The sequence below is a fragment of the Streptomyces sp. NPDC088706 genome (assembly GCF_044752765.1).
Classification (GTDB): domain Bacteria; phylum Actinomycetota; class Actinomycetes; order Streptomycetales; family Streptomycetaceae; genus Streptomyces.
The window spans coordinates 396,273-453,943 of sequence record NZ_JBIVLW010000003.1 but is presented as its reverse complement, the minus strand read 5'-3'; the positions used below and the strand labels follow the sequence as shown (position 1 = coordinate 453,943).

51 protein-coding genes, 3 tRNA genes and 1 pseudogene (1 of these 55 only partly in view) are annotated in these 57,671 nt (G+C 69.0%); 33 read left to right on the top strand and 22 right to left on the bottom strand.

The window, feature by feature from the left end; all coding sequences use genetic code 11:
• The 5 genes from ACIQAK_RS11535 to trxA form a co-directional block, all read left to right on the top strand.
• On the top strand, window positions 1–785 hold the final stretch of the coding sequence (locus tag ACIQAK_RS11535; protein ID WP_366388626.1) for a protein kinase family protein. It extends 961 nt beyond the left edge of the window; 785 of the gene's 1,746 nt are visible here — the last part of the coding sequence; its start codon lies off the left edge, out of view; it ends in the stop codon at window positions 783–785.
• 101 nt (window positions 786–886) lie between these two features.
• Window positions 887–1,603 (top strand): RNA polymerase sigma factor SigM, encoded by a 717-nt coding sequence (gene sigM / locus ACIQAK_RS11530; protein ID WP_366388627.1) that lies wholly within the window; start codon window positions 887–889, stop codon window positions 1,601–1,603.
• Window positions 1,600–2,601, top strand: a complete 1,002-nt coding sequence (locus ACIQAK_RS11525; protein ID WP_366388628.1) for a hypothetical protein — start codon at window positions 1,600–1,602, stop codon at window positions 2,599–2,601. The genes sigM and ACIQAK_RS11525 overlap by 4 nt, the downstream gene beginning before the upstream one ends.
• Window positions 2,602–2,716: 115 nt before the next feature.
• On the top strand, window positions 2,717–3,688 hold the full coding sequence (gene trxB / locus ACIQAK_RS11520; protein ID WP_366388629.1) for a thioredoxin-disulfide reductase: 972 nt from the start codon (window positions 2,717–2,719) through the stop codon (window positions 3,686–3,688).
• Window positions 3,689–3,727: 39 nt separating this feature from the next.
• Complete coding sequence (gene trxA / locus ACIQAK_RS11515; protein ID WP_073875187.1) at window positions 3,728–4,060, top strand: thioredoxin; 333 nt, start codon at window positions 3,728–3,730, stop codon at window positions 4,058–4,060.
• Window positions 4,061–4,143: 83 nt separating this feature from the next.
• Here the strand turns inward: trxA and ACIQAK_RS11510 are convergent, their stop codons facing one another.
• From ACIQAK_RS11510 to rpmH, 9 genes are all read right to left on the bottom strand, one after another.
• The gene (locus tag ACIQAK_RS11510; protein WP_366388630.1) at window positions 4,144–4,761 is read right to left on the bottom strand and encodes a GNAT family N-acetyltransferase; all 618 of its coding nucleotides are present in this window, start codon (window positions 4,759–4,761) and stop codon (window positions 4,144–4,146) included.
• 323 nt (window positions 4,762–5,084) lie between these two features.
• Window positions 5,085–6,164 carry a ParB/RepB/Spo0J family partition protein gene (locus ACIQAK_RS11505; protein WP_366388631.1) on the bottom strand — a complete coding sequence of 360 codons (1,080 nt, stop codon included), beginning with the start codon at window positions 6,162–6,164 and terminating at the stop codon, window positions 5,085–5,087.
• The gene (locus ACIQAK_RS11500; RefSeq protein WP_366388632.1) at window positions 6,161–7,237 is read right to left on the bottom strand and encodes a ParA family protein; all 1,077 of its coding nucleotides are present in this window, start codon (window positions 7,235–7,237) and stop codon (window positions 6,161–6,163) included. Before ACIQAK_RS11500 ends, ACIQAK_RS11505 begins: the two co-directional genes overlap by 4 nt.
• A gap of 319 nt (window positions 7,238–7,556) precedes the next feature.
• The gene (gene rsmG / locus ACIQAK_RS11495) at window positions 7,557–8,273 is read right to left on the bottom strand and encodes a 16S rRNA (guanine(527)-N(7))-methyltransferase RsmG (RefSeq protein ID WP_366388633.1); all 717 of its coding nucleotides are present in this window, start codon (window positions 8,271–8,273) and stop codon (window positions 7,557–7,559) included.
• Between the two features lie 109 nt (window positions 8,274–8,382).
• Window positions 8,383–8,895, bottom strand: coding sequence for a R3H domain-containing nucleic acid-binding protein (locus ACIQAK_RS11490; protein ID WP_093686794.1), 513 nt, complete (start codon window positions 8,893–8,895; stop codon window positions 8,383–8,385).
• A gap of 14 nt (window positions 8,896–8,909) precedes the next feature.
• Window positions 8,910–10,169: a membrane protein insertase YidC gene (gene yidC / locus ACIQAK_RS11485; RefSeq protein WP_366388634.1), complete on the bottom strand. Its 1,260-nt coding sequence runs from the start codon at window positions 10,167–10,169 to the stop codon at window positions 8,910–8,912.
• A gap of 3 nt (window positions 10,170–10,172) precedes the next feature.
• On the bottom strand, window positions 10,173–10,532 hold the full coding sequence (gene yidD / locus ACIQAK_RS11480; protein WP_366388635.1) for a membrane protein insertion efficiency factor YidD: 360 nt from the start codon (window positions 10,530–10,532) through the stop codon (window positions 10,173–10,175).
• A complete protein-coding gene (rnpA, locus tag ACIQAK_RS11475) occupies window positions 10,529–10,900 on the bottom strand; it encodes a ribonuclease P protein component (RefSeq protein ID WP_073875176.1) in 372 nt (123 codons plus the stop codon). Before rnpA ends, yidD begins: the two co-directional genes overlap by 4 nt.
• A 19-nt stretch (window positions 10,901–10,919) precedes the next feature.
• The gene (gene rpmH, locus ACIQAK_RS11470) at window positions 10,920–11,057 is read right to left on the bottom strand and encodes a 50S ribosomal protein L34 (protein ID WP_003967884.1); all 138 of its coding nucleotides are present in this window, start codon (window positions 11,055–11,057) and stop codon (window positions 10,920–10,922) included.
• Window positions 11,058–11,438: 381 nt separating this feature from the next.
• On the opposite strand from rpmH, the gene dnaA reads away from it, so the two are divergent.
• From dnaA to ACIQAK_RS11425, 9 genes are all read left to right on the top strand, one after another.
• Window positions 11,439–13,277 carry a chromosomal replication initiator protein DnaA gene (dnaA, locus tag ACIQAK_RS11465; RefSeq protein WP_366388636.1) on the top strand — a complete coding sequence of 613 codons (1,839 nt, stop codon included), beginning with the start codon at window positions 11,439–11,441 and terminating at the stop codon, window positions 13,275–13,277.
• A 926-nt stretch (window positions 13,278–14,203) separates the two neighbouring features.
• The gene (gene dnaN / locus ACIQAK_RS11460; RefSeq protein WP_366388637.1) at window positions 14,204–15,334 is read left to right on the top strand and encodes a DNA polymerase III subunit beta; all 1,131 of its coding nucleotides are present in this window, start codon (window positions 14,204–14,206) and stop codon (window positions 15,332–15,334) included.
• 174 nt (window positions 15,335–15,508) lie between these two features.
• On the top strand, window positions 15,509–16,393 hold the full coding sequence (gene gnd / locus ACIQAK_RS11455) for a phosphogluconate dehydrogenase (NAD(+)-dependent, decarboxylating) (protein ID WP_366388638.1): 885 nt from the start codon (window positions 15,509–15,511) through the stop codon (window positions 16,391–16,393).
• A 64-nt stretch (window positions 16,394–16,457) separates the two neighbouring features.
• Window positions 16,458–17,588: a DNA replication/repair protein RecF gene (gene recF / locus ACIQAK_RS11450; protein WP_366388639.1), complete on the top strand. Its 1,131-nt coding sequence runs from the start codon at window positions 16,458–16,460 to the stop codon at window positions 17,586–17,588.
• Window positions 17,589–17,803: 215 nt separating this feature from the next.
• Window positions 17,804–18,307, top strand: a complete 504-nt coding sequence (locus tag ACIQAK_RS11445) for a DUF721 domain-containing protein (RefSeq protein ID WP_401847998.1) — start codon at window positions 17,804–17,806, stop codon at window positions 18,305–18,307.
• 420 nt (window positions 18,308–18,727) lie between these two features.
• The gene (gene gyrB, locus ACIQAK_RS11440; RefSeq protein ID WP_366388641.1) at window positions 18,728–20,797 is read left to right on the top strand and encodes a DNA topoisomerase (ATP-hydrolyzing) subunit B; all 2,070 of its coding nucleotides are present in this window, start codon (window positions 18,728–18,730) and stop codon (window positions 20,795–20,797) included.
• A 47-nt stretch (window positions 20,798–20,844) separates the two neighbouring features.
• On the top strand, window positions 20,845–23,487 hold the full coding sequence (gene gyrA / locus ACIQAK_RS11435) for a DNA gyrase subunit A (protein WP_366388642.1): 2,643 nt from the start codon (window positions 20,845–20,847) through the stop codon (window positions 23,485–23,487).
• 94 nt (window positions 23,488–23,581) lie between these two features.
• Window positions 23,582–24,181: a DUF3566 domain-containing protein gene (locus tag ACIQAK_RS11430; protein ID WP_366388643.1), complete on the top strand. Its 600-nt coding sequence runs from the start codon at window positions 23,582–23,584 to the stop codon at window positions 24,179–24,181.
• A gap of 71 nt (window positions 24,182–24,252) precedes the next feature.
• Window positions 24,253–24,326, top strand: a tRNA-Ile gene (locus ACIQAK_RS11425).
• Window positions 24,327–24,617: 291 nt separating this feature from the next.
• Here the strand turns inward: ACIQAK_RS11425 and ACIQAK_RS11420 are convergent.
• Window positions 24,618–24,980, bottom strand: a complete 363-nt coding sequence (locus ACIQAK_RS11420; RefSeq protein WP_366388644.1) for a DUF6344 domain-containing protein — start codon at window positions 24,978–24,980, stop codon at window positions 24,618–24,620.
• Window positions 24,981–25,271: 291 nt separating this feature from the next.
• On the opposite strand from ACIQAK_RS11420, the gene ACIQAK_RS11415 reads away from it, so the two are divergent.
• Window positions 25,272–25,406, top strand: a complete 135-nt coding sequence (locus tag ACIQAK_RS11415; RefSeq protein ID WP_219818897.1) for a DLW-39 family protein — start codon at window positions 25,272–25,274, stop codon at window positions 25,404–25,406.
• A 398-nt stretch (window positions 25,407–25,804) separates the two neighbouring features.
• The gene (locus ACIQAK_RS11410) at window positions 25,805–27,103 is read left to right on the top strand and encodes a hypothetical protein (protein ID WP_366388966.1); all 1,299 of its coding nucleotides are present in this window, start codon (window positions 25,805–25,807) and stop codon (window positions 27,101–27,103) included.
• A 12-nt stretch (window positions 27,104–27,115) separates the two neighbouring features.
• Here the strand turns inward: ACIQAK_RS11410 and ACIQAK_RS11405 are convergent, their stop codons facing one another.
• Both ACIQAK_RS11405 and ACIQAK_RS11400 read right to left on the bottom strand, forming a co-directional pair.
• A complete protein-coding gene (locus tag ACIQAK_RS11405; RefSeq protein ID WP_366388645.1) occupies window positions 27,116–28,561 on the bottom strand; it encodes a serine/threonine-protein kinase in 1,446 nt (481 codons plus the stop codon).
• A gap of 104 nt (window positions 28,562–28,665) precedes the next feature.
• Window positions 28,666–29,214 (bottom strand): DNA-binding protein, encoded by a 549-nt coding sequence (locus ACIQAK_RS11400; RefSeq protein ID WP_366388646.1) that lies wholly within the window; start codon window positions 29,212–29,214, stop codon window positions 28,666–28,668.
• A 181-nt stretch (window positions 29,215–29,395) separates the two neighbouring features.
• On the opposite strand from ACIQAK_RS11400, the gene ACIQAK_RS11395 reads away from it, so the two are divergent.
• The 6 genes from ACIQAK_RS11395 to ACIQAK_RS11370 all read left to right on the top strand — a co-directional run bounded on the left by ACIQAK_RS11395 (window position 29,396) and on the right by ACIQAK_RS11370 (window position 36,886).
• Window positions 29,396–29,468, top strand: a tRNA-Ala gene (locus ACIQAK_RS11395).
• Between the two features lie 589 nt (window positions 29,469–30,057).
• On the top strand, window positions 30,058–31,065 hold the full coding sequence (locus tag ACIQAK_RS11390) for a hypothetical protein (protein WP_366388647.1): 1,008 nt from the start codon (window positions 30,058–30,060) through the stop codon (window positions 31,063–31,065).
• Between the two features lie 477 nt (window positions 31,066–31,542).
• On the top strand, window positions 31,543–32,427 hold the full coding sequence (locus ACIQAK_RS11385; RefSeq protein ID WP_366388648.1) for a DNA-processing protein DprA: 885 nt from the start codon (window positions 31,543–31,545) through the stop codon (window positions 32,425–32,427).
• A gap of 154 nt (window positions 32,428–32,581) precedes the next feature.
• Window positions 32,582–33,190, top strand: coding sequence for a hypothetical protein (locus ACIQAK_RS11380; protein ID WP_366388649.1), 609 nt, complete (start codon window positions 32,582–32,584; stop codon window positions 33,188–33,190).
• Between the two features lie 129 nt (window positions 33,191–33,319).
• Window positions 33,320–33,664: a trypco2 family protein gene (locus ACIQAK_RS11375; protein WP_366388650.1), complete on the top strand. Its 345-nt coding sequence runs from the start codon at window positions 33,320–33,322 to the stop codon at window positions 33,662–33,664.
• Window positions 33,665–33,991: 327 nt separating this feature from the next.
• Entirely contained in the window at window positions 33,992–36,886 is a 2,895-nt protein-coding gene (locus tag ACIQAK_RS11370) for a tetratricopeptide repeat protein (RefSeq protein ID WP_366388651.1), read from the top strand.
• Window positions 36,887–37,217: 331 nt separating this feature from the next.
• Here the strand turns inward: ACIQAK_RS11370 and ACIQAK_RS11365 are convergent, their stop codons facing one another.
• Complete coding sequence (locus ACIQAK_RS11365) at window positions 37,218–37,730, bottom strand: DUF3515 family protein (RefSeq protein ID WP_366388652.1); 513 nt, start codon at window positions 37,728–37,730, stop codon at window positions 37,218–37,220.
• A 206-nt stretch (window positions 37,731–37,936) separates the two neighbouring features.
• The gene (locus tag ACIQAK_RS11360) at window positions 37,937–38,656 is read right to left on the bottom strand and encodes a DUF5324 family protein (RefSeq protein WP_366388653.1); all 720 of its coding nucleotides are present in this window, start codon (window positions 38,654–38,656) and stop codon (window positions 37,937–37,939) included.
• Between the two features lie 279 nt (window positions 38,657–38,935).
• Here ACIQAK_RS11360 and ACIQAK_RS11355 point away from each other — a divergent pair, with 279 nt between their 5' ends.
• The gene (locus tag ACIQAK_RS11355; RefSeq protein ID WP_366388654.1) at window positions 38,936–39,463 is read left to right on the top strand and encodes a peptidylprolyl isomerase; all 528 of its coding nucleotides are present in this window, start codon (window positions 38,936–38,938) and stop codon (window positions 39,461–39,463) included.
• 153 nt (window positions 39,464–39,616) lie between these two features.
• On the top strand, window positions 39,617–40,516 hold the full coding sequence (locus tag ACIQAK_RS11350) for a rhomboid family intramembrane serine protease (RefSeq protein ID WP_366388655.1): 900 nt from the start codon (window positions 39,617–39,619) through the stop codon (window positions 40,514–40,516).
• A gap of 339 nt (window positions 40,517–40,855) precedes the next feature.
• On the opposite strand, the gene crgA is transcribed toward ACIQAK_RS11350, so the two are convergent.
• Window positions 40,856–41,110, bottom strand: coding sequence for a cell division protein CrgA (gene crgA, locus ACIQAK_RS11345; protein WP_366388656.1), 255 nt, complete (start codon window positions 41,108–41,110; stop codon window positions 40,856–40,858).
• A 143-nt stretch (window positions 41,111–41,253) separates the two neighbouring features.
• Between crgA and ACIQAK_RS11340 the strand changes: the two genes are divergently transcribed.
• The 6 genes from ACIQAK_RS11340 to ACIQAK_RS11315 all read left to right on the top strand — a co-directional run bounded on the left by ACIQAK_RS11340 (window position 41,254) and on the right by ACIQAK_RS11315 (window position 45,743).
• Entirely contained in the window at window positions 41,254–42,021 is a 768-nt protein-coding gene (locus ACIQAK_RS11340) for a DUF881 domain-containing protein (protein ID WP_366388657.1), read from the top strand.
• Between the two features lie 31 nt (window positions 42,022–42,052).
• A complete protein-coding gene (locus ACIQAK_RS11335) occupies window positions 42,053–42,751 on the top strand; it encodes a class E sortase (protein ID WP_366388658.1) in 699 nt (232 codons plus the stop codon).
• Between the two features lie 77 nt (window positions 42,752–42,828).
• On the top strand, window positions 42,829–43,017 hold the full coding sequence (locus ACIQAK_RS11330) for a hypothetical protein (RefSeq protein ID WP_164612545.1): 189 nt from the start codon (window positions 42,829–42,831) through the stop codon (window positions 43,015–43,017).
• Complete coding sequence (locus tag ACIQAK_RS11325; RefSeq protein WP_366388659.1) at window positions 43,014–43,652, top strand: aminodeoxychorismate/anthranilate synthase component II; 639 nt, start codon at window positions 43,014–43,016, stop codon at window positions 43,650–43,652. Before ACIQAK_RS11330 ends, ACIQAK_RS11325 begins: the two co-directional genes overlap by 4 nt.
• Window positions 43,649–44,989: a class E sortase gene (locus ACIQAK_RS11320; protein ID WP_366388660.1), complete on the top strand. Its 1,341-nt coding sequence runs from the start codon at window positions 43,649–43,651 to the stop codon at window positions 44,987–44,989. Before ACIQAK_RS11325 ends, ACIQAK_RS11320 begins: the two co-directional genes overlap by 4 nt.
• Window positions 44,990–45,014: 25 nt before the next feature.
• Entirely contained in the window at window positions 45,015–45,743 is a 729-nt protein-coding gene (locus ACIQAK_RS11315; RefSeq protein WP_366388661.1) for a class E sortase, read from the top strand.
• Between the two features lie 96 nt (window positions 45,744–45,839).
• Here ACIQAK_RS11315 and pknB read toward each other — a convergent pair whose 3' ends face one another.
• The 6 genes from pknB to ACIQAK_RS11285 form a co-directional block, all read right to left on the bottom strand.
• Window positions 45,840–47,837: a Stk1 family PASTA domain-containing Ser/Thr kinase gene (pknB, locus tag ACIQAK_RS11310; RefSeq protein ID WP_366388662.1), complete on the bottom strand. Its 1,998-nt coding sequence runs from the start codon at window positions 47,835–47,837 to the stop codon at window positions 45,840–45,842.
• Window positions 47,838–48,009: 172 nt separating this feature from the next.
• Window positions 48,010–49,467, bottom strand: a complete 1,458-nt coding sequence (locus ACIQAK_RS11305; protein ID WP_366388663.1) for a penicillin-binding transpeptidase domain-containing protein — start codon at window positions 49,465–49,467, stop codon at window positions 48,010–48,012.
• The gene (locus tag ACIQAK_RS11300) at window positions 49,464–50,864 is read right to left on the bottom strand and encodes an FtsW/RodA/SpoVE family cell cycle protein (protein ID WP_366388664.1); all 1,401 of its coding nucleotides are present in this window, start codon (window positions 50,862–50,864) and stop codon (window positions 49,464–49,466) included. The genes ACIQAK_RS11305 and ACIQAK_RS11300 overlap by 4 nt, the downstream gene beginning before the upstream one ends.
• A 23-nt stretch (window positions 50,865–50,887) precedes the next feature.
• Window positions 50,888–52,333 (bottom strand): Stp1/IreP family PP2C-type Ser/Thr phosphatase, encoded by a 1,446-nt coding sequence (locus ACIQAK_RS11295; protein WP_366388967.1) that lies wholly within the window; start codon window positions 52,331–52,333, stop codon window positions 50,888–50,890.
• A 135-nt stretch (window positions 52,334–52,468) separates the two neighbouring features.
• Complete coding sequence (locus ACIQAK_RS11290) at window positions 52,469–52,987, bottom strand: FHA domain-containing protein (RefSeq protein WP_366388665.1); 519 nt, start codon at window positions 52,985–52,987, stop codon at window positions 52,469–52,471.
• A gap of 10 nt (window positions 52,988–52,997) precedes the next feature.
• On the bottom strand, window positions 52,998–53,855 hold the full coding sequence (locus ACIQAK_RS11285) for a DUF3662 and FHA domain-containing protein (RefSeq protein WP_366388666.1): 858 nt from the start codon (window positions 53,853–53,855) through the stop codon (window positions 52,998–53,000).
• Window positions 53,856–54,170: 315 nt separating this feature from the next.
• Between ACIQAK_RS11285 and ACIQAK_RS11280 the strand changes: the two genes are divergently transcribed.
• Together ACIQAK_RS11280 and ACIQAK_RS11275 are read left to right on the top strand one after the other, a co-directional pair.
• Window positions 54,171–54,253 (top strand) — tRNA-Leu (locus tag ACIQAK_RS11280).
• A gap of 338 nt (window positions 54,254–54,591) precedes the next feature.
• Window positions 54,592–55,425 carry a ScbR family autoregulator-binding transcription factor gene (locus ACIQAK_RS11275; protein WP_366388667.1) on the top strand — a complete coding sequence of 278 codons (834 nt, stop codon included), beginning with the start codon at window positions 54,592–54,594 and terminating at the stop codon, window positions 55,423–55,425.
• Between the two features lie 34 nt (window positions 55,426–55,459).
• Here ACIQAK_RS11275 and ACIQAK_RS11270 read toward each other — a convergent pair.
• Window positions 55,460–55,864 (bottom strand): annotated as a pseudogene (locus ACIQAK_RS11270) (NAD(P)H-dependent oxidoreductase); the annotation flags it as partial.
• A 436-nt stretch (window positions 55,865–56,300) separates the two neighbouring features.
• Here ACIQAK_RS11270 and ACIQAK_RS11265 point away from each other — a divergent pair.
• Entirely contained in the window at window positions 56,301–57,671 is a 1,371-nt protein-coding gene (locus ACIQAK_RS11265) for a DUF2252 domain-containing protein (RefSeq protein ID WP_401847996.1), read from the top strand.

Here is a 57,671-nt window from a genome sequence, read left to right as displayed (position 1 = left end):
TGCCACCGGAGCCCACGTTCGCCGCTCAGCCCGTCTACCAGCAGCCCGTGTACCAGCGGACGACCTATCAGCAGGGCACCTACGGGCGGCCGCCCAGCCACCCGTCGTCCGTGCCTCAGCCGGTACTGGCAGCCCCTCCGGCGCCGCTCCAGAGCCGTACCGGGCGGGTGCTCAAGTGGACGGTCTCGGCGCTCCTGATCGCCGCTCTCGGCCTCGGCAGCTGGCAGCTCGCGGAGACCCTGCTCGACCAGCGCAAAGGCTCCGACGACGCCGACGTCACCCGGACGACCGAGGACGAGAAGGAACCGGCTCTCGCCCCGCCCGAGCCGCTGACCATCGCGGGGGCCACCGAGTTCATGCCCGACGGTTCGGGGATACAGCAGGGGGACGTACCGAACGTCATCGATGACAGCTCCGCCACCTCCTGGGTGACCCCCCGCTACCAGGGCTTCCCCAACTTCGGGAACCTCCCCCAGCGTCGGCAGGGCAGCGGGATCATCGTCGACCTGGGGAAGGTCCAGGACGTCCGCGCCGTCGACATCGAGCTGTACCGCAGCGGTCAGACCACCGCGGTGTCGGCCGCCGGGCCGGATGCCTCGTCACCGTCCTCGTCGGCCGACTTCTCCCAGCGGATCGTCGAGAAGAAGGTCGCGGGGAAGACGCTCGAGGCAAAGCTGGAGAAGCCCGTCCGGACGCGCTACCTCCTGGTCCACATCACCGAGCTGCCCGCGGACGGCACCGGCGGCTATCGCGGCGGGATCACCGGCATCTCCGTCCTCGGCTGATCAGGAGTTGGTGTGGAGACTCCGCACCGGCCCCTGATCACCGGGTGCGCCGCCCGTTAATGTGGCACATGACATCGGATCCGGTTCGGAGGGGGAGCACGGTGGATTCCGTTCCACCAGAGGCACCGGGCGACTCGGACCTGCTCGCCCTCCATGTGGCGGGCGACCCCGACGCCTTCGGTGAACTCGTACGCCGCCACCGCGACCGGCTGTGGGCGGTGGCGCTGCGCACCCTCGGGGACAGGGAAGAGGCGGCCGACGCCGTCCAGGACGCCCTCGTCTCCGCCTTCCGCGCCGCCCACACCTTCCGCGGCCAGTCCGCCGTCACGACCTGGCTGCACCGCATCACCGTCAACGCCTGCCTCGACCGGGTCCGCAAGGCCGCCTCCCGCAAGACGTCACCGGTGGACGACGCGGAGCGGCTGGACCAGCTCCTGGAACCCCACGAGTCGGCCGAGGCCCCGGCCGAACGGCAGGACCTGCACCGCCAGCTCATCGCCGCCCTGGCAACCCTTCCCGCCGAACAGCGCGCGGCCCTCGTCCTGGTCGACATGCAGGGCTATCCCGTCGCGGAGGCCGCCACCATCCTGGACGTACCCACCGGCACCGTGAAGAGCCGATGCGCCCGGGGGCGGGCGAGACTGGTGCCCCTGGTCCAGCACCTGCGCGGCGGGACCGGCAACGAGGACCCCGACGCGGAGACCCGCACCACCGGAAGGAACCGGACGCCCGGTCCATCCGTCCCACCTGCGTCAGGGCCGAAGGACGCAGGAGCGATCGATTCTGCCGCTGCAAAGGGAGGAGGTGGACACCCGTGACATCCACGACCGACACGGCTCAGCACCCGGAGGTCTCCGAGATCTCCGACTTCACCGAGGGGCTGCTCACCCCCTCCCGTACGGCGGAGGTCCGGCGCCACCTAGCGCAGTGCGCGTTGTGCGTGGAGGTACGCGACTCCCTGGAGGAGATCCGCGGCCTGCTCGGCACCCTGCCGGACCCCGATCCGATGCCCGACGACATCGCCACCCGTATCGACGCGGCGCTCGCCGCCGAGGCCCGTACGGACGCCATCGCCGACGAACCGGCCGATGCCTCCCGAGCCGTCGCGTCGGCACGCCGTGCCGGGGTTGCACGTGAGAACGTCGATGTTTCACGTGAAACATCGACCGCGGAGACCGGTGACGCGTCCTCCGCGACGCCCCGGACCGGCTCCTCCCCGGACCGCCCGGCCGGCCGCCCTCAGAGCGCCACGGGGCCCGGCCGCCGTCCCACTCGTCGTCGCCGTACGGTAATCCTGGGCACCGCGTGCGGCGCCGCTCTCATCGGCATGAGCGTCTTCTTCCTGCAGAACCTGTCGTCGTCACAGGACTCCTCGGGTTCGTCGGCCGACCGTGCGGTCAGCGCATCCGAGAGCGGGGCGCACAGCTACTCCCCGGACACGCTCGAGACCGAGGTCCAGAACCTCCTGGCCGGCGGTGCGAGCACCGAGGAGTACCACGGGCAGAAGCAGTCACCGAACGCGGAGGAGCGAGCGGTGCCGGAACGGGAGACTCCCGACGCCGCCCCCTCCAGCAACCCGCTGAGCGCACCCGCGGTCGCCGTACCCCCCTGCGTCCAGCAGGCGACCAGCCGCACCACACCGGCCTTGGCCCTCGACGAGGGGACCTACCAGGGGACGGACTCCTTCCTGGTCGTCCTCCCGCATCAGAGCGATCCCGCTCGTGTACAGGCCTACGTGGTGGCCGCCTCCTGCGTGGACGCCGCTCCCGGGTCTCCGGGTCGGCTGCTGCACACGCAGGCCTACGACCGCCCCTGAGGACCGCTACGGCACGTTGGGAATGCATCACCCGTAGGATCCGTTGGGTGGGGTGAGAGTCGTTGAACCGACCCCCGTAGGCAGTAGGCAGTCTGCAGAGACGAGGAAGAAACCCGTGAGCGACGTCCGTAATGTGATCATCATCGGCTCCGGACCGGCCGGGTACACCGCCGCGCTGTACACCGCCCGCGCCTCACTGAGCCCGCTGGTCTTCGAGGGCGCGGTCACGGCTGGCGGTGCGCTGATGAACACCACCGACGTGGAGAACTTCCCCGGCTTCCAGGACGGCATCATGGGCCCCGAGCTCATGGACAACATGCGGGCGCAGGCCGAGCGCTTCGGCGCCGAGCTGGTCCCCGACGACGTCGTCGCCGTCGACCTCACCGGTGAGGTCAAGACCGTCACCGACACGGCGGGCACCGTGCACCGTGCCAAGGCCGTCATCGTGACCACCGGCTCCCAGCACCGCAAGCTCGGCCTGCCCAACGAGGATGCCCTCTCCGGACGCGGTGTCTCCTGGTGCGCCACCTGCGACGGCTTCTTCTTCAAGGACCACGACATCGCCGTGGTCGGCGGCGGTGACACGGCGATGGAGGAGGCGACCTTCCTCTCCCGTTTCGCCAAGTCCGTCACGATCGTCCACCGCCGCGACACCCTGCGCGCCTCGAAGGCGATGCAGGACCGCGCCTTCGCCGACCCGAAGATCAGGTTCGCGTGGGACAGCGAGGTCGCCGAGGTCAAGGGCGAGCAGAAGCTCTCGGGCCTGACCCTGCGGAACACCAAGACCGGCGAGACCTCCGAACTCCCCGTGACCGGCCTCTTCATCGCCGTCGGACACGACCCGCGCACCGAGCTCTTCAAGGGCCAGCTGGAGCTCGACGACGAGGGGTACCTGAAGGTGGAGGCTCCCTCCACCCGCACCAACCTGACCGGTGTCTTCGGCGCCGGAGACGTGGTCGACCACACCTACCGGCAGGCCATCACCGCCGCGGGCACCGGCTGCTCCGCGGCGCTGGACGCCGAGCGCTTCCTCGCCGCCCTGGCCGACGTGGAGCCCGCCGAGCCGGAGAAGACCCCGGCAGTCTGAACATCCCCACCGCCCACCCGAGAGACTAAGGAGGCCGCCGTGGCCGGCGACCTGAAGCACGTTACCGACGACACGTTCGACGATGTCGTCCTCAAGAGCGAGAAGCCCGTTCTGGTCGACTTCTGGGCTGCCTGGTGCGGCCCGTGCCGTCAGATCGCCCCCTCGCTGGAGGCGATCGCCGCGGAGCACGGCGACCAGATCGAGATCGTCAAGCTCAACATCGACGAGAACCCGGCCACCGCCGCCAAGTACGGCGTGATGTCCATCCCTACCCTGAACGTCTACCAGGGCGGCGAGGTCGCCAAGACCATCGTCGGCGCCAAGCCGAAGGCCGCGATCCTCCGCGACCTCGAAGGCTTCATCACCAAGTAACACCGCTCCGGCGCGATGTTTCACGTGAAACGGGCCCACCCTCGCACCGAGGGTGGGCCCGTCCACGTAGCGGTGGGGCTCGATCAGAGCGGTCGCAGCGCCGGTTCCTTCTGCACAGCTCCCAGAAGGCGGTCGAGCGCCATCTCGACGTCCTCCTTCCAGGAGAGCGTCGTCCGCAGTTCCAGTCGCAGCCGCGGATACCGGGGATGCGGCCGCACGGTCTTGAAGCCGACGGCCAGCAGGTGGTCCGCCGGGAGCACACAGCCGAGCTCCCCCGTACCGGCGTCCCCGAACGCCTCGATCGCTTTGAAGCCCCGGCGCAGTACATCCTTGGCCACCGTCTGCACCATGACGCGGCCGAGCCCCTGACCCTGGTACCCCGGAACGATCACCCCGGTAATGAGCTGTACGGCATCGGGGGAGACCGGGCTGGTGGGGAATGCCGTCGAGCGCGGGACATAGGCCGGCGGCGCATAGAGAACGAACCCCACCGGGACATCGTCCACATAGACCACCCGGCCGCAGGAGCCCCACTCCAGGAGCACCGCGGAGATCCAGGCTTCCTTCTCCGGCCCCGGCTTGCCCGCCTTTACCGCGGCTTCCCCGCTGACCGGGTCAAGCTCCCAGAAGACACACGCACGGCAGCGCTCGGGGAGATCCTGAAGGTTGTCCAGGGTGAGCGGCACAAGCCGACGTCCCATGGCGGCGATTCCTCACTTCCCTCGCGCGCCGCATCGCGTGCGGCCGCCAGCGCGTTCCGTTCGTGGAACAGACCGCCGACGAATCCCCCGACGGCTCCCAGGCCCAGCCCGACCGTCACCAGTCGGCTGCGGCTCACTGTTCGCAAGGTACCCGCCCTCCTCCGAGGTCGATCACCGTGGATGCGCCATCCCAGATCGCATCGTATCCACCCAGAGGTGATGCGGATACCGAGAGAGGGCAAAGGGCGGGCCGCGTACCGGTGAGCACCGGTACGCGGCCCGCCCCTTGTGCGGTCCTCGCCGTCAGGAGGATCCTGTGCGGCTCAGCTCTCGTCGTCCCCGTCGGGCGCCTCGGCGAGCTTGCGCTCCAGCACGCGTCCCTCGCCCGGGGCGAGCGAACCGAGAATCCGGTCCAGGTCCTCCATCGAGGCGAACTCGACGGTGATCTTCCCCTTCTTCTGACCCAGGTCGACCTTCACCCGGGTCTCGAAGCGGTCGGAGAGCCGGGTCGCCAGATCGGTCAGCGCGGGGGACAGCCGCCCGCCTGCCCGGGGACCCTTCGGCTTCGGCGAGCTCGAGGGACGCGAACCCATGAGCGTCACGATCTCCTCGACCGCGCGGACCGAGAGCCCCTCCGCCACGATGCGGTGGGCCAGCCGGTCCTGCTCCTCGGAGTCGTCCACCGACAACAGAGCCCGGGCGTGGCCGGCCGAGAGAACGCCCGCGGCCACCCGACGCTGCACCGGCGGCGAGAGCCGCAGCAGCCGAAGCGTGTTGGAAACCTGGGGCCGGGACCGTCCGATCCGGTCGGCCAGCTGGTCATGGGTGCACTTGAAGTCCTTCAGAAGCTGGTCGTACGCGGCAGCCTCTTCCAGCGGGTTCAGCTGAGCCCGGTGAAGGTTCTCCAGCAGCGCGTCCAGGAGGAGCTTCTCGTCGTCGGTGGCCCGGACGATGGTCGGAATCCGCTCCAGACCCGCTTCGCGGCAGGCCCGCAGACGGCGCTCACCCATGATGAGCTCGTAGCGGTCCGTCCCCACCTTGCGGACGACGACCGGCTGGAGCAGACCCACCTCCTTGATGGAGGTGACCAGCTCGGCCAGGGCGTCCTCGTCGAACACCTCACGGGGCTGGCGGGGGTTCGGCGTGATCGCACCGATGGGCAGCTCGGCGAAGTACGCACCGGAGCTCCCCGCCTCCTGGTCCGGCGTGGACGCCGGCTCCGGCACCACGGGCGAGGTCGGGAGAGCGGTCACCTTCGCGGCCGCCACCCCCCGTTCCGCCGTCAGGACCGGCCCCCCGCCGGCCGCCGAACCGCCTCCGGGCGCCGGTACCTGCTTCTCCTGCGGAGCGGCGGGGATCAGCGCACCGAGCCCACGCCCCAGCCCTCTACGTCGCTCACTCACTGAATGCCCTCCGAAACGTTCTGCTGGCTGTTCTGCGTGCTGGTGTGGGCGTGCTGGGCCTCGTAGTGCACCCCGACACCCCGCAGGGCGATCTCCCGGGCGGCTTCGAGGTAGGAGAGCGCGCCACTGGATCCGGGATCGTAGGTCAGCACGGTCTGCCCGTAGCTCGGCGCCTCCGAGATGCGCACGGACCGCGGGATGCTCGTCCTCAGCACCTCCTTGCCGAAGTGCGTACGGACCTCCTCGGCGACCTGGGAAGCGAGCCTGGTCCTGCCGTCGTACATCGTCAGGAGGATCGTCGAGACATGCAGCTCGGGGTTCAAGTGGCCCCGCACCAGGTCGACGTTCCGCAGCAGCTGCCCCAGCCCCTCCAGCGCGTAGTACTCACACTGGATGGGGATCAGCACCTCGGCCCCGGCGACCATCGCGTTCACCGTGAGCAGGCCGAGGGAGGGAGGGCAGTCGACGAGGATGTAGTCCAGCGGCTGCTCGTACGCCTGGATGGCCCGCTGGAGCCGACTCTCCCGCGCCACCAGCGACACGAGCTCGATCTCCGCACCGGCGAGATCGATGGTGGCGGGGGCGCAGAAGAGGCCTTCGACGTCCGGGACGGGCTGAACCACTTCGGAGAGTGGGCGGCTCTCCACGAGGACGTCATAGATGGAAGGGACGTCGGAGTGGTGATCGATCCCCAGGGCCGTGGAGGCGTTGCCCTGGGGGTCGAGGTCGACCACCAGGACACGCGCACCGTGCAGGGCCAGCGAAGCAGCGAGGTTGACCGTCGTGGTCGTCTTGCCGACTCCACCCTTCTGGTTGGCCACCACCATGACGCGCGTCCGGTCAGGGCGAGGCAGCCCCTCACCGGCGCGGCCGAGGGCCTCGACCGCCAGCTGGGCGGCACGACCGATGGGGGTGTCGTCCATCGGCGGCGGTGTTTCACGTGAAACACCCTCCCCCACGGACTCGCTTCGGGGACCGGGGACCGGATCGGTCATCGGTCCCGCGATGTTGGCGTCGGACCGCAACGATTCACTCTCCTCGACTACAGGCTCGCAATGAGCAGAGCCTGCCATGCTTTCGGGGTCGTGAACCAGCGAGGCCCGCTGTTCTGTGGATGAATCGGCGTGTGTGGACAACTCGGTAGCCCGTACGGGCTGGCGGTCGCGCGGTGTGGCAGCCGCACGACCGCGGCCGATGATTCCCTGCAGCAGAGAGCGACGTTTCACGTGAAACACGATGCCCCCGCACCGCGTCTACCAGGTCACGACACTCCGCAGGGGGTACGTATGGCCGCTTTCCCGACATTTCCCTGCTGGACGGCAAGGATCGCCGGGAAGGGCTCCCGCCCGACCTCCCCAGGTCGTGTCCCCCCGTGGCGCGGCCGCCCGCCCCTCAGCGGCGTCGGCGGGTACGTCCCACCCGTGCGGCCTTGGCCCTCTTTGCGGCGAACCTCACACCGCCCGGGCTCTCGCCCACCACCACCCGTACCACCGTGGACAGCGGATCGACCACGCCCTCACCGACCTGGAGCACCTCGGTCTCCAGCACACCGAGCTTGCTCAGGGCGGCCCGGGCCCCGTTGATCTCCTCGTCGGCCGTGTCGCCCTTCAGCGCGAGCATCTCGCCGTAGGGGCGGAGCAGGGGCACACCCCAGCCCGCGAGCCGGTCCAGCGGCGCCACCGCACGGGCGGTCACCACGTGGACGGGCTGGAGCGTCCCGAGGACCTCCTCGGCCCTCCCGCGCACCACCGTCACATGGTCCAGGCCGAGCAGCTCGACGACCTCCTGGAGGAAGTTCGTCCGCCGCAGCAGCGGCTCCAGCAAGGTGATCTTGAGGTCCGGGCGGACCAGCGCGAGCGGGATGCCGGGCAGGCCGGCGCCCGAGCCCACATCGCAGACCGTGACACCTTCCGGCACCACCTCGGAGAGCACCGCGCAGTTCAGCAGGTGCCGCTCCCACAGCCGCGGCACCTCGCGGGGTCCGATCAGGCCCCGCTTCACCCCGGCATCGGCGAGCAGCTCCGCGTACCGGACAGCCTCCGGGAAGAGCTCTCCGAATACCGCCCGCGCCTCTTCAGGTGCCTGGGGGAGCTCTGCAGCGTCCGTCACGGGGACCGTCCTTCCGTACCGCACTAGCGCACTGGGGGTGGCTGACTATCAGGCTGACAAAGATCGGCCCCGCCTGCGAACAGACGGGGCCGACAGTACAAGGATCCGGTCAGGCCGGGAGAACGACGACGAAGCGCTGCGGCTCCTCGCCCTCCGACTCGCTCCGGAGACCGGCTGCGGCGATCGCGTCGTGCACGACCTTGCGCTCGAACGGCGTCATCGGGTCCAGCTTGACCGGCTGCCCCGAGGTCTTGACGTCGTTGGCGGCCTTGGCACCCAGCTCGGCGAGGATCTCCCGCTTCTTGGCCCGGAAGCCGCCGATGTCCAGCATCAGACGGCTGCGGTCGCCGGTCTCGCGGTGAACCGCCAGCCGGGTCAGCTCCTGGAGCGCCTCCAGCACCTCACCGTCGCGGCCCACGAGCTTCTGGAGTTCACGCGCCGAGTCGCTGATGATCGAGACCGCGGCCCGGTCCGCCTCGACGTCCATGTCGATGTCGCCGTCGAGATCGGCGATGTCGAGCAGGCCCTCAAGGTAGTCGGCTGCGATCTCCCCCTCCTGCTCCAGGCGGGTCAGGGTGTCGCTGCCCTCAGCGGCGGCCGTGGAGGTGGTGCCTTCCGTCACGGGTGGACTCCTTCTTACTTCTTGGACGGGTGCTTGGGCCGCTGCGGACCCTTGCGCTGTCCGGACTTGGCTTGGCGTGAGGAGCCGGAGGCGGGCTTGCCCGCCGACGTCGGCTTGTCGTCCTGCGATGCGTCCCGCTTCTGGAGCGAGGTCTTGGAGCCGACCGCGGGCTCGTCCTTGGACGTGCCGGAGGCGGTGGCGGCCGTCTGGCGCTTCGCCTTGGTCTGGCGCTTGGGCTGCTGGCGCTTGGAAGCCGCACCGCCCTCGGCCTCGATGACGGCCGTTTCGCTCTTCTGGACGGTGCCGTCCTCCTGCGCCGCGAGACCCTTCTTGCTCAGCCCGGTGATGAACTTGCGCTCGATGTCGTTGCGGTCGGGCCCCTTGGCCACGATCGCCTTGACGGTCCTGCGCTGCGTCCGCCCACGGACCTGACCACGGGAGTCCACGGTCTTGAGCACCCGCTGGAGGTAGGCGTCCTGGGCCTTGCTGCCCGGCGTCGGGTTCTGGTTGATCACGTACATCTGCTGACCCATGGTCCAGACGTTCGTGGTCAGCCAGTAGACGAGGACACCGACGGGGAAGTTGACGCCCATCACGGCGAAGATGACCGGGAAGATGTACATCAGCATCTTCTGCTGCTGCATGTACGGGGTCTTCACCGTCAGGTCGACGTTCTTCGTCATCAGCTGGCGCTGGGTGAAGAACTGCGAGGCCGACATCAGCACGATCATGACCGCGGTGACGACGCGGACGTCCAGCAGCGTGGCGTCGAGCGAGTTGATCTTCTCGACGCTGTCCGTGAACTTCGCGGCCAGCGGTGCGCCGAAGATGTGGGCCTGACGGGCGCTGTCGAGCAGGTCCTGGTTGATCGCGCCGATCTTCTTGCCCGAGGCGATGGACGACAGCACGTGGTACAGGGCGAAGAAGAACGGGGACTGCGCCAGGATAGGAAGGCACGAGGAGAGCGGGTTGGTGCCCGTCTCCTTGTACAGCTTCATCATCTCTTCGGACTGACGCTGCTTGTCGTTCTTGTAGCGCTCCTGGATCGCCTTCATCTTCGGCTGGAGCACCTGCATGTTGCGGGTCGACTTGATCTGCTTCACGAAGAGCGGGATCAGGCAGATCCGGATCAGCACCACCAGGGACACGATGGACAGTCCCCAGGCCCACCCGGAGTCATCGCCGAACAGCGCTCCGTAGACCTTGTGGAACTGGACGATGACCCACGAGACAGGTGTGGTGATAAAGCTGAACAGACTGGCAATCGTGTCCACTAATCAGGCTCCTTGAGCATTGGGCGAGGTCTCTGTGGCCGGGCTCGGAGGTTCGGAGACCGACCCCCCGGACGGCACATCAGCGGCGGGCTCCCCGCCCTTGCCGCCGCGCAGGCCGTTGCGCAGCAGCTCGTGCCACCGCGGACGCTTGCGTTGCGGGACATGGTCCACACCGCCGGGTGACCACGGATTGCACCGCAGGATGCGCCAAGCGGTCAGCGCTGTTCCCTTGATCGCACCGTGCCGGTCGATAGCCGTATATCCATAGTGGGAACACGACGGGTAGTAGCGGCAGACAGGCCCGAGGAGTGGGCTGATCGTCCACTGGTACAGCTTGATGAGGGCAAGCAGCGGGTACTTCATCTCGCGCCCCCTCCCAGCAACCGCTGAAGGGCGGCATCCAGGTCTCGGGCCAGCTGTGCATGGTCGGCGTCGCCCGCACCGGGCAGCGCTCGTACGACAACAAGGCTACCGGGGGGCAGCTGTGCCAGCCGGTCGCGGACCAGGTGGCGAAGCCTCCGCTTCACCGCGGTGCGGACGACCGCGCCTCCCACCGCCTTGCTGACGACGAAACCCGCACGCGGCGGGGGAACAGTCTCCCCTGTCACGTGCGGGTCCGTTTCACCGCTGCGTAGATGGACGACGAGCAGTGGACGTCCGGCTCGACGTCCTCGTCGTACCGCGGTCGCGAAGTCCTCGCGCCGCCTCAGCCGATTCTCGGTAGGCAGCACGTCATGGACCTGTAAGCGATCAGGCGGACAGGCTGCTGCGGCCCTTGCCGCGGCGGTTCGCGAGGATCGCACGGCCGGCACGGGTACGCATGCGCAGACGGAAGCCGTGGGTCTTGGCGCGACGGCGGTTGTTCGGCTGGAAGGTGCGCTTGCTCACTCGGGGGCTCCAGAAATGATTCGTGTCTTGGCGGGACATCGCCTGGCTGTCACCGTGCGCCCACGAGGAACTCGCGTAAACGCCTTAGTGCACCGCTTCACAATCACAGATCGTGATCTTTGCCCATCGGAGGCAGGCGGCAGCAGCCATCGACAACTCGACCTGGTCACGGTACGCGCGGCTACGCCATCCGGTCAAACCGGCTCCGCGCGACCCCCCATTGTGCACAGCCTGTGGACAACAACTTGAACCGCGCGGCCCGGCCTGACTACCGTGGCTGAACTCCGGTTCTTTTCCTTCCCGACTGCCGGGCCTCACCCGTCCCGACCCATCCCGTCCCGAGAACCACACATTCGTGGGACATGCGAGAGAGCGTGCCTTGTGGCTGACGTACCTGCCGATCTTGCCGCAGTGTGGCCACGCGTGCTGGAGCAACTCCTCGGGGAGGGCCAGCAGGGCATCGAGCCGAAGGACGAGCAGTGGATCGAGCGCTGCCAGCCGCTGGCACTCGTCGCCGACACCGCACTCCTGGCCGTCCCCAACGAATGGGGCAAGCGCGTGCTCGAGGGCCGGCTCGCGCCGCTCATCAGCGAGACGCTGACGCGGGAGTGCGGCCGCCCCATCCGGATCGCGATCACCGTCGACGACTCCGCGGGTGAACCGCCCTCCCCGCCGGCGCCCCCGATGCACTCGTCGCACCAGGGCCAGCAGGGCCACCGCTACCAGGGCCAGCAGCGCGACGACGCGCACAACGACGGGTACGACGGATACGGCCACCGCCCCTCCGACGACGGCATGCCGACGGCCCGCCCGGCCTACCCCGACTACCAGCAGCAGCGCCCCGAGCCGGGCGCCTGGCCGCGCACCCAGGACGACCTCTCCTGGCAGCAGCCGCGGCACGGCGGCTACCAGGACCGCGAGCAGCCCTCGTCCGACACCTACCGCGAGACCGAGTCGTACCGCGAGCAGCCCTCCGAGCAGTGGCGCGAGCCGTACGGCAGCGGCCGGCCCCAGCAGCCGCAGCACGACTACCGGTCGCAGCCGCCCGAGCGCCAGGGGTACGAGCAGCAGCGCGACCGGCACGACCAGCAGCACCGACAGGGCGGCCCCGGCCCCGGGCGCACCGGCGGCTCGGTCACCGGACCGATGGGCGCCCAGCCGGCGCCCGCGCCGGGACCGGGTGAACCGCACGCCCGGCTCAACCCGAAGTACCTCTTCGACACCTTCGTCATCGGCGCCTCCAACAGGTTCGCGCACGCCGCGGCCGTCGCCGTCGCCGAGGCGCCCGCCAAGGCGTACAACCCCCTCTTCATCTACGGGGAGTCGGGGCTCGGCAAGACCCACCTGCTGCACGCGATCGGGCACTACGCGCGCAGCCTCTACCCGGGCACCCGGGTGAGGTACGTGAGCTCGGAGGAGTTCACCAACGAGTTCATCAACTCGATCCGCGACGGCAAGGGCGACACCTTCCGCAAGCGGTACCGCGATGTCGACATCCTCCTGGTCGACGACATCCAGTTCCTGGCGAGCAAGGAGTCGACGCAGGAGGAGTTCTTCCACACCTTCAACACGCTGCACAACGCGAACAAGCAGATCGTGCTCTCCTCGGACCGGCCGCCCAAGCAGCTGGTGACGCTGGAGGACCGGCTGCGCAACCGCTTCGAGTGGGGCCTGACCACCGACGTCCAGCCGCCCGAGCTGGAGACCCGTATCGCCATCCTCCGTAAGAAGGCGGTGCAGGAGCAGCTGAACGCGCCCCCGGAGGTCCTGGAGTTCATCGCCTCACGGATCTCGCGCAACATCCGTGAGCTGGAGGGCGCCCTGATCCGGGTGACGGCCTTCGCCTCCCTCAACCGACAGCCGGTGGACCTCGGCCTGACCGAGATCGTGCTCAAGGACCTGATCCCGGGCGGTGAGGAGTCGGCACCGGAGATCACCGCGCCGGCCATCATGGCGGCCACCGCGGACTACTTCGGCCTCACGGTGGAGGACCTCTGCGGATCCTCGCGCAGTCGGGTCCTGGTGACGGCCCGCCAGATCGCCATGTATCTGTGCCGGGAGCTCACCGACCTCTCGCTGCCGAAGATCGGCGCGCAGTTCGGCGGCCGTGACCATACGACGGTGATGCACGCGGACCGGAAGATCCGGGCGCTGATGGCGGAGCGCCGGTCCATCTACAACCAGGTCACCGAGCTCACCAACCGCATCAAGAACGGCTGACGCCGACCCCTCAGCTGTCACAGGGCCGCACAGCGCGCTCGAAAGGCGCCTCGCAACGACCTCCCACGGTCCGCGCGAGGCGCCTTTCGTCGTCCCTGTGGTCGTTCCCGGGAGCTCCTGCGGCTCCGGCAGCGGACACCGGCACCCCGGCCCTGTTCGAATACGGGCTGCTCAGAGCCTCTTCTCCACAGATGTGCGGGAAATCTTCCGTCCACAGCCTGGGGACCAGGAAGTTGTCCCTATTGCGTCCACAGGACCCGCTGCCGATACTCCATCAGGCCAGGTCACGTGGTTGGGGATTTGTGGTCAACCGTGATCCACAGCCTGTGGACAGAATTCTCGTCCACAGGAGGCTCCCGTAGTTGTCCACCGTCGACCCACAGGCTGGACGGTGTTGTCCCCAGCTTCACCCTGCTTCTCCACACCTTCGTCCACTGTTCGGCAACGCAACACCCGCTCTCACCGCCCGGAGTGAAAGGCGTCACACCAAGCTGCCTGATTGGGCTGTGGGGAACGGGGGTAAACCTGGGGACGGGCCTGGGGAGAAGTGGCCCCCTCCTGTGCATCGGGTGTGCAGAACTTTCGCCCGTCCACAGAAAGCCCTGGTTGTCCACCGGTGCCGCCCACAGGGTCGGTGGACAAAAAACAGGCGCTGAGCTGCGCAAACGACGTTATCCACGGTTTCCACAGGGCCTACTACTACTACCACTCAGAGTTAGCCAGGAATCCGCTTCGAAGTGGGGCCTGTGTACAACTCGACCGGCGACCGCCTCGCAGCGTTTTGCTCGACTTGACCCCGAGCAGCAACGACTGTCGGTGCCGTGCGTCAGACTGGACCCCGGAGCCACCCCGGCCGTCGGCAGGGAGCTCCGGTCCAGACGACGAAGGCCAGCAGGGCGAGCGAGCAACAGCAGGAGGCGGTTCCGGTGAAGATCCGGGTGGAGCGCGATGTACTCGCGGAGGCGGTGGCCTGGGTGGCCCGCAGCCTCCCGGCCCGTCCGCCGGCGCCCGTTCTCGCGGGCCTTCTGCTGAAGGCCGAGGACGGGGCCCTCTCCTTCTCCAGCTTCGACTACGAGGTCTCGGCCAAGGTCTCCGTGGACGCGGAGATCGACGAGGACGGCACGGTGCTCGTCTCCGGCCGGCTGCTCGCCGACATCTGCCGCGCCCTGCCGAACCGCCCGGTGGAGATCTCCACGGACGGTGTACGGGCCACGGTGGTCTGCGGCTCCTCGCGCTTCACCCTCCACACACTGCCTGTGGAGGAGTACCCGGCGCTGCCGCAGATGCCGACCGCCACGGGCACCGTTCCCGGTGAGGTCTTCGCCTCCGCCGCCGCCCAGGTCGCCATCGCCGCCGGCCGCGACGACACGCTGCCCGTGCTGACCGGTGTGCGCATCGAGATCGAGGGCGACACCGTCACCCTCGCGTCCACCGACCGCTACCGCTTCGCGGTCCGCGAGTTCCTCTGGAAGCCGGAGGACCCGGAGGCCTCCGCGGTCGCCCTGGTGCCCGCCAAGACGCTCCTGGACACCGCCAAGGCGCTCACCAGCGGTGACACGGTCACCCTGGCGCTCTCCGGCTCCGGCGCCGGTGAGGGGCTGATCGGTTTCGAGGGCGCGGGACGCACGACGACCACCCGGCTGCTCGAAGGCGACCTGCCCAAGTACCGCACGCTCTTCCCCACCGAGTTCAACTCGGTCGCGGTCATCGAGACGGCCCCCTTCGTCGAGGCCGTCAAGCGCGTGGCCCTGGTCGCCGAGCGCAATACACCCGTCCGGCTCAGCTTCGAGCAGGGCGTGCTGATCCTGGAGGCCGGTTCCAGTGACGACGCACAGGCTGTGGAGCGCGTCGACGCGGTGCTGGAGGGCGACGACATCTCGATCGCCTTCAACCCGACGTTCCTGCTGGACGGACTGAGCGCGATCGACTCCCCGGTCGCCCAGCTCTCCTTCACCACGTCCACCAAGCCCGCCCTGCTCAGCGGCCGCCCGGCCGTGGACGCCGAGGCGGACGACGCGTACAAGTACCTGATCATGCCGGTGCGCCTGTCCGGCTGATCCGGCCGATCAGCCCGTCGGCCCTCACCGGCCGCGGACGACGCCTTCGCGGCGGTTCCCGGTGGGCCCGTTCGGCGCGGAGCGGGCCCACGACGCTGTCGCCGGCCGGGCGTAGGCTCGGTCCAGGGCGGAAAACGCCCCGACGCTATCGCCACGACGCTTAAGGAATCTCTGATGGAGCTCGGTCTCGTCGGCCTCGGCAAGATGGGCGGCAACATGCGCGAGCGCATCCGCCGCGCAGGCCACACCGTCATCGGTTACGACCGCAACCCGGATGTCGCCGATGTCCACAGTCTCGAAGAGCTTGTGGGCAAGCTGAAGGGCCCGCGGGTCGTCTGGGTCATGGTCCCGGCCGGTGCCGCGACGCAGTCCACGATCGACGAGCTCGCCGATCTGCTCTCGCCCGGCGACGTCGTCGTCGACGGCGGGAACTCGCGCTGGACCGACGACGAGAAGCACGCCGTCGAGCTGGGCATCAAGGACATCGGCTTCGTCGACTGCGGCGTCTCCGGCGGTGTCTGGGGCCTGGAGAACGGCTACGCGCTGATGTACGGCGGCACCGAGGCGAACGTGGCGAAGGTCCAGCCGATCTTCGACGCACTCAAGCCCGAGGGCGACTTCGGCTCCGTCCACGCGGGCAAGGTCGGCGCCGGCCACTTCGCCAAGATGGTCCACAACGGCATCGAGTACGCCATGATGCAGGCCTACGCCGAGGGCTGGGAGCTGCTGGAGAAGGTCGACTCCGTCACCGATGTGCGCGAGGTCTTCCGCTCCTGGCAGGAGGGGACGGTCATCCGTTCCTGGCTGCTGGACCTCGCGGTCAACGCCCTGGACGACGACGAGCACCTGGAGAAGCTCCGGGGCTTCGCCGCCGACTCGGGCGAGGGCCGGTGGACGGTGGAGGCCGCGATCGACAACGCGGTGCCGCTGCCCGCGATCACGGCGTCGCTGTTCGCGCGGTTCGCCTCGCGCCAGGACGACTCGCCGCAGATGAAGATGATCGCCGCGCTGCGCAACCAGTTCGGCGGCCACGCGGTCGAGTCCAAGTCCGAGAACTGACCGGACCGCCGGTCCCGCGCCGGCGTCACACATCTGCGAAGCACTGTCGGGAGAGGTCGGCCACATGCACGTCACCCATCTCTCCTTGGCCGACTTCCGCTCGTACGCCCGGGTCGAGGTCCCTCTCGACCCGGGCGTCACCGCGTTCGTGGGGCCCAACGGGCAGGGCAAGACCAATCTCGTCGAGGCGATCGGCTATCTCGCCACCCTCGGCAGCCACCGGGTCTCCTCGGACGCCCCCCTGGTGCGAATGGGCGCCGAGCGGGCCGTGATCCGCGCCGCGGTGACCCAGGGCGAGCGCTCGCAGCTGATCGAACTGGAGCTCAATCCCGGCCGCGCCAACCGGGCCCGTATCAACCGGTCCTCACAGGTCAGACCACGCGACGTGCTCGGGATCGTACGGACGGTGCTGTTCGCGCCGGAGGACCTGGCCCTGGTCAAGGGCGACCCCGGGGAGCGGCGGCGGTTCCTGGACGAGCTGATCACCGCGCGCTCGCCCCGGATGGCCGGGGTCCGCTCCGACTACGAGCGGGTCCTCAAGCAGCGCAACACCCTGCTGAAGTCCGCCGCGATGGCCCGTCGGCACGGCGGCCGGTCCATGGACCTGTCCACCCTCGACGTCTGGGACCAGCACCTGGGCCGGGTCGGCGCCGAGCTGCTCGCGCAGCGCCTGGACCTGATCGCCACGCTCCAGCCGCTGGCCGACAAGGCGTACGGGGACGTGGCGCCGGGCGGCGGCCCCGTGACGCTGGAGTACCGCAGCTCGGTGGGCGAGGACATCGACCCCGGACGTACCCGCGACGAGCTGTACGAGCAGCTGATCGCGGCGCTCGTCGGGGTCCGCAAGCAGGAGATCGAGCGCGGGGTGACGCTCGTGGGCCCGCACCGGGACGACCTGGTGCTCGGCCTGCGGTCGATGCCCGCGAAGGGGTACGCGAGCCACGGCGAGTCCTGGAGCTACGCGCTGGCGCTGCGGCTCGCCTCGTACGAGCTGCTGCGCGCCGAGGGCAACGAGCCGGTGCTGGTGCTGGACGACGTCTTCGCCGAGCTGGACGCCCGTCGCCGGGAGCGGCTGGCGGAGTTGGTGGCCCCGGGCGAGCAGGTGCTGGTGACGGCCGCGGTGGCGGAGGACGTCCCGGGCGTGCTGGCGGGGGCGCGGTACGCGGTGTCGGCGGGCGAGGTGGAGCGGGTATGACCGGCCGGGGCGAGGAGCCGGGGGGCGCGGGCGCTTCCGGCGCCCACGGACTGCCCGGCGGTACGGGGCCAGCGGCCCACGGCGTGGGAGCCACCGCCGGCAGGGGACCCGCGGTCCGTGCTGGCGGCACCCCCGCCGGTACGGGACCCGCGGTCCGTGCTGACGGCACCCCCGCCGGTACGCCCGCGGCGGCCGGGAGCCCGGCGCCGCCCGAGGTGTCCGGGGTCGACCTCGCCCGGGTCGCGCTGCGGGCGGCGAAGGAGCAGGCCCGGGCGCGAGGGGCGGCGGCCCAGCAGAAGAAGCAGGCCAGGCGGGGTGGCGGGCTGCGCTCCGGAGCCCGTTCGGACGGCCGTGATCCGCAGCCGCTGGGCTCCGCGATCAGCCGGCTGATCACCGAGCGCGGCTGGGAGACCCCCGCCGCGGTAGGCGGGGTGATGGGGCGGTGGGCACAGATCGTGGGCGACGATCTGGCCAACCACTGCGTGCCGTTGCGCTACGACGAGGACCCGGCGGCGCGGGTGCTCACTGTGAGCTGCGACTCCACGGCCTGGGCGACGCAGCTGCGGCTGCTGGCCCCGCAACTGGTGGCCCGCCTCAACGCGGATCTGGGGCAGGGAACCGTACGGATGATCAAGGTGGTCGGTCCGGGGGGCCCGGAGCGCCGGTTCGGGCCGCTGCGGGCGCCTGGCAGCAAGGGGCCCGGGGACACCTACGGATGACCGCTCCGCTGCCTGCCAGGCTCTGATCGATCTGCTCCCTGACAACCCTGATCTGCGCTTTTGGCTGAAACTTGTCGTGTCCCTGATGTTCGCGCGGAGGGCTCGGGTCCGCCGGGAGCTCCTGGTTCGCCGGGGTTCGTACCGGCGGAGACCGGGGGGTGCGGGCGGAGTGTCCCTCACCGTAGCGGGAGGTTGACAGCCCGAAGCGCTCAATGCCCGTCAGGGCCTCTTGGGGCCCCTCCCTGAATATGGGGAGTCGTCAACCGTCGATTCAGGGCGGCACATGGGTACTCAGGTACCGGCAAACCCCCATTCATGTCAGTGCTACCGGTAGACTGATGGGTAATCCCGCTACTGAGGCGGGAGTCGTCGATACAAGCCGAACGACGCAGCCGCTCCCGCCTGTCCGGAAGTCGGCCTGTGCTGTGCCAGAAAGGGCGCTTCGTGGCCGATTCCGGCAACCCCAACGAGAACATTCCGTCCACAGCCGGTGAACCGGGCGAGGTCACCCCCTCGTACGACGCCAGCGCGATCACCGTGCTGGAAGGGCTGGACGCGGTCCGCAAGCGACCTGGCATGTACATCGGCTCGACCGGTGAGCGCGGCCTGCACCACCTCGTGCAGGAGGTCGTCGACAACTCGGTCGACGAGGCGATGGCGGGCCACGCGGACTCGATCGACGTCACGATCCTCGCCGACGGCGGCGTGCGCGTGATCGACAACGGCCGGGGCATCCCGGTCGGCATCGTGCCGTCCGAAGGCAAGCCGGCCGTCGAGGTCGTGCTCACCGTGCTGCACGCGGGCGGCAAGTTCGGTGGCGGCGGTTACGCCGTCTCCGGCGGTCTGCACGGCGTCGGTGTCTCCGTCGTCAACGCCCTGTCCACCCGGGTCGCCGTCGAGGTCAAGACCGACGGCCACCGTTGGACCCAGGACTACAAGCTGGGCGTTCCGACGGCTCCGCTGGCCAAGCACGAGGCCACGGACGAGACGGGTACGTCGGTCACCTTCTGGGCCGACGGCGACATCTTCGAGACCACCGAGTACAGCTTCGAGACCCTCTCGCGCCGCTTCCAGGAGATGGCGTTCCTCAACAAGGGCCTCACGCTCAAGCTGACCGACGAGCGCGAGTCGGCGAAGGCCACGGCGGGCGCGGACAGTGCCGAGGCCGTCGAGGTGCCCGAGGAGGAGACGACCCGCACGGTCACGTACCACTACGAGAACGGCATCGTCGACTTCGTCAAGTACCTCAACTCCCGCAAGGGCGACGTCATCCACCAGTCGGTGATCGACATCGAGGCCGAGGACAAGGGCCGTCTCCTCTCGGCCGAGATCGCCATGCAGTGGAACACGCAGTACACCGAAGGCGTCTACTCCTTCGCCAACGCGATCCACACCCATGAGGGCGGTACGCACGAGGAGGGCTTCCGTGCGGCGCTGACCTCCCTGGTCAACCGGTACGCGCGCGAGAAGAAGCTGCTGCGCGAGAAGGACGACAACCTCACCGGCGAGGACGTGCGCGAGGGGCTCACCGCGATCATCTCGGTGAAGCTGGGCGAGCCGCAGTTCGAGGGCCAGACGAAGACCAAGCTGGGCAACACGGAGGCCAAGACCTTCGTGCAGAAGGTCGTCCACGAGCAGCTGACGGACTGGTTCGACCGGAACCCGAACGAGGCCGCCGACATCATCCGCAAGGGCATCGCCGCCTCGACCGCCCGCGTGGCGGCCCGCAAGGCGCGCGACCTGACGCGGCGCAAGGGGCTCCTGGAGAGCGCCTCGCTGCCGGGCAAGCTGAGCGACTGCCAGTCGAACGACCCCACCAAGTGCGAGATCTTCATCGTCGAGGGTGACTCCGCCGGTGGTTCGGCCAAGTCCGGCCGCAACCCGATGTACCAGGCGATCCTGCCCATCCGCGGCAAGATCCTGAACGTCGAGAAGGCCCGGATCGACAAGATCCTGCAGAACACCGAGGTCCAGGCGCTGATCTCGGCCTTCGGCACCGGGGTCCACGAGGACTTCGACATCGAGAAGCTCCGCTATCACAAGATCATTCTCATGGCGGACGCCGATGTCGACGGCCAGCACATCAACACCCTGCTGCTCACCTTCCTCTTCCGCTTCATGCGGCCGCTGGTGGAGCAGGGCAACGTCTACCTCTCGCGCCCGCCGCTCTACAAGATCAAGTGGGGCCGGGACGACTTCGAGTACGCGTACTCGGACCGGGAGCGCGACGCGCTCGTGGCGCTCGGCAAGCAGAACGGCAAGCGGATCAAGGAAGACTCGATCCAGCGCTTCAAGGGCCTCGGCGAGATGAACGCCGAAGAGCTGCGCGTCACGACCATGGACATCGACCACCGGGTCCTCGGGCAGGTCACGCTGGACGACGCGGCGCAGGCCGACGACCTGTTCTCGGTGCTCATGGGTGAGGACGTCGAGGCACGGCGCTCGTTCATCCAGCGCAACGCCAAGGACGTCCGCTTCCTCGACATCTGAGTCGGCCGTACCCGCGACGCCGCAGCTCGAAAGGACTTTGACCAGCAATGGCCGACGAGAACACCCCTGTGACACCTGAACCCGTGATGCCCGACGAGGAAGCCACGATCCCCGGCGTGGGCATGCGTGTCGAGCCCGTCGGGCTCGAGACGGAGATGCAGCGCTCCTATCTCGATTACGCGATGTCCGTCATCGTCTCGCGTGCTCTCCCCGACGTACGGGACGGCCTCAAGCCCGTCCACCGCCGGGTGCTGTACGCGATGTACGACGGCGGCTACCGCCCCGAGAAGGGGTTCTACAAGTGCGCCCGCGTCGTCGGTGACGTCATGGGTACGTACCACCCGCACGGCGACTCCTCCATCTACGACGCCCTGGTGCGGCTCGCGCAGCACTGGTCGATGCGCATGCCGCTGGTGGACTCCAACGGCAACTTCGGTTCCCCGGGCAACGACCCGGCCGCCGCCATGCGGTACACCGAGTGCAAGATGATGCCGCTGTCCATGGAGATGGTCCGGGACATCGACGAGGAGACCGTCGACTTCCAGGACAACTACGACGGCCGCAACCAGGAACCGACGGTCCTGCCGGCGCGCTTCCCGAACCTGCTGGTCAACGGTTCCGCGGGGATCGCGGTCGGCATGGCGACCAACATCCCGCCGCACAACCTGCGCGAGGTCGCCGCCGGTGCCCAGTGGTACCTGGAACACCCCGAGGCCTCGCACGAGGAGCTGCTGGACGCGCTGATCGAGCGCATCAAGGGCCCCGACTTCCCCACCGGCGCGCTGGTCGTGGGCCGCAAGGGCATTGAGGAGGCGTACCGCACCGGGCGCGGCTCCATCACGATGCGGGCGGTCGTCGCGGTCGAGGAGATCCAGGGCCGGCAGTGCCTGGTCGTCACGGAGCTTCCGTACCAGACCAACCCCGACAACCTCGCGCAGAAGATCGCCGATCTGGTCAAGGACGGCAAGGTCGGCGGCATCGCGGACGTCCGCGACGAGACCTCCTCGCGTACGGGGCAGCGCCTGGTCGTCGTGCTCAAGCGCGACGCGGTCGCCAAGGTCGTCCTGAACAACCTGTACAAGCACACCGACCTCCAGTCGAACTTCGGCGCCAACATGCTGGCCCTCGTCGACGGGGTCCCGCGCACGCTGTCGATCGACGCGTTCATCCGCCACTGGGTGACGCACCAGATCGAGGTCATCGTCCGGCGTACCCGGTTCCGGCTGCGCAAGGCCGAGGAGCGGGCGCACATCCTGCGCGGCCTGCTGAAGGCCCTGGACGCCATCGACGAGGTCATCGCCCTCATCCGGCGCTCCAACACCGTGGAGATCGCGCGTGAGGGCCTGATGGGCCTGCTGGAGATCGACGAGATCCAGGCGAACGCGATCCTGGAGATGCAGCTGCGCCGGCTGGCCGCGCTGGAGCACCAGAAGATCACCGCCGAGCACGACGAGCTCCAGGCGAAGATCAACGAGTACAACGCGATCCTGGCCTCGCCCGAGCGGCAGCGCCAGATCGTCAGCGAGGAACTGGCGGCGATCGTCGAGAAGTTCGGCGACGACCGGCGCTCCAAGCTGGTGCCCTTCGACGGTGACATGTCCATCGAGGACCTGATCGCCGAGGAGGACATCGTCGTCACGATCTCCCGCAGCGGCTATGTGAAGCGCACGAAGACGGACGACTACCGCTCGCAGAAGCGCGGCGGCAAGGGCGTGCGCGGGACGAAGCTCAAGGAAGACGACATCGTCGACCACTTCTTCGTCTCCACGACCCACCACTGGCTGCTGTTCTTCACGAACAAGGGCCGCGTCTACCGGGCGAAGGCGTACGAGCTCCCGGACGCCGGCCGGGACGCGCGCGGCCAGCACGTCGCCAACCTGCTGGCCTTCCAGCCGGACGAGAAGATCGCCCAGATCCTGGCGATCCGCGACTACGAGGCCGTGCCGTACCTGATCCTGGCGACGAAGGGCGGTCTCGTGAAGAAGACCGCGCTCAAGGACTACGACTCGCCGCGCTCGGGCGGTGTCATCGCGATCAACCTGCGCGAGATGCCGGAGGGCGGCGACGACGAGCTGATCGGTGCCGAGCTGGTGTCGGCGGAGGACGACCTGCTGCTCATCAGCAGGAAGGCGCAGTCGATCCGGTTCACCGCGACGGACGACGCGCTGCGGCCGATGGGCCGTGCCACCTCGGGCGTCAAGGGGATGAGTTTCCGCGAGGGAGACGAACTGCTCTCGATGAATGTCGTCCGGCCCGGTACGTTCGTGTTCACCGCAACCGACGGCGGGTACGCCAAGCGCACCCCCGTCGACGAGTACCGCGTCCAGGGCCGCGGCGGCCTCGGCATCAAGGCTGCCAAGATCGTCGAGGACCGGGGCTCGCTCGTCGGTGCGCTGGTGGTCGAGGAGACGGACGAGATCCTTGCCATCACCCTCGGCGGTGGTGTGATTCGTACGCGAGTCAATGAAGTCAGGGAGACGGGCCGTGACACCATGGGCGTCCAACTGATCAATCTGGGCAAGCGGGATGCCGTCGTCGGCATCGCGCGCAACGCCGAGGCCGGTCGTGAGGCGGAAGAGGTCGATGGGGCCGATGATGCTGAGGGCGAGACGGCCGAGGTCCACGCCGCGAGCGTGGTAGAGGGCACTGTCGAGGGCACGGAGCCTTCGACCGGGGAGCACGAGGAGTAAGAGCGTGAGTGGAGCCACGGGCGCCGGTTCGGCCGCTTCCGGAGCAGGAGCGAACGGTGCCCGTGGCCCTGCCACGGACTCCCAAGGGGGCACTGTGACGGACACACGAGGGCCTCAGCCCCAGTACGAGGGTTACGCGACCGGGCCGCTGCCCGGCGAGCGTGAGCCCGCACCGGGGACGTCGGGGCCGTACCACCCGCCTCAGGCGTACCAGGCGCCCGGCGGTGGCACCCAGGGCGGCGGGGGCACCTCGGGCGGCGCGCAGGGCGTGGGCGGCGCCCAGGCGACGCGCAAGCCGCGCACGGGGGCGCGGACCACTCCGCGTACCCGCAAGGCCCGCCTGCGGGTGGCCAAGGCCGACCCGTGGTCGGTGATGAAGGTCAGCTTCCTGCTGTCGATCGCGCTCGGCATCTGCACGGTGGTGGCGGCGGCGGTCCTGTGGATGGTGATGGACGCGATGGGCGTCTTCTCCACCGTGGGCGGCACGATCAGCGAGGCCACCGGCTCGAACGAGAGCAACGGCTTCGATCTCCAGTCGTTCCTCTCGCTGCCGCGCGTGCTCATCTTCACCTCGGTCATCGCCGTGATCGACGTGGTGCTGGCCACCGCGCTGGCGACGCTGGGCGCCTTCATCTACAACCTGTCGGCGGGCTTCGTGGGCGGTGTCGAGCTCACGCTGGCCGAGGACGAGTAGCCCGCCGAGTATCGATTTTGGGACTGGCCCCGACGTGCGCTAATCTTCAGAAGTCAGCGCGACAGCGCGGCGGGGCTATAGCTCAGTTGGTTAGAGCGCATCCCTGATAAGGATGAGGCCACAGGTTCAAATCCTGTTAGCCCCACAGAACGGAGACCCCCGGCCACCAGTGGCCGGGGGTCTTCGCGTTGGTGGTCAGTGCGCGGGATCGGGCTGGACCAGGTGGCCGGGCCGGTCCGAGGGAACCCGCCCTGTGGCCGGGCTGGGCCGGGTCGCGGTACCCGCCCTGTGGCCGGGCTGGGCCGAGGGAACCCGCCCTGTGGCCAAGGGCTTTCGTCGGTGGCGCCGGCTGCGTACGGAAGGCCCCCGGGGTACGCGAAAAGGCCCCCGGCCGGTGTGAACCGACCAGGGGCCCCGGAGTGTTGCGGCGCCGGCATCAGGGGGGTGGTGCCGGGGAGTCGCCATCCGGGGCCGTGTGGTGGGAGCCGGTGGCACGGGGGGACGTGGGGTCGGTGGACAGGTGGCGGGTGGCCGGGGAGGAGCCGTGGGCCTCGGCCCGGATGCGCTGCTTCATCGTGGGCGGCAGGGTCCGGTCACGCGGAAGGGTCCATCGCACCGAAGGGGCGAGCGGGGTTGCCGCGGTGGCACCCGTGTGCTCCTGGGTCGTGGCGCTCGGCTGCGCGGCGTTCGTGGCGTTCGCTGTGCCCGCCGTGGCGGTGGCGAGGCCCAGCGACGCCAACAGGGCGAAGAAGGCGGTGATGAAGGCGGTCCAGATGCTCTTGGGCGTGCAGGTGCTCATGGCCCCTCGCTTTCGGGTGGTCCGGTCGCTGACTCCTCCGATCATGTGGATCCGGGCCGCGTTTCCCGGGAGCGACGCCCGCGCTGCGCCGATCTTCAGATGAACACCACTCGTATGGTGCAACCGGGCCTGACGGACCTTCCGGAGCGCGTCACGAGGGCCGGTGCGGGCCGTGTCGGGGTGCCGGGGGTGGGCTGCTTTCGGGTCCCAGGCAGGTCACCGATCGGTATCGGCCGGTGTGTATAGTCGGCGACAGAAGGCCCCTATTCCAAGGAAAGACGAGGTCGCGCGGTGAAGAAGCTTCTCCTGGTCGCACTGGCTGCCATCGGTGGGCTCCTCGTGTACCGCCAGATCCAGGCGGATCGCGCCGAGCAGGACCTGTGGACGGAGGCGACCGACTCCGTGCCCGCAGGTCCGGGTGTGTGAGACGGCACAGTCTGTTACGAGCCCCGGTCGCTGAGCGGCCGGGGCTTTGTGCTGCCCGGAACTTCGCCGTCGTCGTGCCGCGCTGTCGCGGGACCGTGACGCCCACACCGTGAGTTCGCCTAAGCAAACGAGTAGCTTGCTGAAGCAAAGCGTCTGGGGCGTTGCGGGAAGCCGGCTCAGCTGCGGGGACGGGAACGCGGACAAGCGGGGCGATCCGGCTCCGGCCGGAGACAGCGGCGGTGCGGGCGGGGCAGGATGGACCGGCATTGCGGCCGCCGTCGGAGCGGGCGCCCTGGTGAACACGGCCGGGGTCGCCTCCTCGTACGCGGCCGTCGCAGGGAGGCCGTGCGGACGACGAGGGGAAGTGCGTGAAGAGGCAGCGCAACAGGGGCCGGGCGATGCTGGCGGCGTTCGCCGCGATGTGCGCGGTGGCGGTGCTGCCGGGGCAGGCGCACGCGGCGGGCCCGCCGGCGTACGCCTTCGACCCCGACGCGAAGAAGGTGCAGGGCGCTGAGCTCAACGCCGAGGCGTCCACCCTGGTCGCCGGGGCGGTGTACCGCAGCTCGATCGGACCGGGCGAGAAGCTCTACTACCGGGTGAAGCTCGACAGCGTCACCGACGCCTATGTCTCGGCGGTCGCGGTGCCGGGAAGCGGCGGTTCGGTGGCGTACGGGGACGGGATCACGATCAGCGTCCGGGACCTCAACGACTCGCAGTGCAGCTCGAACCGGACCACCTTCGGCTCGGGCGAGACTCCCCGGCCGATCGCGGCGTACGCCCACCGGACCATCGGCAAGGGCGCGGGCACCACCTGCCGGGACGCCGGGCCGTACGACGTCCTGGTCGAGCGCGAGAGCGAGTCCGGCTCCAGCTCCGAGGCCTGGGACCTGGAGCTGCGTTTCGTCGAGGAACCCGGGCTGAGGAGTGGCGGGCCGACGCAGACCACCGCGCCGGAGGACTGGCCCTCCAGCACGCCCGCCCCGCCGGACGCCGCGGCGCAGAAGCGTACGGGTGGCAGCAGTTACTACGACGCCACCAGCCTGAAGACCGGCGAGTGGATCGACGAGATCGCCCCGGGCCAGACCCGCTTCTACCGGGTGCCGGTGGACTGGGGACAGCAGATCTACGCCTCCGCCGTGCTCAGCAACACCACGGCGGACACGACGGAGTTCGTCGGCAACGCGCTCACCCTGTCGCTGGACAACCCCGCCCAGGGGCACATCGCGGACACGTCCCTGTCGTACTCCGGAAGGTCCGCGAGCACGGCGCTGAAACCGCTGCCGCCCGTGGCCTACCGCAACCGGTACGACTACAGCTCCCAGGTCAGCCCCCTGCGCTTCGCCGGCTGGTACTACCTGTCGGCGACGCTCAGTCCGGAGGTCGCCGAAAGCTACGGTGAGAAGCCGATCGCGCTGACGCTGACGGTCCAGGTGAAGAACAAGGCCGGTGAGTCGCCGTACGAAGGTGACCCGGGGATCTTCGCGGTGACCGAGAAGGACAAGGAGCTGGCCCGTAGCGGCGACAGCGCTCCGAAGGCCGCGAAGAGCGCGACGATGCAGGTGGTCGCCGCCGGAGCGTTCGGCGCGGGCGCCGTGCTGGTGCTGGGCCTCGGCGCCTGGACCTGGCTGGCCCGCCGCCGCGCGGCCGCCGGGCACCAGCGGCCGCCGTTCGGGGGGCCGCCGCAGCAGGGCTGGTAGCGGCTGCTCCCGTCACATCTGGGTCAGTGCCCAGATGCCGACCGCGAAGCAGATCAGCGCCACCACCAGCACCGGGACCGCCACCTTCGGGGGCGGTCCCGGCCGCGTCTGCCGTACGGGGACGGGGACGGGGGCGCGCGCCGGCGTATGGGTGGCGTGGGCCGCGAAGGGCTGGTGGGGCGGCTGGTGTTGCTGGTGGGCGGTGTAGGGACGGGTGGCCGACGCCTCGTGCGGTACGCCGGAGGTCGGTGCCTGGGCCAGGTCCGGTGCTCCGACGGCGTACGGGAACGGGGCGGCGGGCTGGGCGTGCAGCGGGGCCGGGGGCGCCGCGGGCACGGGCCGGTGCAACGGCGGCCTGCCCTGCGGGTGGGCCTGCTGGGCTTGTTGGGGCGGAGGCGCCAGGTGGAAGCTGCCGGTCTCCGACATGGAGACGGGCGGCGGCGACACCGGCGGCTCCTGGGCCGGTGGCGGGGAGGGTGGCTGGGAGGGCTGAGGCTCCTGGGCCGCTGGCGGGGAGGGTGGCTGGGAGGACTGAGGCTCCTGGGGCACCTGAGGGGCTTGAGGCGCCTGCGAGGCCTTTACGGGGCCCTCGGGGCCGAACCCCGTGGGCAGCGGCCCGATCTGGTCGAACACCTCCACCGGCTCGTCGTCCGGGCCGGGCTCGGACAGCATCTCGACCGCCGCGGTCAGGGCCTTGCGCGCACCCGTCGCCGTACGGAACCGGGCCTGCGGGTCGGGCTGCAGCAGTCCGGCCAGCACCTGCCAGAGCGGCTCGGGGATGCCTTCGGGGGCGCCCGGGGTGCCGTGGGCGGCGAAGTGCTCGACCAGCGCCTGGGAGTCGGGCTTCCGGCCCTGGAGGAGGTAGAGGGCGACGAGGCCGACGGCGAAGAGGTCCGCGGGGAAGTCGGGCTCGGCGCCCATCATCTGCTCGGGCGCGAAGTAACCGGGCGTGCCGACCACGTAGTTGGTCTCGGTCAGCCGGGGCTCGCCCTTGCGCATCGAGATGCCGAAGTCGGAGAGGCGCAGATGCGGGCGGCCCGTTCCGGTCGCCTCCATGAGGATGTTGGCCGGCTTGATGTCGCGGTGCACCACCCCTTCGGCGTGCACGGTCGACAGCCCGGACAGCAGCTGGTCCAGCAACAGGCAGACGAAGCGGGGTGGCAACGGCCCGTAGTCGCCTATGACATGGGCGAGCGAACCGCCGCTGACCAGGTCCATGGTGAAGAGGACCTTGTCGTCGTCGGCGGCCCAGCTGGCCGGTGCCAGCACATGCGGGTGCTCGATGCGCAGCGCCTGCTCGCGGACGAAGCGCAACAGCGTGTGCGCGTCGCTCTGTTGCAGGACCTTGGCCGCGACGTACCTGCGGCGGCGGTGGTCCCAGGCCCGCCAGACGGCACCGACCCCACCGCGCCCGATCGGATCGATCAGCTCGTACCGACCAGCGAAGACCTCACCCATTGTGCTGCGCCCGCTCCCCGTTCCCGTTGTCGCCCGCGGCCCCTGATGGGACCAGGGACCCCGGCTGCGTGCCAGGCCCTGGTTCCGGTCGTGCTTCTGAGCCGCTAGCTCTGGTGTCCTTCGTAGTGCGCGACCGCGTCCGCGGTGCGGCCCGCTCCGTACACCCGGAGGAACTCTGCCAGCTCCGGGTGGGTCGGGGCGAGGGCGTCGGCGGCGTCGATGATGTCGCCGGCCGCCGCGACCGACCTCAGCAGGGACTGGATCTCGCGCACCACGCGGCGGACGGTGAGAGCGCCGCCGGTCGTCGTGGTCTGGCCGGTGGCGGTGAGGACGGAGCCGCCCTGCGACTTCTTGATCTCTTCCATCCGGTCGGTGGCCTCGCCCGCGCTGACGCTGCCGTCCGCGACCTGGCTCGACAGCTCCTGAAGTGCCTGGACGCGCTGGACGACCGCCGGGTTCCCGATCTTGGCCCGCTGGCCGCTCATCAGCTGGGAGAGCATCGGGGCGGAGAGCCCGAGAACCGCGGCGAGCCGTGCCTGATTCAGGCCGAGGTCGTCGATCAGCCGACGGAAGAGCGCCCCCAGCGGCTCGCCGTACCAACTGCGCTGAAGCTCTCTGGCTCTTGCCGTCGCCTCTTGTTGCGCTGCGTCCATGACGTCTCCCCTTCGCTGCGGCTTCGCTGCTGCGAACCTCGTCCAGCATCTTACGGAGAGTGGTCGCCCACCGGGAGTCCCTATCCTTTTGCAAGATTGGGGGGAGCACCCGGTACTCTGGTCTGCGACGGTGGCCGTGGCACGGACGGGTGCGGGGCTGTCCTCGTTTGCTGTTTCTTCCGGGGCCTTAGCTCAGTTGGTAGAGCGCTGCCTTTGCAAGGCAGATGTCAGGAGTTCGAATCTCCTAGGCTCCACATCGATAGACCCTCCTGACCTGCATAAATGCAGAAAGGGTGGTCTTTTTGTCCCGCTTTCCCGTGCTGACACGTCAGCACGGCTGTGCTGACGTTTGGCTTCGGCTGGCTGCTGCCCGGGCGTGGGCGGTGTCTGTGCCCTCCTGCTGATCTCCTAGGACCGACGGGTTGACTGAGGTCCAGCCCTTATCGTCGTCATCATGCTCAGCCGACCGAGGTGGTGAGCTCCTGGGTGAGTAGGGAGCTTCGCGTCCTCTGTTGGCGACTTTGGACTTGGTGATCGATGACAGTCCGGGCGCAGGCAGGCTTGTCAGGGATCGTGGACGATGGCTGGTCGTCTGGCGCTCTTGCGGATCTTCTAGACTCCGCGGCGCTCTTCAGGACGTGGGTCTCTGCTGCCTCGGGGGTTGTCGGGGGTGGTGTGGCGTGGATAGCCTGCCGGGGAGTAAGGAGTTCGGGAGAGGACCTGAACCACCGCTGATCTCTTTGAGGCATGGAGCGTTGGAACGCGCCTTCGCCACCGCTTCTTTCCGTGTTCTCTTCCGTTGCCGCCGGGATGTCAGCGCTCCGGCGGCCGAAAGGCGTTTGCATGACCATTTACTGTCAACATGCGAACCGTGGGAAGACGCAGATTCTGGCGGTCTACCGGCGTGAGGACGATGCCGTGTCGTCCACCGTGACGAGCCTCGGTTCTGCAGAGCTTGCGGCACCGATCGTTGAGGCACTTAATCGGATCTCCGCCCTTGCCACAGTCCCCCTGGGCCTCTTTGACGAGCGGGGTAGGCGGGTGGATCGTTATCCCACTGACCATCTGGCAGCGCTCACCGACCGGGCTGCACGTGCTGGGCTCCTTAGCGGAGCGCACAGCCTCTGGTACGAGTGGGTCTGCTGGGATCTTCACCAGGCGCTGGTGGACCTGGACGAGGCGGTCGCGGCCGCACCCGCTCCGATCCGGATCGCGATCGAGGCGGAGATGGAGACAGAGGAACGTGAGCTGCGCGATGCGCTCGCCGAGTACTCGGAGGCAGTCCCTGTACCTGAGGGGAACCAGCGTTCCTGGGATTCCGGGTTCCCGTTCGTTCCGTACAAGGGCGGTATGCACCTCCTGACGCGTGAAGCGCGGAAGGAATTGGACCGTCTTGAGGAAGGCATCACCCGCGAGAAGCGGGAGGCGGCAGTTTCGGACCTGCGACTGCTGGTCACCGCCTTCGACCAGTGGTCGGCCGCTCAGGCGGACGACGGGATGTTCTCGCTCGAGTACCCCGAGATCTTTGCCGAGCCGTACGACGCGAATCACCACTTCCTGACGGTCTCCGCCCCGGATCCCGGTGGTGAGGGCATGGACGCCTGGCACGTCGATGTGTGCCGGTGGGAGCCCGATGACCCTGAGGAGAAGGGGGAGGAGGAGTACAGCGGCGCCACCGGTGTACACCTACTCCGGTGCGTGCTGCCCGCGACTCCGAGTGCCGAAGTTGTCGCCCAGTTGTTGTCCAGGGTCTCTGCGGAGCCGGGAGTACTCACGGAGTGGGCTCAGGCGACTGCGGGGAGCGCACTGGAGGGAACGAACCTGGTCGTCACCTCATGCCTGGCCGAATGAGTCTTGAGACAGCCCGTGCCGGGGAAGCCTTTGCCGTCTCAGCTGGGCAGTGTCCTTGGGGGTAGGAGGAGGGCTGACGGGAGGAGCTGCCGTCGCTGTTTGGTGGAGCTGCTGCTGCCTGTGCCGAGCTGGAACACGAAGCGGCATCGGTGAGCGGGTGCACTTGCGATGGGTTTCTCATCGAGCTGGCCGGCGGGCGGGCCTACACCCTCGACCTGGTGCGATCTAGCCGGACTAGAAACGACGGGAACGGGGCGTCTCTCCCAGTTCTGCAGCGAAATCGCAGGTCAGGAAGGTAGCGGTTTCGGGGCTGAACCTACTGGGTTGTGGTGCAGGTTTTGCTCTCATGTGGATCTCCTAGGACCGGGTGGGGCTCCTTCGTCGGGGGTGTGCCGAGTCGAGGGAGGGGCCGGTTAGCGGCGTTAAGTCTGCCCGTACGCACCTCTTCGGAGGTGCGGCTCTCTCTATACTTCAGATATGGATCAGGAACTGGAGCGAGCTGCACTCGTCGCACTGCTGCGGCGTGGGGACCGCTCCTGGTCAGAAATCACGGACCAAGTTGAAGCCGTCGGCAGTGCTCGCACCGTGCTTGAGGACGTGCTCGACACCACGGGGCAGGGTTCTCTCTTCGATACCCAGCCGCCCGCAGACCTGGACGCTGGCATTGCTGAAATCGCGGCCTGGGAACGTGAGGGTATGCGGTTGGTCACCATCCTTGATGAGGACTACCCGCTCTATCTGCGGTTGGTCCACCAGCGCCCGCCCTTTCTCTTTCTGCGCGGTGCATCCGTCGAGGACGATCTGCGGGTTGCTGTGGTGGGCACCCGTACTCCGACGACGGAGGGCGTCGCGCACGCGCGCGCAATCGCTGGCGGACTTGCGGAGCGCGGTGTCACCGTGGTCAGCGGCCTGGCTGCGGGAATCGACACCGCAGCGCACGGCACCGCGCTTGCTGTCGGTGGCCGAACCGTAGGAGTCATCGGTACCGGTATCCGACGCTCCTACCCTGTGCAAAATGCCCGGCTGCAGCAGGAGATTGCCGAGCGAGGGCTGCTACTTTCCCAGTTCTGGCCGGATTCGCCCCCCTCAAAGGCGTCATTCCCCATGCGCAATGCGGTGATGAGTGGCTACAGCCTGGCGACTGTCGTTGTGGAGGCTGCCTACCGCAGCGGGGCCCGCATGCAGGCCCGACTCGCGCTGGAGCACGGCCGAAGAGTCTTCCTTATGCGATCTCTTATGACACACGAGTGGGCGCGAGAGTACGCGTCCCGGCCGAACACCACCATCATCGACGGCCCCGACGACGTCTTCACCGAACTCGACTCCCTCGTCCCGGTTACGGGCGAGCTCACCTGGGCGTAGAGGACGGCCGCGGGTGGCATCCGTCGTTGGGCTGTCCGCCAGGTATGCAAACTTCCTCGTCCACCCTTTGGTGGCCGGTCCAGGCGTATGCCAGACGTGCCGAGGCCCGGCGAACGCTGGATACCCTAACTGTTGGTCCTGTCAGCAGGCCGCCATGGTTCTCGGCACCGGCGCAGCGGACACGGTGGTACCGATCAGCCTGGCCCTCAAGAGGGAGCAATACGCCAACGAGCTATGGCGGTACAAGAACGCCCCGGGCCCGCAGCAACAGTACTTCCGCATGGGATTGGCAGCCGTATTATGGCGTTTTCTCGCCGCACATGAAGCCTGCATCAGTGCCAGCTGCGCCGTTCCTCACTTCGACACCGTCACCACCGTTCCCAGCACCAGTGGGCGTAGTGCTCATCCGTTACGCGACATGGCGGCCGAGATAGTCGGCCCTACTCGTGCTCGCTACCGAGACCTGCTCACGGCGGCCCCGGAAGCGGCGACCCTTGGCCGTGCAGTCTCGCCCGCTCGATACACCTCAGCCGGCCTGTGGGGCGACAACATTCTGCTCATCGATGACACCTGGACCACCGGCAACCATGCCCAGTCCGCATCCGCCGCGCTGAAGGCAGCCGGGGCGGGCTGCGTGGCCATCGTCGTACTCGGCCGCCACCTCAACGTGGACTATGGCGACACCGCCTCTCACGTCGAACAGGCGCGACTGCGTCGGTTCTCCTGGGACGTCTGCGTGCTGCGGCGAGGTGCACATGGATGAGGAGCGGGTTCTCCCGTGAGCCGTAGGACGAAATGCTCGTGAACTCGATGGGAGTCGGCAAAGAAGGCGGCTGCCGAGGTGGCCGCAGGTAGGGTTTGGGATCCGGGGAATCGTGGCGTGGGGGAGAGTATGAGCGCGCCGTTTTCCGACATCGAACTCACGCAGGCAGTCGCCGTGCTGCGGCAGCAGTTGGTTGCTGCCGCGACTGCGGCCAGTGGCCAGGCACCTCTCTTTGATGTACGGGAACTGACCATGGAGTTCTCCGTTGAGCTGCGCAGGGATGCTCAGGCAAAGGCGGGTTTTCGCGCCTGGGTGGTGTCTGGCGAGACCAGTGCCGCTGTGAGTAAGCATAAGTCGCACCGGGTCACGCTCACTCTTGCGCCGAAGAACGCAGAGGATGGGAGCAGCTGGGTCATCGGCAACCCCGAAGCCGCTGATCTTTCGGAGTTCGATGACGGGCAGCGGCTGCCGTAGGGGTGAGGGGCACTCATGGGAACCTCTGCGCGGCTGAACATCGCAATCATTGAGGGTGAGAGTCAGGGCACCGGGCTCCTGCTAGGGGCCAGGCTCGTGCTGACCGCAGCACATTTGTTGGGCGACAAGCCTGTGCGTGTCGCGGTACCGCGCGGGCTGGGGCCCCGTAGCTGCCATCTGCTGTGGCGCGGCGATGGCGAACGATGTGACGCTGCACTGCTGTTGGCGGAGTCAGACCTTGTCGGTGACGGACCTGAAGCCGTTCGGTGGGGTGAGCCGGGAGACATGAACCCATGGTCTGGATGTGAAGTTCTTGGCTTTCCTCGGGTGCAGCGCCAGGAAAACCGGCCGGACACGGAGCAGTTTGTCGGCACGCTCAAGCCGGGTTCGGCCCTATTGCGGGGACGCTACGTTATTGATGGGGAGCACTCCGCTCCGCGGCCGGTAGCGAACGGCTCGCCGTGGCAGGGCATGTCAGGGGCTGCTGCGATGCTGCACGGCCACGTGATCGGTGTTGCCGTCCAGGACCCAGGCGGATGGGGACATGGCCGACTAGAAGTCGTGCCTGCTCGCCTGCTGTTGGAAGACGAAGTGTTCGTTGATCTCGTACAGCGCCATACGGGAGTACACCCGACGCTCGAATCCTTGGTACGGAGTGCGACGGGCAGTTCGTCGCACGACTTAACCGATTCCGTCAACGTCGCCACGACCATAGGCGGGACGATCGATTGGGAGGAGGTGTCGGCAGCTTCAGCTGCCCACTTTGGGGTGCACCGAGTACGGGAAGTGTCCGGATTCCCCAGGATGGTGGACTGTCTTCCGCGAGACTTCGACAACGAGTTGCAGAGTCACCTTGCCGAGGTGGTTGAGAGCGGAGGTCTTGTTCTGCTCACCGGCCCTTCTGCAGCGGGCAAGACCCGGTCGGCCTTCGAAGCCGTCCAGCGAGTCTGTCCGGACTGGCTCGTCTGCCGTCCTGAGCCAGCCACGGACTTGAGCGGACTGACTGCGGCCTGTCGTACTGGCGCGCGGCACTTGGTGTGGCTCGATGACCTGGAGGGGCACCTGCATAGCGCAGGCCTTACGGCGAGCCTGCTGGCGGAGCTTCAACGGCGAGGCGTGGTCGTGGTGGCCACACTGCGGTCGCATTTGTACGACGATCTGCTGCAGCTGGACAGTGCTGCGGTATCACTGGGCGGACCCCCGTACGGCACAAGGGCGGCTGGTCGTCTTCTGCGTCAGGCTCGCCATGTACAGGTACCACGTACGTGGTCCGAAGCTGAGCGGGTGGAAGCGGGTCGGTCGAAGGACCCGCGGGTCATTCAGGCTCTTGAAGCGGGTGAAGGGTACGGACTCGCTGAGTATCTCGCTGCTGGTCCACAGTTGCTGGAGAGGTGGAAGGCAGGTGGCGACCGTCATCCCCGCGGAGCGGCACTGGTGGCTGCTGCGGTGGATCTCGCGCGTACCGGCCTTGCGGGCCCCTTGCCTGCTGGTGCCATTGAGGAACTGCACGGTGCCTGTTTGCAGCGAGCCGGCGGCGCAGCGTTGCGGCCCGAGCCCATCAAGGAAGCGTGGGAGTGGGCAACTCGTGAATCTCTCGGCATCACAAGCTTACTGGTTCCCTCAGAGGGCGGTGGGTGGCGCCCCTTCGACTACCTGGTCACTGGAGCCACCCAGGGACAGGAGCCGTCCGGAAAACTGGACGAGGCGGTATGGCGCAAGGCGTTGGATCTCGCAGAGGGACAAGGCCGGTCCTTGGTTGCCTGGGCGGCGCTGACTGCGGAACGCTCTGACATCGCGAAAGAAGCGCTGCTGCCTCTGGCGGCAGCGGGCGAGACTGCGGCGATGGTGAACCTTGCGGCCGTACTCATTGAGAGCGGTGAGCGGAGCGCTGGGCAGCGGTGGCTGAGAGAAGCCGCTTCGCATGGTGATGGAACCGCCATGCTGCATCTCGGGGCTCTCCTCGTGGCCGCAGACGACTCCAGTCAGGGCAAGGAGTGGCTTGAGAAGGCAGTCGAGTCGGGCCGGACGCAGGCACTCCGGCTGCTCGGTGATCTGGCTTCGCAAGACGGTGAGGACGAAGCCGCTGCCGAGCTTTGGGAACGTGGCGCGGAGCAGGGCGATGATGAGTGTGCAGTGAAGTACGGCAACTTGCTTCGGCAGCGATACATGGTGCTGGACGATCGCGGGACCTGGCTGCAGAAGGCGGCCGATCGAGGCTTGTCCGCAGCGGCGCTGTCATTCGCTGGCTGGCTTGCGTACCGGAAGCAGAAAGAGGCAGCGGCTTACTACCTGATTCAGGCACGGGAAAGAGCCTTGGCCGCCGCTAATGATGGTGACCCTGATGCCATGATCACGCTTGGCACCGTATTGGCCTGGGAGGGCGATGCGGCGAGCGCCGAGTCATGGTTCCGCAAAGCACGACAGCGTACACCTTTGCTGATGCCGGACTGGCGGATTGTCCGCGCGGAAGCCGATAGGGGCGGGCTCCAAGCCCTGGCGGTGAGCAGGAGCACCGAGGAGCAGTTGGCGGAAGGGCAACTGGCCGACGTAATGGAGGGGTTGTGGCCGCTTGACTGTCAGTACTGCGGGCTTTCGCTAGGGGCAGGGGTGCCGGCGCTTCGTGTGTTCGAGCAACCTTGGGGTGCCGCCGCCAGCCTCTACCACTTGGGTACGTGCCGCTACCCCGAATGGACTGACAACGACGGCACTCGTCGCGACAGTAGCGTCGGCATCTTCAAGATCATCGGCCCGTCGGAGCCTCGTCTGACCTGGACGGCGAGCGCGGCTCACACGCCTCAGATAACCTTGGACGACAAGAGCCCATTGATCCTGCTGGTGAACGCGGGCGTGGAATCCGTAGGGCTGGCTCAGAGCGAGGACGGGCAGTGGCGTATGGCGCCGTCTGCCATCCATCAGCGCCAAGGAATGATGCCTGCCGGACATGCGCTCAACGCCGTCCCTGGGGCAGCGACCGTGCTTCGAGGGCAACTGACCGTGAAGCTGGGCCTCGAGGAGTGGTCGTCCGAGGTCTCGCGTGACATGGAACGCTTGTGCAAACGGCAAGGTGGAGTGCTGCTCATCATCACATCGGGACTTGCTCCTGTGGAGCCGAGCGCAGCGGTCCTGAATATGGCTTTGTCGGCCCCGGATGCCATCGCGGGATGGGTGCCGATATTTCAGGGCGAACGTAAGTGGTCGCCTCGGTGGAGAGAGCGGTCTTAGCTTGATGCCTCCGGTCGTGCGACTGCCGGTAGGCGCTTCTCTCCTTGTGCTGGATGGGTGGCACCCTAGTGGTGGGAAGTTCTATTCGCCATAGCAACGCTCTCCGCAGTCGTGCTGACACGTCAGCACGGGAGCCTGATCGAGGCGGATAAAGCAGGACGCAGGAGGATGGAAACAGGGCCTAATGTCCGATTCTCCGGCGTTTCGGCAGGTCAGAGAGGTAACAATTTCGGGTTCGAATCTCCTAGGCTCCACAGCGTCAAAGACCCCTTCGAACTGCGGAATCGCAGTTCGAAGGGGTCTTTTCGTGCCGTCTGTGTGTGCCGTGTCCTCATCCGGAGGGCGTGGGGGGCCGCACGTCGTCGAGGTTCAGGCACTTCGTGTACGTCTTGAGGGGCTCGACCAGTGCGGAGAGGCTGACCAGGGCGTCGTCCACGGCGACGACGTCGTCGGAGACCACCACCTCCACGGCCGGGTCGCGGCCGTAGGTGACGACCACCTTCCCGCCGTCCTTGGAGCGGTCCTCGCGGAAGACCCAGTCCACGCCGTCGACGGTCGCGCACGGGTCGATGGTCGGTACGGGCAGCTCGACACCGCAGCGCAGCACGACCGCGTCGTCGCCCCAGACCGCGACCCCGGGGCGGTCGGTGAACGCCAGCGCCTGGCCGCCGAGGCGGTCCGGGTAGCGGTCGGTGAGGTCCTCGCAGGCCGCGCTCTTCGCATACGGTGCGGATGTGACGCCCTCCCCGGGGGAGTCGGCCCCGCACGACACCAGGACACCGGCGGTCAGGGCGCCGGCCGTCACCGCGACGACGGCTTTCCGCGTCCGGGAGGCTCGCACCACAGCAAGGACCTTTCGTGAAGACGGCAGCCCGTCCTTTCGTCCCTGGCAGGGGAGGGCGGGGACTACCGGAAGCTACACCAGCGCCCGTCCTGCCGCGGTGGGGGCCCCGGGCCACAACGAGAACGCCGGTCCGCCGCAGGACCCGTGAAGGTCTGCGGCGGACCGGCGTACTCCTGTGCTGTCACCGGCTCCGGGGCCGGACGCCGTCAGGGGCGATCGTCGAGGCCCGGGGGCGTCTCCCCGTCCGCCTCGGCCTCGGCCTGCTTGGCCTTGACCTCCGGGTCGAGCACGGCCTGGCCGCTGCCGTCGACCGAGCTCAGCGGCGAACGCTCGTCGCCCACCTCGGTGGCGACGGGCGGCTCGACCAGCCAGTCCGGGTTGGCCTGCTTGTCCCACCAGCGCCAGGCGGCATAGGCGCCGCCGGCGAGGACGCCCAGGACCAGGAGCCCCTTGGTCGCCCGGCCGGCCTTGGCCCGCCGTTCGTGCTTCCGGGCCAGCTTCTGGATCTCCTTGGCCGTGACGTTGCTCCGCAGCGCGGCCAGGGCGGCGGCACTCCGGGCGGTTGCCTGCTCGGCGACCGGCACGGCCATCGCCTTGGCGTGCTCGACGCGCGGCGCGGTGTAGTCGGCGGCGGTCCGGGCGGCCTTGCGGGTCGAGTGCGCCGCACGCTGCGCGGCCTCGTCGACCTTCGGCGGGACATGGGTCAGGGCCTGCTCGAGCCGTGGCGCGAGGTGGGACTCGTACTGGACACGGGCCTTCTTGGCGGCCTTGGTCACCTTGGGCGCGAGCTGGACACGGGCCTCGTGCGCGTAGAGTGCAGCCTGCTTCTTGGCCGTGTCGGCGTACGGCGCCACCACTTCCGCGGCGTGCTGCGCGCTGTCCCTGGCCGAGTCGGTTGCGGCGCGCACGCTGTCGATGCGGGTCACGGGATCCTCCTCCTTGGTGGCGGGTAGGTACTCCGCCTTTCCGCCCAATTCGAAATCATGCCTGTCGCGGCCATGACCGGCACTCGGGACGGGCATCCGGGTCATGATCGCTACGTCGGTCGAAACGGTTCAAGCCGGTAAAACGGTGCAAGTGAAGTGTGCCGACGACAATGCCATGGTTCGGCGGTGAACGCGCCGTTTCACCAGGCATCCGGCCGTATGTTTCCCGGTACGTGGGAGGATCGGCGGACGTCAGCGAAGGATTACGGAAGGCAGACCGTGGCCGAGCAGCTTTACGCCACCTTGAAGACCAGCCAGGGCGACATCGAGATCAGGCTTCTGCCGAACCACGCCCCCAAGACGGTCAGGAACTTCGTCGAACTGGCCACCGGTCAGCGGGAGTGGACCAATCCCGAGACGGGCGAGAAGTCCACGGACCGGCTGTACGACGGCACCGTGTTCCACCGGGTCATCAGCGGGTTCATGATCCAGGGCGGCGACCCGCTGGGCAACGGCACCGGCGGTCCGGGCTACAAGTTCCCCGACGAGTTCCACCCGGAGCTGGCCTTCACCAAGCCCTATCTGCTGGCCATGGCCAACGCGGGCCCGGGGACCAACGGCTCGCAGTTCTTCCTGACCGTCTCGCCCACCGCCTGGCTGACCGGCAAGCACACCATCTTCGGCGAGGTCGCCGATGAGGCGGGCCGCAAGGTCGTCGACGCCATCGCGGCCACCCCGACCAACCCGCGTACCGACCGTCCTGTGCAGGACGTGGTCATCGAGTCGGTCGTCGTCGAGACCCGCTGACCACCCGCTCGGCCCGCCCCGGCGGCCTTCGCCGGATGCGGCAGAAGCGGTACGGGAACCAACCGCCCTGCCCGTCCGTACTGTTACAGGGCGGACCAGCGGGGCGGCCGTGTCGGCGGCGCCCAGGTAAGACCGAGAGGCAGGCCAGGACCGATGGACCAGCAGCCGCCGGCGGACCGGGGCACACGGGAGGGCGGTCAGGCCGTGCCGACCTGCTACCGGCACCCCGACCGGGAGACCGGGATCAGCTGCACGCGCTGCGAGCGGCCGATCTGCACCGAGTGCATGGTCAGCGCCTCCGTCGGCTTCCAGTGCCCCGACTGCGTACGCCAGGGCTCCGGCCACCACCCCGCGGCGAGTCGGCCGCGCACACTGGCCGGCGGCACCGTGGCCGCCGATCCCCGGCTGATCACCAAGATCCTGCTCGGCATCAACCTCGCGGTCTTCATCATGGTCGCGGCCGCCCCCGAGTCCCTGCTCGACGACCTGGTCCTGCTCGGCCGGGCCTGGGACCCGACGCCGCCGCCCGGCTCGGTCGCCGGCGTCGCCGAAGGCCAGTGGTACCGCCTGGTGACCTCGATGTTCCTGCACCAGGAGGTGTGGCACATCGGGTTCAACATGCTGGCGCTGTGGATGCTCGGCGGACCGCTGGAGGCGGCGCTCGGCCGCGTCCGCTATCTCGCGCTCTATCTGCTGTCCGGCCTCGCGGGCAACGCCCTGATGTATCTGATCGCCGCACCCAACCAGCCTTCGCTCGGCGCGTCCGGTGCGGTCTTCGGCCTGTTCGGCGCGACCGCCGTCCTGACGCGCCGGATGAACTACGACATGCGTCCGGTGCTGGTGCTGCTGGCGCTGAACCTGGTCTTCACCTTCACCGTGGGCGGTATCGCCTGGGAGGCGCATGTCGGAGGCCTCGTCGCGGGCGTTGTGATCGCGATCGGTCTGGTGCACGCGCCGCGTCAGCGCCGTACGGCCGTGCAGGCCGGGGCCTGTGCGCTGGTGCTGCTGGTGTCGGTGGCGGTCATCGTCGCCCGCACGATGTCCCTGGCCTGAGCTCTGCGCCCTGACCATCGGGCGGCAAGAGCTGTCCGCCCCCAGGGCGGACCCCGGTTGTCCACAGTGATCCCATGATCTTGTACAGGGCAACGGGAACATCTGTGCCCACCATCGCTGATCTGGTGTTTCTCCCCTGGGGGCAAGCGTCGCGGCCCCCTCGGTGGAGGAGGCCGCGGTCACACCGGCGTCAACGTGCGTGGAGGTTATCCACAGATCGTCTGACCTTTTCCCCTGGCTGTGGATAACTCTGTGGGTAACTCAGGGCAAGGCTTGCGCGAAGGCAGGCCGAACCGGTACGGGCGCAGGGGATGGCAGGTGCGGAGCGAGCGGGGAGGGCTACTTCCACTGCGTGGAGACGGCGAACCCACCCGCGATGAAACCGAAGCCCACGACGATGTTCCAGTTGCCCAGGGCGTCGACCGGGAGATCGCCTTCGGTCACGTAGAACACCACGATCCAGGCCAGCCCGATGAGGAACAGGGCAAGCATCACCGGAGCGACCCAACTGCGGTTGGTCAGCTTTATCGTCGTTGCCTGCTTCGCCGAGGGCGGCGTGAAGTCGGCCTTCTTGCGGATACGTGACTTCGGCACGAGGGACTCTCCTGTCGATGCGCTGCGTGACCGCGCAGGGATCTGTGGCGGGCGCCGGGGGCGGGGGTGCCAGGGGGAATGCTGCCTCCCCCGAGCGTCCGTTAGCGTAGTGCTTCTCTGGCGCCTGATGAGATAAGGGTACGTTGAGCAATTCCGCCGACTTCCCCGAAGGCCCGGCCCGGCGCACTTCCGTGTGGGCGGTCCGGGGCCTCACCGCTGCCGTCTTCGCCCTGGCCGGACTGATCTTCGTCACCAGCGCCAACACCGCCAAGGGCACCAATCTGCGCAGCGACTCCTCCCTGCTCAAGCTCTCCGACCTGATCAAGGAGCGCAGCGAGAACAACGCGGGGCTGAACGACTCGGTCGCCACCGCACGTGCGGACGTCGACGCGCTCGCCCAGCGCGACGACGGCTCCACCGAGGCTGAGGACGCCCAGCTGAAGGCGCTGGAGAAGGCGGCCGGCACCACGAAGATCACCGGCGACGCCGTCAGTGTGACCCTCGACGACGCCCCTCCGGACGCCACCGCCAACCCCGGCTACCCCGAGCCCCAGCCCAACGACCTGGTCATCCACCAGCAGGACCTCCAGGCCGTGGTGAACGCCCTCTGGCAGGGCGGCGCGCGCGGGATCCGGGTGATGGACCAGCGGCTGATCTCCACCAGCGCGGTCCGCTGCGTGGGCAACACCCTGATCCTGCAGGGCCGGGTCTACTCCCCGCCGTACAAGGTCACCGCCGTGGGTGACCCGGGCAGGCTCAAGCAGGCGCTCGACAACTCCACGGCGATCCAGAACTACCAGCTGTACGTGAAGGCGTACGGGCTGGGCTGGAAAGTCGACGAGGACGACGCGGTGACTCTTCCCGGCTACTCGGGCACAGTGGATCTCCACTACGCGCAGCCTGTGGAGTGAGCCCGAGCTGATCCCCCGGGGAGGCCGTCCGGTGTCGGTGCGATCGGTACGACTCGTCGTCGGAAGCTTCAGCGAACTGTGCATCACCGTGGGCACCCTGATCGTCCTCTTCGTCGCCTATGTCCTGCTGTGGACGGGCGTCAAGGCCGCCGACGCGGCCGACGCCGAGATCGAGACGCTCACCAGCCGGTGGGCCCAGCAGCCCGCTGCCCCTGCTCCCGGCGCCCCTCCGGCCCCCTCCGCCTCCCCGTCCCCGTACCGCGACGGAAAGCCGTTCGCCACGATGCGCGTCCCCCGCTTCGGCGCCGGCTGGGAGTGGCCCGTCCTGGAGAACACCGAGGCCAGGACCTTGCGGAAGGGCCTCGGCCACTACAGCGGTACCGCCCGCCCGGGGGAGCGCGGCAACTTCGCGGTGGCCGGTCACCGCCGGACGTACGGGGACCCCTTCAAGGACTTCCCGAAGCTACGCCCCGGAGACGCGGTGATCGTCAACGACGGCAGGACCCGGTTCACGTACCGCATCGCCAGGAAGCCCTACCGGACCGTGCCCACCGACACCGCCGTCGTCGCCCCCGTCCCCCGCCGCTCCGGCTTCGAGGGGCCCGGGCGCTACCTGACGCTGACCACCTGCGAGCCCGAGTGGGGCAGCAGCCACCGGCTGGTCGCCTGGGCGCACCTGGACGCGACCCGGCCGGTGAGCGAGGGCGGGCCGCCCGCCCCTGACGGCTGACCCGCGCTTTTCCCCGGCTGACCCACTCTCCGGCCGCGGCACTCTAGTCTGGTGCCGTACCGAATGGAGGGGTCAGCATGTACGGCTGGATCTGGCGGCATCTGCCGGGCAACGCATGGGTGCGCAGTGTCATCTCGCTCGTGCTGGTTCTGGCGGTCGTCTACGCGCTGTTCCAGTACGTCTTCCCCTGGGCGGAGCCGCTGCTGCCGTTCGGTGATGTGACCGTCGACGGCGCGAGCGCCGGTGGAGCAGGAGCCGGGCAGTGAGCGCACGCATCCTCGTCGTGGACAACTACGACAGCTTCGTCTTCAACCTCGTCCAGTACCTCTACCAGCTCGGCGCCGAGTGCGAGGTGCTGCGCAACGACGAGGTGACCACGGCCCACGCCCAGGACGGCTTCGACGGCGTCCTGCTCTCCCCCGGCCCCGGCACGCCCGAGCAGGCCGGTGTCTGCGTCGAGATGGTGCGCCACTGCGCGGACACCGGCGTTCCGGTCTTCGGCGTCTGCCTGGGGATGCAGTCCATGGCGGTCGCGTACGGCGGTGTCGTCGACCGGGCCCCCGAGCTGCTGCACGGCAAGACCTCGCCGGTGGACCACGAGGGCAAGGGCGTCTTCGCCGGACTGCCCTCCCCCTTCACCGCGACCCGCTACCACTCGCTCGCCGCCGAACCGGCCGCGCTGCCACCGGAGCTGGAGGTCACGGCCCGCACGGCGGACGGCATCATCATGGGACTGCGCCACCGGGACCGGGCGGTGGAGGGCGTGCAGTTCCACCCCGAGTCGGTGCTCACCGAGCACGGCCACCTGATGCTGGCCAACTGGCTGGAGCAGTGCGGCGACCAAGGGGCCGTCGCGCGGTCGGCAGGTCTCGCGCCGGTGGTGGGCAAGGCCGCCGCGTGACCCCGCCCCGCCCCGAGGACGACACCGGACTTCAGGGCCCGTACGCGCTGGGGGCGCACGGGGCCGACAGGGCGTTCGTCGGGGCGGTGGAGGGGCTCGCGGACCCGCTCGACGATCCGCTGCCGGGGCAGCACACCTCCCTGTGGTTCCGGAGCGGGACGGTCCAGCGGGCCCCGGGCGACGGGCGGCAGGACGCGGCGTCGGCGGACGGGGCCCGGCCACCGGCGCACGGCGGGCCTGAGCAGCCGCAGGGGGCCCAGGGCGAGTGGTACGACCCCGAGGGGTACCGACGCGACTGGTACGGCCCCCAGCAGGCCCCTGCGCCTTCTCCCGCGCCCGCTCCGGCGGTGGCTCGGGAGCCCGTGCCACCGCCGGTGCCGGGACCCGCTCCCGTAACGGTGTCCGTCCCGTCGCCCCGGGCCGACGAGACCCTGGGGCTGCGGACCGCGGACACCCGGCGAACAGTGGCGCAGCCCGGTGACCGGTCCGAGCCGTCCGACCGGTCCGAGCCGTCCGTACGATCCGAGCCGTCCGAGCCCGTCACCGGAGGGCGTGCCGAGCGGCGCCGGGCCGCCAAGGGGCGCGGGCGCCGCCCCGCCCCGGTGGCCACGCCGGCCGCCCCGCTCTCCCGGATGGAGGCGCGGCGCGCGGCGAAGGCGGCCAAGGACAGCCCGGCCGTGATCGCCAGCCGGGCCGTCGGCGAGATCTTCATCTCGCTGGGCGTCCTGATGCTGCTGTTCGTCACCTACCAGCTCTGGTGGACCAACGTCCGGGCCGAGCAGATCGCCGGCCGGGAGACGGACAAGATCCAGGAGGAATGGGCCAAGGGGGCGGGCAAGCCCGGGGTGTTCGCGCCCGGCCAGGGATTCGCCATCATGCACATCCCCAAGCTGGACGTCGTCGTCCCGATCGCCGAGGGAATCGACAAGGAGAAGGTCCTCGACCGGGGCATGCTCGGCCACTACGGCGAGGGCAAGCTGAAGACGGCGATGCCCGAGGACGAGCAGGGCAACTTCGCGGTGGCCGGCCACCGCAACACCCACGGGGAGCCGTTCCGTTACGTCAACAAGCTCAGCCCCGGCGACCCGATCGTGGTCGAGACGCGGGACGCGTACTACACGTACGAGATGGCCAGCATCCTGCCGCAGACCTCGCCGTCGAACATCTCGGTGATCGAGCCGGTGCCGGTCGGATCCGGGTTCACCGGGCCGGGCCGGTACATCACGCTGACGACCTGCACCCCGGAGTTCACGAGTACCTACCGGCTGATCGTCTGGGGCAAGATGGTCGACGAACGGCCGCGCAGCGAGGGCAAGCCCAAGGCGCTCGTGAGCTGAACATCATCACGACAGGGGCGGTGCGGTGGCAGCGAGGACCGAGCAGGACGAGCGGACCGACGCGTCCGCGCCCCCGGCGCCCCGGCCCGGCAGGCACCCCGTCGCCACCGCCGTCAGCGTCTTCGGCGAACTCCTGATCACCGCGGGCCTGGTGCTCGCGCTCTTCGTCGCGTACTCCCTGTGGTGGACCAACGTGCTCGCCGACCGGGAGGCCGACCGGCAGGGCGACACGGTCCGCAGCAGGTGGGCGGGGGGCCCGGGCGCCCTGGACACCAAGGACGGCATCGGCTTCCTGCACGTGCCCGCCATGAAGAACGGCGAGGTGCTGGTCAAGAAGGGCACCGACCCCAAGACCCTGAACAACGGCATCGCCGGGTACTACACGGACCCGGTCGCCTCCGCCCTCCCCTGGGACGACGAGGGCAACTTCACGCTGGCCGCGCACCGGGACGGGCACGGCGCCAAGTTCCACAACATCGACAAGCTGAAGAACGGTGACGCGGTCGTCCTCGAGACCAAGGACACCTGGTACGTCTACAAGGTCTACAAGTCACTGCCCGAGACCTCGAAGTTCAACGTCGACGTGATCCGGCCGGTCCCGGAGGAGTCGGGCGTCAAGGAGCCCGGCCGGTACATCACGCTGACGACCTGCACCCCGGTCTACACGTCGAAGTACCGGTACATCGTCTGGGGCGAGCTGGAGCGTACGGAGAAGGTCGACAAGGACCGTACGAAGCCGGCGGAGCTGAGTTGACCGGCCTTTCCCCTGCCGGTACGGCGAAGGGCCCCGGTCACCGTGGAGGGTGACCGGGGCCCTTCGCCGTTCACACGTACAGGTGTCAGGCGGGCGCTACCTGCCCGACGGGCCGCCGAAGAGGCCGCCATCGCCGCCCTGGTCGCCATCGCCGCCCGGGGTGGCGAAGATGTTGACCGCCGAGTTCTTGTCCACGGTCTCACCCGCCCCCGGCTGCACGACGGCCACGATGGCGTCGTCCTCCTGCGCCCCCTGGATGTTGCCGACCGTCAGGCCCGCCTCCTGGAGCTTCGCCTTGGCCTCGCCGAGCGTCAGGCCCTGGATCTGCGGGACCTGGGTCTTCTCCGGCTCCGGCGGCTCCGCCGGGCCCTTGGAGACCTTGAGGACGATCTGCGCGTCCTTGGCCTGCTTGCCCGGCTGCGGGGACTGCTCGACGACGGTGTCCTTCGGCTCTTCCGAGTCGACGTCGGTGCGCGAGATGTTGGTGAAGCCGATGCCCCGCAGCTGCTGTTCGGCAGCCGCGAAGGTGCGGGTGCGCATGTCCGGCAGGTCCAGGGTCTCCTTCTTGGCGACCGTGATGGTCACCTCGGAGCCGTCCTCCGCCTGGGAGCCGCCCTTGGGCTTCTGCTCGATCACCGTGCCCTCGGTCTTCCCGGACTCGACCGCGGTCACATTCACCGTGAAGCCCTTGTCCTCCAGGGCCTTGCGGGCGCCGTCCTCGGACTTCTCCAGGACGTCGGGCACCTCGATCTTCGGGGCGCCGGAGGAGACCATGACCTCGACGGTCCCGTTCTCCTCCATCGTGCCGTTCTCGGGGGTCTGCGAGCAGATGTCGCCCTTCTCCTGCTGCTCGCACGGCTCCTCGCCGCCGACCTTGAGGACGACCCCGGCGGTCTCGGCGAGCTGTTTCGCCTCGTCGACGGTGGAGCCGACCATGTTCGGCACCGGGACCTTGCCGTCGTCGCCGGTGGAGCTGAACACGGCCCGGCCGATCAGGATCGCGCCGATGAGCACCAGGACGCCCGCGACGACCAGCAGGATCGTCGAGAGGTTGCTCTTCTTCTGCTGCTGGCGCCGGCGGCCCTGGCGGTCGTCGTAACCGTAGCCGCCGTCGTCCGGGTTGACCGGGGGCAGCATCGAGGTCTGGGCGTTGTTCGGGTCGGCCGGGCGCAGGGCGGCGGTGGGCTGGTCGGCGTTGTAGCCGTCGTAGCCCCCGTACGCCGCGGCACCCATCGCCGCCGTCGCCGCGACCGGCCGGCCGTCGAGGCAGGCCTCGATGTCGGCCCGCATCTCGTCGGCGGACTGGTAGCGGTAGTCCGGGTCCTTGGTGAGCGCCTTCAGCACGATCGCGTCCATCTCGGGCGTGATCTCGGGGTCGAAGTTGCTCGGCGGCTGCGGCTCCTCGCGCACGTGCTGGTAGGCCACGGCGACGGGCGAGTCCCCGACGAACGGGGGCCGGACCGCGAGCAGCTCGTAGAGCAGGCAGCCGGTGGAGTAGAGGTCGGAGCGCGCGTCGACCTGCTCGCCCTTGGCCTGCTCCGGGGAGAGGTACTGGGCGGTGCCGATGACCGCGGCGGTCTGCGTCATGGTCATGCCGGAGTCACCCATGGCCCGGGCGATGCCGAAGTCCATGACCTTGACCTGGCCGGTGCGCGTCAGCATGACGTTGGCCGGCTTGATGTCACGGTGCACGATCTGGGCGCGGTGCGAGTACTCCAGCGCCTGCAGGATGCCGACTGTCATCTCCAGCGTGCGCTCGGGCAGCAGCCGGCGGCCGGAGTGCAGGAGCTCCCGCAGGGTCGACCCGTCGACGTACTCCATCACGATGTACGGGATGGAGACCCCGTCGACGTAGTCCTCGCCGGTGTCGTAGACGGCGACGATCGCGGGGTGGTTGAGCGAGGCGGCCGACTGGGCCTCACGGCGGAACCGGGCCTGGAAGGACGGGTCACGGGCCAGGTCGGCCCGGAGCGTCTTCACAGCTACGGTGCGGCCGAGCCGGGTGTCGTGGGCGAGGTAGACCTCGGCCATGCCACCACGGCCGAGCACCGAGCCCAGCTCGTACCGGCCGCCGAGGCGACGCGGCTCTTCCATAACTGTTCCAGCCCTCTCCGTCAGTCCTGACCGCACCCGTGTGTGTGGTCCGGCGGTGCGCTGTTCGCGCATACGCTACCGGGCACGCGGTACGTGATCAGCCCGCACCCGTCAGCCGATATCCGACCGGTATCCGTTGTCCGGCAGGAACGGGCGGCCGCCGTGACGGGTCTCACCGCTTGCTGTCGACGACCGCCTTCATCACGTCGCGCGCGATCGGAGCGGCCAGTCCGCCGCCGGAGATGTCGTCCCGGTTGGCGTTGCCGTCCTCGACGACGACGGCGACGGCGACCGGGGAGCCGTTGTCGGTCTTCGCGTACGAGATGAACCAGGCGTACGGCTTCTCGCTGTTGTTCAGACCGTGCTGGGCGGTACCGGTCTTGCCACCGACTGTGACGCCCGGGATCTGCGCTCTGGTTCCCGTGCCGTTCTTGACGACGGTCTCCATCATCTGCTGGACCTTCTGGGCGTTCTCCCCGGAAAGTGCCCGGCTGAGCTCCTCGGGCTCGTGGGTGTAGACGTCGTCCAGATTGGGGGCCTGGCGCTTGGCGACCATGTACGGCTGCATCAGCTTGCCGTCGTTGGCGATGGCGGAGGCCACCATCGCCATCTGGAGCGGGGTGGTCCGGTTCGACGCCTGGCCGATGCCGGCCATCGCGTTCTGCGGCTTGTTGTCCTCGGGGTAGATGCTCGCGTCGGCGCGGACGGGGGTGAAGACTTCCTTGTTGAAGCCGAACTTGTCCGTCTGCTCGATCATCTTCTCGTTGCCGAGGTCGTGGCTCATCTTCCCGAAGACGGAGTTGCACGACACTCGCAGGGCCTCGCGCAGCGACGCGTTCTCGCAGGGGATGTCGCCCTCGTTCTGCAGCGGCACGGTGGTCTGCGGCAGCGTCCAGGGCAGCGGCGAGTCCGTCTTGGAGTCGATGTCGTCGTAGAGCCCGTTCTCCAGGGCGGCGGCCGCGGTGACGACCTTGAAGGTGGAGCCGGGCGGGTAGGTCTCGCGCAATGCCCGGTTGAGCATCGGCTTGTCCTTGTCCTTCAGGAGCTTCTGCCGGGCGTCCGAGTCCTTGAACGAGTTCCCGGCGAAGACCGAGGGGTCGTACGACGGCGTGCTCGCGAGAGCCAGGATGGCACCGGTCTGCGGGTCCAGGGCCACGACGGCGCCCTTCTTCTCGCCGAGACCCTCGAAGGCCGCCTTCTGGGCCGCGCCGTCGAGGGTGGTGACGACGTTGCCACCCGACTTCTTCTCACCGGTGAACATCGACAGTGTCCGGTCGAAGAACAGCTGGTCGCTGTTGCCGGTGAGGATGCCGTCCTCGATGTTCTCCAGCTGCGAGGAGTCGAACGCCTGGGAGGAGTAGCCGGTCACGGGGGCCCACAGGGGGCCGTCCTTCCAGACCCGCTTGTACTTGAAGTCGCCGTCCTCGGTCTCGACGGACCCGGTGATCGCCTTGCCGTCGACGATGATGTTGCCGCGCTCGTGGGCGTAGCGCTCGATCTGGACCCGGCGGTTGTACTTGTGGCTGTTCAGCTCGTCCGCACGGACGTACTGGAGCCAGTTGTCCCGGATCAGCAGGGCGAGGACGAGGATCCCGCAGAAGATCGCGATCCGGCGCAGCGGCTTGTTCACGGTCGGACCACCTGCGTCATTTCGGCGTCGGTCGAGGGTGCGGGCGCCGGGGCAGGGCGGCGTGCGGTGTCGCTGATCCGGATCAGGATGGCGATCAGGGCCCAGTTGGCCAGTACGGATGAGCCGCCCGCCGCGAGGAACGGCATCGTCATACCGGTCAGCGGGATGAGGCCCATCACCCCGCCGGCGACGACGAAGACCTGGATGGCGAACGATCCGGAGAGGCCGATGGCGAGGAGCTTGCCGAACGGGTCGCGGGCCGCCAGCGCGGTGCGCACCCCGCGCTCGACGATCAGGCCGTAGACGAGGAGCACACCCATCATGCCGGCGAGCCCCAGCTCCTCGCCGACGGTGGCGAGGATGAAGTCGGAGTTGGCGGCGAAACCGATCAGGTCGGAATGTCCCTGCCCGAGACCGGTGCCGAGGGTTCCTCCGGAGCCGAAGGCCATCAGGGACTTCGCCATCTGTTCGCTCGCCGCCTCCTGGCCCCAGCCCGCGAACGGGTCGAGCCACGCGGTGACGCGCTGCTGGACGTGCGGTTCGAACGAAGCGACACCGACGGCGCCGATCCCGGACATCAGCAGGCCGAAGACGATCCAGCTGGTGCGCTCGGTGGCTACGTACAGCATCACGACGAACATGCCGAAGAAGAGCAGCGAGGAGCCGAGGTCGGTCTCGAAGACCAGGATCAGGATGGAGAAGGCCCAGACCATCAGGATCGGACCCAGGTCCCGGCCGCGAGGCAGGTACATGCCCATGAACCGGCGGCTGGCCAGCGCCAGCGCGTCCCGCTTGACCATCAGATAGCCCGCGAAGAACACGGTGATGATGATCTTGGCGAACTCGCCGGGCTGCAAGGTGCCGACCCCGGGGATCTTGATCCAGATCTTGGCGCCGTTCACCGCGGGGAAGAACATGGGCAGGATCAGCAGGAACAGCGCCACCACCATGGAGATGTAGGTGTAGCGCTGCAGAATGCGGTGGTCCTTCAGGATGGTCAGGACGGCAACCAGCAGACCCACGCCGATGGCGGAGAACAGCAGCTGCTTCGACGCGGCGGGAGCGAACGTCTTGAGGGCCTGGAACCGCTCGGACTGGTCCAGGCGCCAGATCAGCGCGAGTCCGAGCCCGTTGAGCAGGATGGCCAGCGGCAGCAGCAGCGGATCGGCGTACTTGGCGAACCGGCGCACCACGAGGTGGGCGACGCCGCCGAGCAGGGCGAGTCCCGCTCCGTAACCGAGCATGCCGGAGGGCAGTTCGCCGTTGAGGGCGAGACCCACGTTGGCGTAGGCGAAGACCGAGATGGCGACGGCGAAGATGATCAGCGCCAGCTCGGTGTTGCGGCGGCTCGGTGCGTCGATCGCGCCGATGGTGGTCGTGTTGGTGACAACGCTCATGGTGCTGAAGGCCCCCTACGGCTTTACTGCTTACCGCACTGCGGGACCAGCTTCTTCTCTTCCTCCGAGAGGCTGGGGCCGGGAGTGGGAGTCGCTGTGGTCGGCTTGGTCCCCGCGGTGGGGGGAGTGGCGGAAGTCTCGGCCTCGGCCGCGCGGCGCTGCGCGTTCTTCTTGCAGGCCGAGGCCTGGGCGGCGAGCTCGTCGACCTTCTTGCGGGCGTCGGCGATGCTGCCCTCGGCGATCGTCGCCTCGACCTGCTTGCGCTGGTAGGGCGGCAGGTACTTGAGCTCGATCTCGGGGTGGTCCTTCTCGACCTCGGAGAGCGAGATCCAGGCGAGGTCCTGGTTGATGCCCCGGAACAGCGCGACGTTCTCGTTCTGCGCGCCGACGTAGAACTGGGTCTGCGTCCAGCGGTAGCCGCCGTAGAGGCCACCGCCGATCACGGCCAGGGCCAGCACGGTGAAGACCGAGCGCTTGAGCCACTTACGGCCGCCGCGCGGCTTGGCGAGGTCGTCGTCGGTGTAGGAGTCGTACGAGCCGTCCGGCATGGAGCCGTAGCCGGAGTCACCGCTGCCGGGAGGGCCGAAGCCGCCCGCGGGGGGCGGGACGGGGCGGCCGAGACCGGCCGCGCGGCCGGCCGGGGTCTGCATGGCCCCGCCGTCGCTCAGCTGGGCCGCCTGGTTCTCCGCGACCGCGCCGACGACGACCGGGGTGTCGCTGAGCCGGCCGGCCAGGGTGTCGTTGTTGTCGACGTCCAGGACGTCGGCCACGATGCAGGTGATGTTGTCGGGGCCGCCGCCGCGCAGAGCGAGCTGGATGAGCTCCTGGATGGTCTCCTGCGGGCCCTGGTAGCTGGCCAGGGTCTCTTCCATCGTCTGGTGCGAGACCACGCCGGAGAGGCCGTCGGAACAGATCAGGTAGCGGTCACCGGCGCGGACCTCGCGGATGGAGAGGTCCGGCTCGACGTGGTCGCCGCTGCCCAGCGCCCGCATCAGCAGGGAGCGCTGCGGGTGGGTGGTGGCCTCCTCCTCGGTGATGCGGCCCTCGTCGACGAGGCGCTGCACCCAGGTGTGGTCCTGGGTGATCTGCGTCAGCACGCCGTCGCGCAGCAGATACGCGCGGGAGTCGCCGACGTGCACCAGGCCGAGCCGCTGGCCGGTCCAGAGCAGGGCGGTGAGCGTGGTGCCCATGCCCTCCAGCTGGGGGTCCTCCTCGACCATGACGCGCAGCTGGTCGTTGGCCTGCTGCACCGCCGTGGCGAGGGAGGTGAGGATGTCCGAGCCCGGTACGTCGTCGTCGAGCTGGACGAGCGTGGAGATCACCTCGGAGCTGGCGACCTCACCGGCCGCCTGGCCGCCCATCCCGTCGGCGATGGCGAGAAGGCGCGGGCCGGCGTAGCCGGAGTCCTCGTTCCCCTCCCGGATCATGCCCTTGTGCGATCCGGCGGCGAAGCGCAGCGACAGACTCATACGCACCTGCCCGGTCGACGCCGCGTCGGGGTACAGCCTGTCTCGAGCCACACTGCCCACCCTCCGGTCGGGAACCGGGCAGCGTCCGTCGTCCGGGCCGCCGCGGCTCGCTCGCTCCGCTCGCTCATTGTCGTACTACTTCCGCAGCTCGATGACGGTCTTGCCGATACGGATCGGCGCGCCCAGCGGAACGGGCGTCGGGGTGGTGAGCCGGGTCCGTTCCAGATACGTGCCGTTGGTGGACCCGAGATCCTCCACGATCCACTGGCCGTCCCGGTCCGGGTAGATCCTGGCATGCCTGCTGGACGCGTAGTCGTCGTCCAGCACGATCGTGGAGTCGTGGGCCCGGCCCAGGGTGATGGTCTGGCCCTGGAGCGCGACCGTGGTGCCCGTGAGGGTGCCTTCGGACACGACCAGCTTCGTGGGTGCCCCGCGGCGCTGGCGCCCGGGCTGCTGGCGCTGCTGGGGCGGCGCCGCTTGTTGTTGTTGGCGGGCCTGTTGCGGGCGCGCTTCGGCAGCAGTGCGGCGTGAGCCGCGCTGCGTGACGCGCGTTCCGAACAGGTCGCTGCGAATGACCTGGACGGCCACGATGACGAACAGCCACAGAACAGCCAGGAAACCTAGCCGCATGACCGTCAGGGTCAGCTCTGACATTGCCCCCGCTTCACCCTTCGGCTTGCCGGTAAACGATGGTGGTGCTGCCCACGACGATCCGCGAGCCGTCGCGGAGCGTAGCGCGGGTGGTGTGCTGCCCGTCCACCACGATGCCGTTGGTGGACCCGAGATCCTGGATCGTCGAGGGCGTTCCGGTCCGGATCTCACAGTGCCGGCGCGATACGCCGGGGTCGTCGATCCGCACGTCGGCGTCGGTGGATCGTCCCATCACCAACGTCGGGCGGGAAATCTGATGGCGGGTGCCGTTGATCTCGATCCAGCGCCGCACCTGGGCGTCCGGCAGTGCGCCGGGCCCGGTCGGCGGGCGCCGGTCGGCGGTGGGGGCCGCGGGCCGTCCGCCGCCCGGCGGCGGGGCCGCGGGCATCGGCGGAGCGGCGGCCGGCGGGTAGCCGTAGCCGCCGCGGGCCTGCGGAGCGGAGGGGCGCCCGGGAGCGGGCCGCTGGGGCGGACCGGGCTCGTTCATCTGTGACGAACTCGACGCCAGGGTGCGGCTGCGTACCCGGTAGAGACCCGTGTCGAGGTCGTCGGCCTTCTCCAGGTGGACCTTGATCGGCCCCATGAAGGTGTAGCGCTGCTGCTTGGCGTAGTCGCGCACCAGGCCGGACAGCTCGTCGCCCAGCTGCCCCGAGTACGGGCTGAGCCGCTCGTAGTCGGGGGTGCTGAGCTCGACGATGAAGTCGTTGGGGACGACGGTCCGCTCGCGGTTCCAGATCGTCGCGTTGTTGTCGCACTCCCGCTGGAGTGCGCCCGCGATCTCGACCGGCTGCACCTCGGACTTGAAGACCTTGGCGAAGGTGCCGTTGACCAGCCCCTCAAGGCGCTGCTCGAAACGCTTCATGACCCCCATGGGGCACCTCCTCCGGTGTCATCGTCCCTGTACTGCTTACTGATCGTATCCACGCGTCGGGAAATCGGCTGGTTCCCCTTCTCTGCCCTGTGGATGAGTGTCACCCCTCACACGGATCGTAGAGGTGGCCTCCTCACAGTGTCCCGCACACGCGGTGCTCTCTGGAGGAGTGGGGGCGTCGGCTCCGCGTTCCCGTTTCCCGTCCTGGGATCGGCGAAACAACGGATGTGATCCCACCCTGTTCAGCGTGCTAATCTTCCGGATGTCGCCAGGCGCTCGCACCACACGGTGAGAGAGCCCGGAAGTACCACTTTTGCGCGAGTGGCGGAACGGCAGACGCGCTGGCTTCAGGTGCCAGTGTCCTTAGGGACGTGGGGGTTCAAATCCCCCCTCGCGCACGACGGCAGTTGCTTGCGACTGTTGCAGGTGATTCGAGAGAACCCCCGCTTCGGAGAGATCCGGAGCGGGGGTTCTTCGTGTTCCGTCCTGTTCCTTCTTGTCCCGTCGGCTGTGTCGGTGACGGGGCGGCGGGGTAAACAGCCAGCGCGGTCGGTATGGCCCGTCGGAGCCCGGGACCGGAGGCGGGAGGTGGGCGCTCCGGTGCGGTTTCTGGAGCGGTTTCCGGACAGACCGATGGTCGGTGAGGCGGCACGCATGCATACGCTGACCGCAGAGGCTGGATCGACGGCTGCTCGGCAGTGAAGGGCTGAGCGCACAGAACGACCCGGAGGCAGGAATGGCGAAGCAGGCTCGCGCGGTGCAGACGTGGCGGTCGATCGTGGATGCCGCGGCGAGTGTCTTCGACGACTACGGCTACGAGCGCGCCGCCATCTCGGAGATCCTCCGCCGGGCCAAGGTGACCAAGGGCGCGTTGTACTTCCACTTCGCGTCCAAGGAGGCCATCGCCCAGGCGATCATGGACGAGCAGACCTCCACGGTCGAGTTCGCCCAGGAGGGATCGCCGCTCCAGTCGCTGGTGGACGGCGGCCAGCAGTTCGCCTACGCCCTGCGCCACAACGCGATGGCGCGTGCCGGGACCCGCCTCTCCATCGAAGGTGTCTTCCTGGGCGGACCTCACCCGTGGGGCGACTGGATCGACGCGACGGCCCGGATGCTGGAGCTGGGCAAGGAGCGGGGCGAGGTGCTGCCCCATGTCGATCCGATGGTGTCGGCCAAGGTCATCGTGGCTTCGTTCACCGGTATCCAGCTGATATCGGAAGCCGACTCCGGACGCGCCGATCTGCGCGAGCAGGTGGCCGAGATGTGGCGCCACCTCCTCCCCTCGATCGCCCACCCCGGTGTCATCGCCCACATCAAGCCGGAGGGCCGGGTGGACCTCGCGGCCCAGGCGCGCGAGAAGGCGGAGCAGGCGGAGCGGGAGGCCCGGGAGATCGCCGCGGCGGCGGAGGCGGCCCGTGGGTCGGCGGCGGCCGGCCGGAACAGTGGCGGTTCCCGGAGTGGTGGGGCCGGTCGCGGTACGCGGGACCAGGCCGAGGGGGAAGGCGCCGACGAGCCTGCCGGGGCGGACGAGCCTGCCGGGGCCGGCGCGACCACCGGCGGGCGGATCTGACCGGAGGCTGTGCTTCGTTTCACGTGAAACGACCGGTTGCCTCCGCGAGCGGGATCAGGTCGGCCATCGACGGCTGGGTGTGGGCGAGGGTCAGCTCCGGGACGATGAAGTCCACCTCGGCGGAGAACATGCTCGTGAGCAGCTTCTCCAAGTAATTCTGGACAAATTCGAAGTCCTCGCGCGGGGTGCCCGGGGCTTACGAGCCGCCGGCGTCCGCCGCCGCCGGCTCCTCGGGCAGCTCCCGGCGCAGCGGGTCGCCGGCGCCCGCCACCACCGCGGCCGCGTCCAGGTGGGGTACGGGATCGGCGGCGAGGTGGCGGTGGACGACGGCCCCGTCCGGGTTCTGGTCGAGCCAGGCCTGGGCGAACGCGGTGGTGACGTCGCGGGAGGCGGAGCCCTGGGGGAGGACGGCGGAGTCGAGGTGCAGAAGCGTGGTCATGGGGATCTTCAAGGAGCTCGGGCAGTGGGCGGACACGTACCTCGCGGAACCCGAGCCGGGGACCGGCTGCTGAGAGCCGCTGCCGGTTGCTGACGGACGCGGGAGCCGTCGGTGGGGCTGCCGAGAGCTGCTCCGGAGTTGTCCACAGGGGCGGGCGGCCGCGGAGGAACGGCGGTACGGTCGTGCTCGGTCGGAGAGCTGACGAGGGTGGGGGAGGCGACGCTCCATGGGCGTCATCGAAGGCATGGACGTGGGCGGCGGCGCGGGTCTCGGCGAGGCCGGCGGTGAGGGCGCGGCACCGGAACGGCGGGGTCTGGGGGTGGATGCCCCGGAGGAACGGACGGCCTTGGGGGCGGATGCCCCGGCGGAACAGCGGGCCCTCGGGGCGCATGCCCCCGTGGGACAGCGGGGTCTGGGGGCGGATGCCCGTATTCCGGTGGTGCCCGGGTTCGCCCGGCGCGGCGAGGCGGGTTCACCGCGAGCGGCGGGCAAGGCGCTCCGCGCCCGGGTTCCGCGCTCCGCGCACAGGGAGCTGGTCCTGCCGTCGGACCGGCCCGACGCGGTGCGGGCCGTCGAGGATTCCAACCTCGGCCGGGTGCCGGGGCTGGCGCCGATCCGGGTGGGGCGGATGGCCGCCTCGCCCTTCGCCTTCCTGCGCGGCTCGGCCGGGCTGATGGCCCACGACCTGATGGGTACCCCGGTCACCGGCGTGGGGGCTCAGCTCTGCGGTGACGCCCACGCGGCCAACTTCGGTCTCTACGGCGATGCCCGGGGCAACCTGGTCATCGATCTGAACGACTTCGACGAGACCGTCTTCGGCCCCTGGGAGTGGGACCTCAAGCGGCTCGCCACCTCGCTGGTCCTGGCGGGCCGGATCGCCGGGGCGGACGAGGACACCTGCCGCAAGGGCGCCTTCGACACCGTCGGCGCCTACCGGCGCACGATGCGGCTCCTGGCGCGGCTGCCCGCGCTCGACGCCTGGAACGCCATCGCGGACGAGGAACTCGTCTCGCACACGGACGCCCGCGATCTGGTCGGTACCCTGGAGAAGGTCTCGGAGAAGGCCCGCAGGAACACCAGCGCCCGCTTCGCCGCCCGGTCCACGGAGGACTGCCTCGACGGGGGCCGGCGCTTCGTCGACGCCCTGCCGGTGCTGCGCCGGGTGCCGGACGCGGAGGCCGCGGCGGTGGCGGCCGGGCTGGGCGGCTATCTCTCGACGGTTTCCGAGGACCGGGTGCCGCTGCTGGCGCGGTACGCGATCCACGACGTGGCGTTCCGGGTGGTCGGCACCGGCAGCGTCGGGACCCGCTCGTACGTGGTGCTGCTGCTCGACCACCGCGGGGAGCCGCTGGTCCTCCAGGTGAAGGAGGCGCGGCCGTCCGCGCTGGCCCCCCATCTGCCGGCCGTCGGCTTCGACGCGCCCGCGGAGGGGCACGAGGGCCGCCGGGTGGTGCTCGGCCAGAAGCGGATGCAGGTCGTCAGCGACATCCTGCTCGGCTGGACGGATGTGGACGGCAGGCCGTACCAGGTACGCCAGTTCAGGAACCGCAAGGGCAGCGTCGATCCCGCCGCGCTCACCGTCGAGCAGGTCGACGACTACGGCCGGATGACCGGCGCGCTGCTGGCCCGCGCACACTCCCACAGCGCCGATCCCCGGCTGCTCGCGGGTTACTGCGGCAAGAACGAGGAGCTCGACGCGGCGATCGCCGACTTCGCGGTGACCTACGCCGACCGTACGGAGGCGGACCACGCGGAGCTGGAGCGGGCGATCAAGGCGGGCCGGGTGGCGGCCGAGCGAGGCGTATGA

Excerpts from the sequence above, each read along its gene's own strand:
- ACIQAK_RS11510 (WP_366388630.1), bottom strand. The coding sequence starts at position 4,761 with ATGGGACGTCGGCTTGTGCCGCTCACCCTGGACAACCTTCAGGATCTC.
- ACIQAK_RS11500 (WP_366388632.1), bottom strand. The coding sequence starts at position 7,237 with ATGGCAGGCTCTGCTCATTGCGAGCCTGTAGTCGAGGAGAGTGAATCG.
- yidD (WP_366388635.1), bottom strand. The coding sequence starts at position 10,532 with ATGAAGTACCCGCTGCTTGCCCTCATCAAGCTGTACCAGTGGACGATC.
- gnd (WP_366388638.1), top strand. The coding sequence starts at position 15,509 with ATGGAGCTCGGTCTCGTCGGCCTCGGCAAGATGGGCGGCAACATGCGC.
- recF (WP_366388639.1), top strand. The coding sequence starts at position 16,458 with ATGCACGTCACCCATCTCTCCTTGGCCGACTTCCGCTCGTACGCCCGG.
- gyrA (WP_366388642.1), top strand. The coding sequence starts at position 20,845 with ATGGCCGACGAGAACACCCCTGTGACACCTGAACCCGTGATGCCCGAC.
- ACIQAK_RS11420 (WP_366388644.1), bottom strand. The coding sequence starts at position 24,980 with ATGAGCACCTGCACGCCCAAGAGCATCTGGACCGCCTTCATCACCGCC.
- ACIQAK_RS11410 (WP_366388966.1), top strand. The coding sequence starts at position 25,805 with ATGCTGGCGGCGTTCGCCGCGATGTGCGCGGTGGCGGTGCTGCCGGGG.
- ACIQAK_RS11405 (WP_366388645.1), bottom strand. The coding sequence starts at position 28,561 with ATGGGTGAGGTCTTCGCTGGTCGGTACGAGCTGATCGATCCGATCGGG.
- ACIQAK_RS11400 (WP_366388646.1), bottom strand. The coding sequence starts at position 29,214 with ATGGACGCAGCGCAACAAGAGGCGACGGCAAGAGCCAGAGAGCTTCAG.
- ACIQAK_RS11390 (WP_366388647.1), top strand. The coding sequence starts at position 30,058 with ATGACCATTTACTGTCAACATGCGAACCGTGGGAAGACGCAGATTCTG.
- ACIQAK_RS11385 (WP_366388648.1), top strand. The coding sequence starts at position 31,543 with ATGGATCAGGAACTGGAGCGAGCTGCACTCGTCGCACTGCTGCGGCGT.
- ACIQAK_RS11380 (WP_366388649.1), top strand. The coding sequence starts at position 32,582 with ATGGTTCTCGGCACCGGCGCAGCGGACACGGTGGTACCGATCAGCCTG.
- ACIQAK_RS11375 (WP_366388650.1), top strand. The coding sequence starts at position 33,320 with ATGAGCGCGCCGTTTTCCGACATCGAACTCACGCAGGCAGTCGCCGTG.
- ACIQAK_RS11350 (WP_366388655.1), top strand. The coding sequence starts at position 39,617 with ATGGACCAGCAGCCGCCGGCGGACCGGGGCACACGGGAGGGCGGTCAG.
- ACIQAK_RS11330 (WP_164612545.1), top strand. The coding sequence starts at position 42,829 with ATGTACGGCTGGATCTGGCGGCATCTGCCGGGCAACGCATGGGTGCGC.
- pknB (WP_366388662.1), bottom strand. The coding sequence starts at position 47,837 with ATGGAAGAGCCGCGTCGCCTCGGCGGCCGGTACGAGCTGGGCTCGGTG.
- ACIQAK_RS11300 (WP_366388664.1), bottom strand. The coding sequence starts at position 50,864 with ATGAGCGTTGTCACCAACACGACCACCATCGGCGCGATCGACGCACCG.
- ACIQAK_RS11295 (WP_366388967.1), bottom strand. The coding sequence starts at position 52,333 with ATGAGTCTGTCGCTGCGCTTCGCCGCCGGATCGCACAAGGGCATGATC.
- ACIQAK_RS11290 (WP_366388665.1), bottom strand. The coding sequence starts at position 52,987 with ATGTCAGAGCTGACCCTGACGGTCATGCGGCTAGGTTTCCTGGCTGTT.
- ACIQAK_RS11285 (WP_366388666.1), bottom strand. The coding sequence starts at position 53,855 with ATGGGGGTCATGAAGCGTTTCGAGCAGCGCCTTGAGGGGCTGGTCAAC.
- ACIQAK_RS11275 (WP_366388667.1), top strand. The coding sequence starts at position 54,592 with ATGGCGAAGCAGGCTCGCGCGGTGCAGACGTGGCGGTCGATCGTGGAT.